51 protein-coding genes, 1 tRNA gene and 8 pseudogenes (2 of these 60 only partly in view) are annotated in these 56,491 nt (G+C 70.6%); 33 read left to right on the top strand and 27 right to left on the bottom strand.

The window, feature by feature from the left end; all coding sequences use genetic code 11:
• Together ACH414_RS31350 and ACH414_RS31355 are read left to right on the top strand one after the other, a co-directional pair.
• Positions 1–692 carry the 3' portion of a hypothetical protein gene (locus tag ACH414_RS31350; RefSeq protein ID WP_398944434.1) on the top strand. 31 nt of this gene lie to the left of the window's left edge, so the window shows 692 of its 723 coding nt (coding positions 32–723); its start codon lies beyond the left edge, outside the window; its stop codon occupies positions 690–692.
• Complete coding sequence (locus ACH414_RS31355) at positions 679–1,287, top strand: Fic family protein (RefSeq protein WP_398944436.1); 609 nt, start codon at positions 679–681, stop codon at positions 1,285–1,287. Before ACH414_RS31350 ends, ACH414_RS31355 begins: the two co-directional genes overlap by 14 nt.
• Positions 1,288–1,381: 94 nt before the next feature.
• Here the strand turns inward: ACH414_RS31355 and ACH414_RS31360 are convergent, their stop codons facing one another.
• The 7 genes and pseudogenes from ACH414_RS31360 to ACH414_RS31390 form a co-directional block, all read right to left on the bottom strand.
• Positions 1,382–1,639, bottom strand: coding sequence for a DUF6221 family protein (locus tag ACH414_RS31360; RefSeq protein ID WP_382544425.1), 258 nt, complete (start codon positions 1,637–1,639; stop codon positions 1,382–1,384).
• 33 nt (positions 1,640–1,672) lie between these two features.
• A pseudogene (locus ACH414_RS31365) lies at positions 1,673–1,978 on the bottom strand (transposase); the annotation flags it as partial.
• Between the two features lie 60 nt (positions 1,979–2,038).
• Positions 2,039–2,545, bottom strand: coding sequence for a TspO/MBR family protein (locus tag ACH414_RS31370; RefSeq protein ID WP_398944438.1), 507 nt, complete (start codon positions 2,543–2,545; stop codon positions 2,039–2,041).
• A gap of 232 nt (positions 2,546–2,777) precedes the next feature.
• Entirely contained in the window at positions 2,778–3,029 is a 252-nt protein-coding gene (locus ACH414_RS31375) for a hypothetical protein (protein ID WP_398944439.1), read from the bottom strand.
• Positions 3,030–3,270: 241 nt separating this feature from the next.
• Entirely contained in the window at positions 3,271–3,831 is a 561-nt protein-coding gene (locus ACH414_RS31380; protein WP_382544432.1) for an RNA polymerase sigma factor, read from the bottom strand.
• A 134-nt stretch (positions 3,832–3,965) separates the two neighbouring features.
• On the bottom strand, positions 3,966–4,451 hold the full coding sequence (locus ACH414_RS31385; protein WP_398944514.1) for a LuxR C-terminal-related transcriptional regulator: 486 nt from the start codon (positions 4,449–4,451) through the stop codon (positions 3,966–3,968).
• Between the two features lie 336 nt (positions 4,452–4,787).
• Positions 4,788–6,560 carry a lipase family protein gene (locus ACH414_RS31390; RefSeq protein WP_398944441.1) on the bottom strand — a complete coding sequence of 591 codons (1,773 nt, stop codon included), beginning with the start codon at positions 6,558–6,560 and terminating at the stop codon, positions 4,788–4,790.
• A 595-nt stretch (positions 6,561–7,155) separates the two neighbouring features.
• On the opposite strand from ACH414_RS31390, the gene ACH414_RS31395 reads away from it, so the two are divergent.
• The 9 genes and pseudogenes from ACH414_RS31395 to ACH414_RS31435 all read left to right on the top strand — a co-directional run.
• The gene (locus ACH414_RS31395) at positions 7,156–7,992 is read left to right on the top strand and encodes a DUF4397 domain-containing protein (protein WP_382544438.1); all 837 of its coding nucleotides are present in this window, start codon (positions 7,156–7,158) and stop codon (positions 7,990–7,992) included.
• A 91-nt stretch (positions 7,993–8,083) separates the two neighbouring features.
• Entirely contained in the window at positions 8,084–8,770 is a 687-nt protein-coding gene (locus tag ACH414_RS31400) for a class F sortase (RefSeq protein ID WP_382544441.1), read from the top strand.
• Positions 8,771–8,817: 47 nt separating this feature from the next.
• Positions 8,818–9,375, top strand: coding sequence for an RNA polymerase sigma factor (locus tag ACH414_RS31405; RefSeq protein ID WP_386567060.1), 558 nt, complete (start codon positions 8,818–8,820; stop codon positions 9,373–9,375).
• Positions 9,359–10,090, top strand: coding sequence for an anti-sigma factor (locus tag ACH414_RS31410; protein ID WP_398944443.1), 732 nt, complete (start codon positions 9,359–9,361; stop codon positions 10,088–10,090). Before ACH414_RS31405 ends, ACH414_RS31410 begins: the two co-directional genes overlap by 17 nt.
• A 50-nt stretch (positions 10,091–10,140) precedes the next feature.
• On the top strand, positions 10,141–10,869 hold the full coding sequence (locus ACH414_RS31415) for an MMPL family transporter (RefSeq protein WP_398944516.1): 729 nt from the start codon (positions 10,141–10,143) through the stop codon (positions 10,867–10,869).
• Positions 10,870–11,290: 421 nt separating this feature from the next.
• On the top strand, positions 11,291–12,238 hold the full coding sequence (locus tag ACH414_RS31420) for an ABC transporter ATP-binding protein (RefSeq protein WP_398944445.1): 948 nt from the start codon (positions 11,291–11,293) through the stop codon (positions 12,236–12,238).
• Positions 12,235–13,032 carry a hypothetical protein gene (locus ACH414_RS31425; RefSeq protein WP_398944446.1) on the top strand — a complete coding sequence of 266 codons (798 nt, stop codon included), beginning with the start codon at positions 12,235–12,237 and terminating at the stop codon, positions 13,030–13,032. The genes ACH414_RS31420 and ACH414_RS31425 overlap by 4 nt, the downstream gene beginning before the upstream one ends.
• A 35-nt stretch (positions 13,033–13,067) precedes the next feature.
• Positions 13,068–13,664 carry a TetR/AcrR family transcriptional regulator gene (locus ACH414_RS31430; protein WP_398944447.1) on the top strand — a complete coding sequence of 199 codons (597 nt, stop codon included), beginning with the start codon at positions 13,068–13,070 and terminating at the stop codon, positions 13,662–13,664.
• Between the two features lie 274 nt (positions 13,665–13,938).
• Positions 13,939–14,524 (top strand): annotated as a pseudogene (locus tag ACH414_RS31435) (IS5 family transposase); the annotation flags it as partial.
• Here ACH414_RS31435 and ACH414_RS31440 read toward each other — a convergent pair.
• Positions 14,490–15,107, bottom strand: coding sequence for a dihydrofolate reductase family protein (locus ACH414_RS31440; RefSeq protein ID WP_382544457.1), 618 nt, complete (start codon positions 15,105–15,107; stop codon positions 14,490–14,492). The pseudogene ACH414_RS31435 and the gene ACH414_RS31440 overlap by 35 nt on opposite strands.
• Positions 15,104–15,892 carry an alpha/beta fold hydrolase gene (locus ACH414_RS31445; protein ID WP_382544460.1) on the bottom strand — a complete coding sequence of 263 codons (789 nt, stop codon included), beginning with the start codon at positions 15,890–15,892 and terminating at the stop codon, positions 15,104–15,106. Before ACH414_RS31445 ends, ACH414_RS31440 begins: the two co-directional genes overlap by 4 nt.
• A gap of 164 nt (positions 15,893–16,056) precedes the next feature.
• On the opposite strand from ACH414_RS31445, the gene ACH414_RS31450 reads away from it, so the two are divergent.
• From ACH414_RS31450 to ACH414_RS31475, 6 genes and pseudogenes are all read left to right on the top strand, one after another.
• Positions 16,057–16,698 carry a TetR/AcrR family transcriptional regulator gene (locus tag ACH414_RS31450; protein WP_382544462.1) on the top strand — a complete coding sequence of 214 codons (642 nt, stop codon included), beginning with the start codon at positions 16,057–16,059 and terminating at the stop codon, positions 16,696–16,698.
• Between the two features lie 472 nt (positions 16,699–17,170).
• On the top strand, positions 17,171–17,434 hold the full coding sequence (locus tag ACH414_RS31455) for a hypothetical protein (protein ID WP_398944450.1): 264 nt from the start codon (positions 17,171–17,173) through the stop codon (positions 17,432–17,434).
• 269 nt (positions 17,435–17,703) lie between these two features.
• Entirely contained in the window at positions 17,704–18,177 is a 474-nt protein-coding gene (locus ACH414_RS31460; RefSeq protein WP_398944452.1) for a hypothetical protein, read from the top strand.
• Between the two features lie 122 nt (positions 18,178–18,299).
• The gene (gene fxsT, locus ACH414_RS31465) at positions 18,300–21,740 is read left to right on the top strand and encodes an FxSxx-COOH system tetratricopeptide repeat protein (RefSeq protein WP_398944454.1); all 3,441 of its coding nucleotides are present in this window, start codon (positions 18,300–18,302) and stop codon (positions 21,738–21,740) included.
• 264 nt (positions 21,741–22,004) lie between these two features.
• Complete coding sequence (locus tag ACH414_RS31470; protein WP_398944456.1) at positions 22,005–22,250, top strand: hypothetical protein; 246 nt, start codon at positions 22,005–22,007, stop codon at positions 22,248–22,250.
• A 141-nt stretch (positions 22,251–22,391) separates the two neighbouring features.
• A pseudogene (locus ACH414_RS31475) lies at positions 22,392–22,565 on the top strand (IS5/IS1182 family transposase); the annotation flags it as partial.
• 15 nt (positions 22,566–22,580) lie between these two features.
• Here ACH414_RS31475 and ACH414_RS31480 read toward each other — a convergent pair.
• Positions 22,581–23,090, bottom strand: coding sequence for an SUKH-4 family immunity protein (locus tag ACH414_RS31480; protein ID WP_398944458.1), 510 nt, complete (start codon positions 23,088–23,090; stop codon positions 22,581–22,583).
• Between the two features lie 75 nt (positions 23,091–23,165).
• On the opposite strand from ACH414_RS31480, the pseudogene ACH414_RS31485 reads away from it, so the two are divergent.
• Positions 23,166–23,294, top strand: a pseudogene (locus ACH414_RS31485) (IS5/IS1182 family transposase); the annotation flags it as partial.
• Between the two features lie 131 nt (positions 23,295–23,425).
• On the opposite strand, the gene ACH414_RS31490 reads toward ACH414_RS31485, so the two are convergent.
• Positions 23,426–24,604, bottom strand: a complete 1,179-nt coding sequence (locus ACH414_RS31490) for a cytochrome P450 (RefSeq protein ID WP_398944460.1) — start codon at positions 24,602–24,604, stop codon at positions 23,426–23,428.
• A gap of 337 nt (positions 24,605–24,941) precedes the next feature.
• On the opposite strand from ACH414_RS31490, the pseudogene ACH414_RS31495 reads away from it, so the two are divergent.
• Positions 24,942–25,563, top strand: a pseudogene (locus tag ACH414_RS31495) (IS5 family transposase); the annotation flags it as partial.
• 9 nt (positions 25,564–25,572) lie between these two features.
• Here the strand turns inward: ACH414_RS31495 and ACH414_RS31500 are convergent.
• A complete protein-coding gene (locus ACH414_RS31500) occupies positions 25,573–26,688 on the bottom strand; it encodes a hypothetical protein (protein ID WP_398944461.1) in 1,116 nt (371 codons plus the stop codon).
• A 142-nt stretch (positions 26,689–26,830) separates the two neighbouring features.
• On the bottom strand, positions 26,831–27,751 hold the full coding sequence (locus ACH414_RS31505; RefSeq protein WP_382544468.1) for a LysR family transcriptional regulator: 921 nt from the start codon (positions 27,749–27,751) through the stop codon (positions 26,831–26,833).
• A gap of 49 nt (positions 27,752–27,800) precedes the next feature.
• Between ACH414_RS31505 and ACH414_RS31510 the strand changes: the two genes are divergently transcribed.
• Complete coding sequence (locus tag ACH414_RS31510; RefSeq protein WP_398944465.1) at positions 27,801–28,784, top strand: nitrilase-related carbon-nitrogen hydrolase; 984 nt, start codon at positions 27,801–27,803, stop codon at positions 28,782–28,784.
• A gap of 55 nt (positions 28,785–28,839) precedes the next feature.
• Here ACH414_RS31510 and katG read toward each other — a convergent pair whose 3' ends face one another.
• Positions 28,840–31,044: a catalase/peroxidase HPI gene (katG, locus tag ACH414_RS31515; RefSeq protein WP_398944466.1), complete on the bottom strand. Its 2,205-nt coding sequence runs from the start codon at positions 31,042–31,044 to the stop codon at positions 28,840–28,842.
• 142 nt (positions 31,045–31,186) lie between these two features.
• Between katG and ACH414_RS31520 the strand changes: the two genes are divergently transcribed.
• Positions 31,187–32,227, top strand: coding sequence for a LacI family DNA-binding transcriptional regulator (locus ACH414_RS31520; protein WP_382544477.1), 1,041 nt, complete (start codon positions 31,187–31,189; stop codon positions 32,225–32,227).
• A 204-nt stretch (positions 32,228–32,431) separates the two neighbouring features.
• On the opposite strand, the gene ACH414_RS31525 is transcribed toward ACH414_RS31520, so the two are convergent.
• Genes ACH414_RS31525 through ACH414_RS31535 form a run of 3 tightly spaced genes read right to left on the bottom strand, consistent with a single transcriptional unit; the run spans position 32,432 to position 35,990 of the window.
• The gene (locus ACH414_RS31525) at positions 32,432–33,142 is read right to left on the bottom strand and encodes a TSUP family transporter (RefSeq protein ID WP_398944469.1); all 711 of its coding nucleotides are present in this window, start codon (positions 33,140–33,142) and stop codon (positions 32,432–32,434) included.
• Positions 33,139–34,569, bottom strand: coding sequence for an amidohydrolase family protein (locus ACH414_RS31530; protein WP_398944471.1), 1,431 nt, complete (start codon positions 34,567–34,569; stop codon positions 33,139–33,141). The genes ACH414_RS31525 and ACH414_RS31530 overlap by 4 nt, the downstream gene beginning before the upstream one ends.
• A complete protein-coding gene (locus ACH414_RS31535) occupies positions 34,566–35,990 on the bottom strand; it encodes a uracil-xanthine permease family protein (protein WP_398944472.1) in 1,425 nt (474 codons plus the stop codon). Before ACH414_RS31535 ends, ACH414_RS31530 begins: the two co-directional genes overlap by 4 nt.
• A 625-nt stretch (positions 35,991–36,615) precedes the next feature.
• On the opposite strand from ACH414_RS31535, the gene ACH414_RS31540 reads away from it, so the two are divergent.
• From ACH414_RS31540 to ACH414_RS31570, 7 genes are all read left to right on the top strand, one after another.
• The gene (locus tag ACH414_RS31540) at positions 36,616–38,037 is read left to right on the top strand and encodes a nucleobase:cation symporter-2 family protein (protein WP_398944473.1); all 1,422 of its coding nucleotides are present in this window, start codon (positions 36,616–36,618) and stop codon (positions 38,035–38,037) included.
• 56 nt (positions 38,038–38,093) lie between these two features.
• Positions 38,094–38,777: a transcriptional regulator gene (locus tag ACH414_RS31545; protein WP_382544492.1), complete on the top strand. Its 684-nt coding sequence runs from the start codon at positions 38,094–38,096 to the stop codon at positions 38,775–38,777.
• Between the two features lie 333 nt (positions 38,778–39,110).
• Entirely contained in the window at positions 39,111–39,440 is a 330-nt protein-coding gene (locus tag ACH414_RS31550; protein ID WP_382544495.1) for a hypothetical protein, read from the top strand.
• 168 nt (positions 39,441–39,608) lie between these two features.
• Positions 39,609–39,683 (top strand) — tRNA-Val (locus ACH414_RS31555).
• A 225-nt stretch (positions 39,684–39,908) separates the two neighbouring features.
• Positions 39,909–40,274 (top strand): peptidoglycan-binding protein, encoded by a 366-nt coding sequence (locus tag ACH414_RS31560; RefSeq protein WP_386567091.1) that lies wholly within the window; start codon positions 39,909–39,911, stop codon positions 40,272–40,274.
• Positions 40,275–40,345: 71 nt separating this feature from the next.
• Positions 40,346–40,720, top strand: coding sequence for a peptidoglycan-binding protein (locus ACH414_RS31565; RefSeq protein ID WP_398944476.1), 375 nt, complete (start codon positions 40,346–40,348; stop codon positions 40,718–40,720).
• Positions 40,721–40,754: 34 nt separating this feature from the next.
• A complete protein-coding gene (locus tag ACH414_RS31570; protein WP_382544503.1) occupies positions 40,755–41,207 on the top strand; it encodes a DUF2690 domain-containing protein in 453 nt (150 codons plus the stop codon).
• Positions 41,208–41,363: 156 nt separating this feature from the next.
• On the opposite strand, the gene ACH414_RS31575 is transcribed toward ACH414_RS31570, so the two are convergent.
• Complete coding sequence (locus ACH414_RS31575) at positions 41,364–42,986, bottom strand: N,N-dimethylformamidase beta subunit family domain-containing protein (RefSeq protein WP_398944479.1); 1,623 nt, start codon at positions 42,984–42,986, stop codon at positions 41,364–41,366.
• A gap of 204 nt (positions 42,987–43,190) precedes the next feature.
• On the opposite strand from ACH414_RS31575, the gene ACH414_RS31580 reads away from it, so the two are divergent.
• Positions 43,191–44,021, top strand: a complete 831-nt coding sequence (locus ACH414_RS31580) for a DUF1206 domain-containing protein (protein ID WP_382544508.1) — start codon at positions 43,191–43,193, stop codon at positions 44,019–44,021.
• 611 nt (positions 44,022–44,632) lie between these two features.
• Here ACH414_RS31580 and ACH414_RS31585 read toward each other — a convergent pair.
• Complete coding sequence (locus ACH414_RS31585; RefSeq protein ID WP_382544511.1) at positions 44,633–45,886, bottom strand: MFS transporter; 1,254 nt, start codon at positions 45,884–45,886, stop codon at positions 44,633–44,635.
• Positions 45,887–46,158: 272 nt separating this feature from the next.
• On the opposite strand from ACH414_RS31585, the gene ACH414_RS31590 reads away from it, so the two are divergent.
• Positions 46,159–47,088, top strand: a complete 930-nt coding sequence (locus ACH414_RS31590) for an SDR family NAD(P)-dependent oxidoreductase (protein WP_398944518.1) — start codon at positions 46,159–46,161, stop codon at positions 47,086–47,088.
• A gap of 226 nt (positions 47,089–47,314) precedes the next feature.
• Here ACH414_RS31590 and ACH414_RS31595 read toward each other — a convergent pair.
• The 5 genes and pseudogenes from ACH414_RS31595 to ACH414_RS31615 form a co-directional block, all read right to left on the bottom strand.
• Positions 47,315–47,860, bottom strand: a pseudogene (locus ACH414_RS31595) (aminoglycoside phosphotransferase family protein); the annotation flags it as partial.
• A gap of 5 nt (positions 47,861–47,865) precedes the next feature.
• Positions 47,866–48,004: pseudogene (locus ACH414_RS31600) on the bottom strand (transposase); the annotation flags it as partial.
• Between the two features lie 253 nt (positions 48,005–48,257).
• Positions 48,258–48,938 carry a class I SAM-dependent methyltransferase gene (locus ACH414_RS31605; protein ID WP_391768418.1) on the bottom strand — a complete coding sequence of 227 codons (681 nt, stop codon included), beginning with the start codon at positions 48,936–48,938 and terminating at the stop codon, positions 48,258–48,260.
• 286 nt (positions 48,939–49,224) lie between these two features.
• Positions 49,225–50,094: a hypothetical protein gene (locus ACH414_RS31610; protein WP_398944482.1), complete on the bottom strand. Its 870-nt coding sequence runs from the start codon at positions 50,092–50,094 to the stop codon at positions 49,225–49,227.
• A 312-nt stretch (positions 50,095–50,406) separates the two neighbouring features.
• Positions 50,407–50,817 (bottom strand): hypothetical protein, encoded by a 411-nt coding sequence (locus ACH414_RS31615; RefSeq protein WP_398944483.1) that lies wholly within the window; start codon positions 50,815–50,817, stop codon positions 50,407–50,409.
• A 158-nt stretch (positions 50,818–50,975) separates the two neighbouring features.
• Here ACH414_RS31615 and ACH414_RS31620 point away from each other — a divergent pair, with 158 nt between their 5' ends.
• Complete coding sequence (locus ACH414_RS31620; RefSeq protein ID WP_382544525.1) at positions 50,976–51,941, top strand: GlxA family transcriptional regulator; 966 nt, start codon at positions 50,976–50,978, stop codon at positions 51,939–51,941.
• A gap of 549 nt (positions 51,942–52,490) precedes the next feature.
• Here ACH414_RS31620 and ACH414_RS31625 read toward each other — a convergent pair.
• The 3 genes and pseudogenes from ACH414_RS31625 to ACH414_RS31635 all read right to left on the bottom strand — a co-directional run.
• On the bottom strand, positions 52,491–53,858 hold the full coding sequence (locus ACH414_RS31625) for a M48 family metalloprotease (protein WP_391768422.1): 1,368 nt from the start codon (positions 53,856–53,858) through the stop codon (positions 52,491–52,493).
• Positions 53,859–54,144: 286 nt separating this feature from the next.
• Positions 54,145–54,381, bottom strand: a complete 237-nt coding sequence (locus tag ACH414_RS31630; protein WP_382544531.1) for a transposase — start codon at positions 54,379–54,381, stop codon at positions 54,145–54,147.
• A gap of 211 nt (positions 54,382–54,592) precedes the next feature.
• Positions 54,593–54,810: pseudogene (locus tag ACH414_RS31635) on the bottom strand (transposase family protein); the annotation flags it as partial.
• A 72-nt stretch (positions 54,811–54,882) separates the two neighbouring features.
• Here ACH414_RS31635 and ACH414_RS31640 point away from each other — a divergent pair.
• Positions 54,883–55,266, top strand: coding sequence for a hypothetical protein (locus ACH414_RS31640; protein WP_386567113.1), 384 nt, complete (start codon positions 54,883–54,885; stop codon positions 55,264–55,266).
• 795 nt (positions 55,267–56,061) lie between these two features.
• On the top strand, positions 56,062–56,491 hold the beginning of the coding sequence (locus ACH414_RS31645) for an NAD(P)/FAD-dependent oxidoreductase (RefSeq protein ID WP_398944486.1). 770 nt of this gene lie beyond the right edge of the window; 430 of the gene's 1,200 nt are visible here — the first part of the coding sequence; its start codon is at positions 56,062–56,064; its stop codon lies beyond the right edge, outside the window.

Here is a 56,491-nt window from a genome sequence, read left to right on the forward strand (position 1 = left end):
ACTGGGAACAGTGCGATCCGGCCCGCCACCCGTTCACCTGGGACGAGGAGGAGGACGAGCACCTCCGCTCGCTGGTCCGCGAGTGGGTGCCGCCTGTGCTCTCCGGTATGGCCGGCGGGTGGCAGGGGGAAAGCTGGTGCGAGAGCCAGGTGGACGCGATCATCCAAGAGCGATACGGCACCTGGGCCTGGGGATGGAACTGGTACCACTACAGCGGCGGTCCCATCGGCAACTGGACCGGTGGGTCGAGCTCGGTGACGACCCCCGACGAGACCGCGGCACGTGTCGTGGCCGCGCTGCTGGAGTGGCGGGAGTGGCTGGAGCGGACGGCCCAGCGCTTCGCCGAACTGGCGCCGCCACCGGACGCCTCACCCGAGGACCGCAGTTGGCACCTGGAGCGGGCCTGCGTCCGGCTCGTGACCCACACCATGGACTCGGGCGCGGACAACGCCTGGCGCGGCCAGACCTCGATCGTCCTGGGCTGGTTTCTCACCAGCACCGGCATGGACCGGGCCGAGGCCGCGCGCGCGGTGGAGCGGGCGATCGGCGGCCGGTTCAAGAGCTGGGTCCACCCGGAGCGGGGTCTGATCGAGTCGGTCGGCGAGGACCTCGCCGTCGGCCTCACCGGTCACGCCCCGTACCGGGACCACCGCGAGTGGGAAGCGCTGGAGAGGCACCATGACCGTTACTGACAGCCTCTCGGCCTGGCTGCGCGTACGCCGTGAGGTCGACTGGCGGCATTCACCGGCCCTGCAGCGGGTCCCGGCCGGCCGCGACGGGTTCCGGTCCTGGTGCGAGGGATCCGTGCGTCGGCGCGACCCGATGCGCGCGGAGCGTCTGCTCGCCGCGCACACCTTGGCCCGGGAGGACGCCGCACGCCAGGCCCCCCTGAACTTCGCCCTGCTGGCCCGTTGGCAACGTGAAGTCCTCGCTGAAGCAGGGGCACCGTTCCGCGTGAGTGACGCCTATGCGAAGGCCGGCCGCGAGCGCTACGGTCTGACCCCTCACACGCGGGCCGACCTCGATTCCTGCCTGAACGAGACGACCGACCCGGACGTCCCGCTGGCGGCCCGGGCGGCCCGCGCCTATCTCGACGTGGCGTTCTTCCACCCCTTCACCGATGGCAATGCCCGAGCCGCGCTGTTGGCCTTGGTCTATGTCCTGGCGCGGGAGGACGTCGTCCTCCCCGAGGTCGGTCCCCTCCAGACCACCCGCTACGCGGATGACCCGGCCGGTGCCGCCGACCTTGCCACGCTCATCGGGGTGCTCAACCGCCGCCGACGCTGAACCGTTCGCGGGATGCGGCCGCCGCCCGGATCCGAACCGCGCGTCCCGTCCGTCCGTGCTGGTGTCGGGCCCTAGGTCTTGTCTCCCTGAAAGGTTATGGGCGCCATTTCCGGAGGTAGGCGGGGTGCTCGGCGTATGACTGGGCAAGGACTCGCAGCGCGTATGCCAGACCGGCCGAGCGGGAGTCCGACGGGTCCATGGCCTTGTAGTCGTGCGCCAGTTGCTCGGTCAGGTCGAGCATGGGGAGATGGCTGTCGAGAAGAGCCTCGCCGCCTAGGGTCTCGGCCACGTAGGCGTAGGCGTGGTTGTCGTCCATGATGCGTGCGACGAGGAACTTCACAAGATCGTCCATGTGGCCATCTTCGCGGGCAAGGTGCTTCGGCGGTCAAGCGGCTGTCCAGATGAGGATGGCGGTGAGGTGGAGTGCGGCCTGGTAGGCGGTGGCGAGCTTGTCCGTTCGCATGGCCAGGCCGCGCCACTGCTCGAGTCGGTTGATGCACCGCTCGACGGCATTGCGCTGTTTGTATGCCTCGGCGTCGCAAGCTGGCGGTCGACCGCCGGCGCGGCCTCGCCGCAGACGGTGGCCGACCTGGTCGGACGGCTGGGGGATGACAGCGCGGATCCCGCGTCGGCGGAGGTAATTCCGGATCGCCCGGGATGAAAACGCGCGGTCCGTCAGGACGGGGTGCGGCGTCGGCACGATGAGTCCTCGTGCGGCAGGGAGCGGGAGCTTCCGCGTGGCGACGGTCGGTCACGGATTGCGGCGGCTGAGAGAGCCGTTCAGGACCGTGGCAAAGACGCACCAGGCGGCATAGGGCAGGAGTGCGCGGGCTGCGACCGGGTCCGTCCGTGCGTTCTGACGGATGAGTCCAGCGTTGCAGAGGTCGAGCAGCAGCGTCCCGACGAGCGCAGCCCGCGGGCTGCGCTGACGGAAAAAGAGCCAGGTCCATCCCGCGTTGAGTGTCAGGTTGATACCGAAAAGGGCAGCGGTACGTACTCGCTCGCGCCCTCGGGTGCGGCCGAGCGCGTGGCCTGCGGCGAAGGCGATCGAGGCGTACATCGGCGTCCACACCACGCCGAATGCCCACGGGGGAGGCTGCCAGACGGGCTTGCTCAGCCCCCGGTACCAGTCGCTGTCGGCATCGACAGCAGCCGAACCGGCCGCCGCGGACGCTGCCACGACGACAGAGGCCACCGAGTAGCGCTTCCACGGGTTGGGCGAGGCAACGGGGCCCGCCCCCTCGCTGATCAGTCGCATGGGGAGGCACTCCTCCTTCGTCTGTCACTGCCCGCCGAACGATCCGGGGCCCACACATACCGCTCCACCACGCCCGTCTGCCCCGAGCTCGCTCCACCACGCCCGTCTGCCCGAGCTCACCAAGCCCTCGCCAGGGGCCACGCCGCCCGGGCGCCGCACTACGCGGAGGCCGACGGACGTAGTACGTGTCGCGTACCAGCGGGACCTTGCACTCCGAGAGCCAGGGGGTAGCTCACGCATCGCCGCCGTAGCGTGGCGCCTCGGTCGCGAGATCGTTCCGCTCGTAGTTGGCCAGGGCGAGACCCAGCGCGAAGAAGGTGGGCGCCCATTCGCCCACGAAGATTCCCCATCGGTCCGCCCTCTCAAGGTTCTCTTGCTTGTTGGAGGCGACCCAGGAAAAAAGCGACAGCCCGATCGAGCCAACCGCAGCGAGGTAGGCGTGCTCACTCTTGATCCCGGCTTCGTGCAGCTTCTTGACGATCATCAGTCCTCCTAGGGGTTTTTCGAATTCCACCCAGCACTTCGCGCCTTTGGAGACTCTTGGATTCAGTTATTTTTCACCGAAGCCGACAGTTCTCGGCTCCAGGGCCGACGGGCCGACAGGAGGCACGCGGACACGAGGGCAGAAGGGTCACGCATCCACGACTCGGAATCTTTGGCGCACTCGCCGCCACGCACGTAAAGATCATCTTCTCGGCTTTTGCGGGGACGAGCATCATGCGCGTTCAGGACAGAGTGCGGGAGAGCGAATGCAGCGCCCTTCTGGTGTGACTTTTGACCGTGCCGAGGGGGAGTCCCAGTCGCCTTGCGATCTCGGACTGGGTGAGTCCCAAGTAGTACGCGAGGAAGAGAATCTCACGGCGTTCGGGCGGCAGGACGGCCATCTGGCCGACGATGCCGAGGCGTTCGACCGCTCGCGCGCAGCCGTCGGCGCTCTCCGGGGCAGGCCCTCGGTTCAGGCGACGCAACCCCTCGTAACGGCGAACCACCGCATTCGACGAATCGACTGCTTTGTGAGCCGTGATGCCGTGCAGCCACGGACCGAGGCTCCCGCGACGCGGGCAGTATCTTCCGGAATGCAACCAGACTTCCACGAAGACCTGTTGGGCGACATCCTCGGCATCATGGAGATCGATGCAACGGCGTCGGGCCCAGCGCAACACAGAGGGATACCAGTCGGAATAGATCGCGTCGAAGGCCTCACGCACGATGTCGCCGTGCGGCGGTTCGCCGTCGTGCTGATCCGGGCAGTGGACACAGGAAGGCGCGGGGGAGTTCTGGGGCACCAGTCGTCTCCGGACAGATCCGGGGATAGGGACGGGGTCGCGATGCTGGCGGCCTTATCGGGTCCCTCGGGACGAGGCCGCAGCGAAGTGATGCCCACGGCCCCAGCGGAACACAAGGCTCCAACGTTCGCCATTCATGCGGGCCACCCGTGAAGTGCGACGTCGGAGAACCCGCCCTCGCGGAGGCCGCGGTCCTGTCGGCGGTCCGGCCCTGGAGCGACGCTCGGGCGTGAGGGGTCGCCGCCGCGGGGTGGCCTTGGGCCAGATGCCCGAGATCCCGGCTGCCGACCTTTCGGGTACGTGAGAACTGCCTGCACACACCGGTTGGTGTCGTTGTTTACCGGCAGGCCCAGCTTGGCCAGCAGATTGCCGATGTATTTACCCACACCTGCTTCGGTCGGGTCGGGGTGGGGATGCGGGGCGATTGCCGCGTTCGAATGCCCCTCGGCGATCAAGGCGAGCACTTTACGCTCCCTCGGCGACAGGCGGCGGAGCGGATCGCGCTGCCGCTGCATCAACTGCCGCACTGCCTCAGGGTCGACAGCCGCTCCGCCGTCGGCCACCGTCCTCAGCATCCGACTGAACTCGTCGACGTCGCCACCCGGTCTTTGCGGAGTCATCCGATGGCTCTCACCTGGCCTGAGGCGAGGCCGCCCGCCGGCGGCCACAACCGACAGCAGCCGTCCTGTGCAGCCGCGCGCCGGAGTCGGGCCGTCGTTGTCCACCGCGAGCCGCACCCGGAGGACCTCCCGCCCCTCGGCTGTCTGCCCAGTGCGCAGCACGGCTGGTGCGGCTCCAAGGAGAGACGAGGTCGTGGGCGGCGTCGCCGCTCAAGAGTGCCGGCCGCCGCAGCCAGGGCTACAGCGACGGCCAGGAAAAAGCTCCGGCCACGGCCCACACACCGACGGGCCCCCACTCCGTGGTCGCTGTACTCAGGACAGCCGGGCTCACCATGGTCATGGCCGGCTCGGGCAGGTGGTGGGTGCGGGACGGCCCTGGAACCGGTCCGCCGTCCAGGCGAGAAGTTGCGCCAGCAGCGGCGAGTCGTTCCCGACGACGCCCGTGTGATCCAGGCCCGGGTAGGTCCGGTAGTCCACCCGGTTCCCCGCTGCGCAGGCCGCTTCGGCGTAGGCCCGCTGGACCGCGGGCAGCACCAGCTGATCCGTCTCCCCCTGCGCAATCAGCACAGGCGTGGGGATGCGGCCGCGCGGGGTGTTCTCCCGCAGGCGCGTCCCGAAGGCACCGGTGACGGGGCTGCGGGAGAAGACCGGCTTGTCGATCATGAGGGAGGAGGCGATCGACACGAACACCTCGGGTTCCGCCAGGCACCGGTCCTCCCACTCGCGCACCAGCACGCGCGCCGCGGGCCGCAGATACCCCGCGGCGGTCACATCCGGGTAGTGGTCCCGGTAGCCGGCGAACACGTAGGAGGCGAAGATCGCCCCTCCCGGTACGGTGTCCAGGTTCGATACCAGTGCTGTCAGATCGCTGGCAGGTGCGAGTGCCGCGACCCCGGCGAGGGGTACGTCGGGAGCGTAGGAATCGGCGATCTGTCCCGTCCACAGGGCGGCATGGCCGCCCTGTGAGTGGCCCCACACCACCGTCTCGTCCGACAGGTCAACGGTGTCGAGCTGTCGGGCCGCGCGTACCGCGTCCAGGACCGAACGCGCTTCGCCCCGCCCGATCAGATACGGGTGCGGCCCCTCGGTGCCCAGCCCCACGTAGTCGGTGGCCACCAGGGCCCATCCCGCTTCGAGGACGCCGTCCAGGGCGGGCAGCGCGCCGGCCGTGAACGGGTGCTTCAGCAGCGACGGGGCGCAGGTGGTGTCGACGCCGGTGGTGCCGTGCGCCCACGCCACCACCGGACGTGCCCCCGGGCCGCTGCGTGGAGCGAGCACGATTCCGGAGGCCACCGCCGGTCGGCCGTCGTCGCGTGAGGTGGTGTAGAGGATCCGCCGGCCGACGGCCCCGGCCGGGACATCCCGGTCGAACGCCTCGCTGCGCAACAGCTGCCCGGACCGGTCCGGAACGCTCGAAGGAGGCGCGTAGAAGGCGGTCACCGACGGCTCACCACGATGCACGGCCGCACTGACCAGCGCCAAGGCCACCGCCAGCAGCAGCGACAGCGCCGCGCCCACCGTCCGTACCCAACGCGACCGCTTCCGGGAACGCTCGGGAGCGGACGTGCCGCGGGCGCGGCGCACAGCGGCGGAAAGGGTGCTGCAGCCGAACAGGACCGTCTTCGCGCCGAACACCACCGCCACCACCAGCAGCATCACATCCGGCCAGGCCAGCGCAAGGACTCCGAAGACGATCCCAGCCACGCCCTGAAGCACCGCCGCCGCCCGCGCGTCACTCCGCTCCCGCAGCGCACCGGTGATCGACAGGATCCCCTCCACCACGAGCGCGGCGCCGACCAATACGGTCAAGAGGCCCAGACTGAGCGCCGGCACCGCCACGATGACGACGGCCAGCACCAGCCACAACCCGCCTACGGCCAGTCCCATCCACCGTCGCGGCGAGCGGCCGGCCTCCGCCACAGCGGTCACCCCCGTCGCCCCAGCCGCGATGGCCACCACGATGAGGAGGACCGTCAGCGACCGGAAGGGCCGGACCAGCAGCACCAGCCCCACCGCAACACACAGCACACCAAGCATGGCCGCGCCCCACCACGGCACCCGCTCGAGCCCCCGCCCAAGCCGCCTTCCGAGCCCGTCGCCTTCGTCCATGGACGGCTCCCTTCGCACCACGACGGACCCATCGACGGTCCGACCATCGCGACCCCGCAGAACCGGGCGACGCCTCGCACACCACGACGGTGTGAGAATCACATGACGTCTCGGGCCACGCACTTCGTGCCGTACGGCCCGGCAGCACGGTAAGTGAGGCGGAGCTCAGTCCGGTGCTCAGAGATCAGCTGATCAGGTGTGTCCGAAGCCCGAGCTGTGGGTTGCAGCCACCCTCCGCCGGGACTCGCCGGCTGATCGCTTCAGGATGCGGTGCGCAGGCTGGGCAGGCGTATGCGGCTGCAGGCACGTCCGTCGTAGCTCAGGTACCGAGTCGGCTCGCAAGCGACCCGGAACATTCGGGTCTTCAGGCGGCGTGGAGCGGCGGGCCCGGGTCCCCGGCCGTCCGAGGGCACAGGAAATCTGCCTCGACCCTGGCGTCACCCTGCCCCTGAGCATGGATCGGTGGCGCGACCGGTGATCCCGAGTGCTCGCAGAGATTTCAGGCTCGGGTGAAACCGATCGGGATGGTGCTGAGGAATGCCTCCCCACACACAGGGTTCGAGTTCTTCTCGACCGGATGATGGGGATGATCGTCATGAACGCTCGTTCTGCAGGTGCTGTTCTCACCACCGGTGTCGCCGTCGTGCTGTCGGTCACCGGAGCCACTTCCGCCATCGCTCAGCCGCAGGCCACCGACGAGCAGGCCACGGTGTCCGTGCTGCACGCCGTCCCCGGCCTCACCGTGGACGTCTACGCGGGAGACAAGGAACTGCTCCCCGACTTCAAGCCGGGCACGCTCACCGACCCGCTGAAGCTGGATGCCGGCTCGTACGACATCAAGATCTTCAAGGACGGAGAGGGCCCGAAGGGAACCCCCGCGATCCAGAAGACGGTCGAGGTTCCGGCCGGAGCCAACGCCACGCTCGTCGCGCACCTGACGGCCGACGGCAAGCCCGCGCTCGACGCGTTCGTCAACGACACCTCCAAGGTTCCCGCCGGCAAGGCCAGGGTCACCGTCCGCCACGTCGCGGCCGCGCCCGCCGTCGATGTCCGCGCCGACGGCACCGCGGTCTTCGAGAACCTGGAGAACCCGAACGAGGCCAAGGGCGAAGTCGCTGCGGGCACGGTGTCGGCCGACGTGGTCCTGGCCGGAACCGACACGGTCGCGATCGGCCCGGCCCAGCTGGAACTGGCCGAGGGCTCCAACACCATCGTCTACGCCTGGGGCAGCGCCGCGGACAAGAACCTCGCCCTCAAGACCCAGAGCATCACCGGCATGCACTCCGCACCCGCCGGCGTCCCCGCCGGCGAGACCGGCCTGGCCGCGGCCGAACACAACCAGAGCGTCACCTTGGGCGCCCTGTCGCTGGGCGCCCTGGTGGCCCTGGGCGCCTCCGCCCACCTGCTGCGTCGCCGCGACAACGCCGCCTGACCCGACGGATCCCTCAGATCGCCTCTGTCGTCCCGAGCGGTGCCCGCCCACTGGGTGACCGCTCGGGACGACGGAGCCGGAAAGGCTGGACATGAGCATGGCCGGGGCACGACGACACCGCAGGATTCTCGGGCTGGCCGCAGCCCTCGTCGGCGTCATCCTGACGGCAGCGGCTGTTTTCCTTGCCACAGCCCGTGCCGACAATCCCCCCATCGCCCTGGACTTCGGCCCCTCACCCACCACGACGGCCGCCTCGCGCTCCAAACCGGCCGACGTACCACCCCCCACACGGCAGCGGCCCACTCCGTCCGCCCGTAGTGCCGCCGCCCCGGCACCGCGCGAACTTTCGATTCCCCGTCTCGGTCTCCGCGCGCCTGTCGAGCAGGTCGGCGTGGCCCCGGACGGCCAGATGCAGGTTCCTCAGGACCCCGACCGGGTCGGCTGGTACCGCTTCTCCCCGGCTCCGGGAACGGGCCGGGGCTCGTCAGTCATCGTGGGACACGTCGACGCGAAGGGACTCGGCCTCGGAGTCCTGTTCGGGCTGAACAAGGTGCGCCGAGGCGACCAGGTACGGGTCGGACGCGAGGACGGTACCTCCGTGACCTACGAGATCACCGCTCGCCGCACCCTCGGCAAGAAGGCGCTGGCAACCTCCGGTGTGTACGACCGGGAAGGGGCAGCGGTACTGACCCTGATCACGTGCGCCGGCCCCTACCTTCCCGACCGCGGCGGCTACCAGAACAATCTGGTCATCACGGCGGTGGAGGTAACGAAGTGACCACCATGTGGGGCGGCCTGCAAGTCCTTGCCGCTAGTGTCGCCACCGTGACCACCGTGCCTGACGAGAGACTGGGCCAGGGGTTCGCCGATGGCGACGAACCCTGCCTCAGAGAGGCGTACCGCCGCTGGGGCGCACTGGTCTACACCGTCGCCTCGCGGAAGCTCGGGGACGCCGAGGAGGCCAAGGACGTCACCCAGCAGGTTTTCGTCGGAGCCTGGAACAGCCGCAAGACCTTCGACCCGCAGCGCGGGTCACTGAAGACCTGGCTCCTTGGCATCACTCACAAGAAGATCGCCGACGCGCTCACTCGCCGCTCACGCAACCAACGCGACATCGAAGCACTCACCTCGGTCACGGGCATCGCCGAGCAGTCGGCACCCGCCACGGAGTCCGTAGTGAACTACGTCGTGCTGACGCGAGAGCTCGAGAGCCTTACCGAGCAACAGCAACTCGTGCTCAGGATGGCCTTCTACGAGGACCTGTCACAGTCACAGATCGCCGCGCGCACCGGACTCCCGCTCGGAACGGTGAAAACCCACACACGGCGCGGTCTCATGCGTCTGAAGAAGAGGTTGGAGGTGGACGGTGGAGCACACCGATGAAGAAACCCTGACGATGATGGCGCTCGGAGAGGAGACCGACCCCTCGGTCCATCTCCACCTGCGCGAATGCGAGGCATGCAGCCTCGACTTCGACACTCTGCGCCGTGCCGTCACCACCCTGCGCACCCCCTCAGCAGACGGTGACCTCCTCACGCCGCCGGACGACCTGTGGGATTCCATCGCCACGGAACTGCGCATCCCGGATGAGACCAACCCGTCACCCCCTTCGCAGCAGTCCGCACCAGTGAGTGCGCCGATTCCCACGGCGTCTCGGCGCGTCGGGCGCTTCGCTGTCGCTCTCGCTGCCTGCACGGCACTCCTTGGCGCCGCGGCGGGAAGCGCGCTCACCTGGTGGGCGACCCACAGCGCCTCCTCCACCGCGCCCGTCGTTGCCGAGGGCAAGTCCCTTCAGTCGCTCCGTGCCAGCTCGACCGGCTTCGCCAGCCTTACCGACCGTGGCGGCCGGCGATCACTGGAGATCACTGTCAAGGGTCTGCCCCGGAACAGCGGCTACTTCGAGGTATGGCTCATGGACAACAGCCACACCAAACTCGTCTCCATGGGCGTGCTGGGACCCGACGGCCGTGCCACGTTGCCCGTCCCCGACAACATCGACCTCCGCGAGTACTCCGTCGTGGACGTCTCCGTCCAGCCCTACAACGGCAAACCCGATCACTCCGGCGACAGCATCGTGCGAGGAACCTACGAGGGCTGATCGACCCCGCAGACGACTCGCCCGCGCACGCGGACGGGGTCGGTCATCCGCTGCTTGACGGATCTCACTTCACGCGAACGCGGTTCCCCGAGGAACTCGCCGTCACCAGAGAGCGCGTGGCGGCCGCCTGGGCCGCCACCAGGGGATCGTCCGCAGCGATCACCGCCGGCGCCGCCACCGTCGCGCTCGGTCTGCTCGCCCTGCCCCTGAGCGAGCTGACCGACAACAGGGCACTCGGACCCGTCGGCGCGATCGGCGTGGTCTGTGCCGTCCTCACCACCCTCACCTTCCTCCCCGCCGTGCTCGCCCTCCTGGGCAGGGCCGCCTTCCGGCCCGCCGAGCCGAAGTGGGCCGACGCCGGGACCGGGACCGGCGGTCACGGGATCTGGCGCCGCGTGGCTCACCGGGTCGGCACCCGCCCCCGGCAGCTGTGGATCGCCACCACCGCCCTCCTCCTCGCGGCTGAGATCGCAGAACGCTTCAAGCCGTTCGGCGCCCTCGGCCTCGCCCCCGAGGTCTCACGCCCGCAGACAGTCGACAAGGCAGCGGTCGCCGTGCCCGTCCTGCTACCCCCCCCCCGAGACCGGCGGCGGCGAGAACTCAAAGAAGATCGACCAGATCCGGCAGGCCGCCTCACGTTCCTCGCCGCGCCACCGCAGGCACGGGTCACCGGCGGGCCGGCCTACCGCGCCGACATCTCCTCAGTCTTCGACGGCGCCGACACCAACCTGCTTCTCGCCACCGCCTCGGTCGTAGCGGTCCTCCTCCTGATCACCTAGCGAGGCCGATCCTGTGGCGCGTTCCGCTCATCGTGTGAGACCGACGCCGACGGTGTCCGCGGCTACGTCGGCACCCGTGTAGACGAGCACCCCCGGTCCGAGAACCGTCAGGTAGGCGCCGACAGCGAACCCGGCGGCCATCCGAACGGAATGAACCCCTGGTGCGAGCCGGAGCAGCGCCACTTCGCGATCGTCGCGGGGTCCAGAGCGTCGAGTGGAGCGAGGCCCGCCACACCGGCCAGCAGGGCAGCGGTCGCAAGACCCCTCACTTCACCAGCCGGTGCCGAGCCCGGAACGAAACAGCTCCCGATCGACCCGCCGTTCGCCGCGGACCGGCTCACCACACCCCCCTGATTGACAGCCGAGTTCCTTCGCCCCACCATGTGAGTGAGCGCTCACACGCTTTGGAGGAATGATGAGTGTGATCAAGACGGCAGGACTCGCCCGCCGTTTCGGTGAGGTCACAGCCCTGGAGGGACTGACGTTGGAGCTCCCGCGGGCGGGGGTGATCGGCCTGGTGGGCCCGAACGGGTCGGGTAAGTCGACCCTCATCCGTATGCTGCTCGGCCTGATCGCGCCGACGTCGGGAACGGCCGAGGTGCTGGACGAGCCGATCAGCGAGCCCAGCCGCTACCTGCACCGGGTCGGCGCTCTGGTGGAGAGTCCGGCCTTCGTGCCCGGCCTGTCGGCGAGAGCGAACCTCATGTCGCTGGCCAGGCTGCGGGGCCTGCCCGCGTCCCGAGTGGACGAGGTGCTCCAGACCGTCGGTCTGACCGGTCGGGACGCCGAACCCGTCAAGCGTTTCTCGCTGGGCATGAAGCAGCGTCTGGGCATCGCCGCGGCTCTCCTGCCCGATCCGGAACTGCTGATCCTGGACGAGCCCACCAACGGGCTCGATCCGTCGGGCATCGTCGAGATCCGCGGACTGCTGGCGGATCTGGCGCGGGCGGGCCGGACCGTCATCGTCTCCTCGCATCTCCTCGCCGAGATCGAGACGGTCTGCGACTTCCTGGTCGTCATCCGCTTCGGCCACCTGGTCTACTCCGGCCCCGTCACCGACCTGCTCGCCCGCGCGGGGCGACGGATCGAGATCGCGGCGGAGCACGAACAGGACGCCGCGCCCCTGCACGCGCTGCTGTCGGCGGACGGCTGGCAGGTCGAGCACATGCCCGATGGGCGGCTCAGCGTCTCGGCCGACGAACGCAGGGGTGCCGAGCTCAACCGGAGTGCCGCCCGCGGGGGCATCACCCTCAAGTCGATGACCCCGGTGCGCGGCAGCCTGGAGGAGATCTTCCTCGAGATGACCGGCAGCAGCGACCAGGACCTCACGGCAGCCCGGGCCGCGGCTGCGGAACGGAAGGCGTCATGATCAACGCAGTGCGCAGCGAGCTTCTGCGGACCCGGCGCAAGGGCGTCGTCCTCGGCTGGTTCGGCCTGACGATCCTGTTCACCGCCATGATCAACATGGTGATGGCGCAGGTCGTCGGCTCCTCCCAGGCTCAGCCGGAAGGCGCCCCGGGGGTGTCCTTCCCTACGCTCGACCAGTGGCAGGCCGCCGACGGCATCACGGCGGGCCTGTCCTCGGCCGCCAGCATGTACGGGGTCGTCGCCCTGTCGTTCTGGGCGATCGTGACGGCCGGTGACTACAGCAGCGGCCTGATCCGTCTGACCGCCTCCGCACAGCCCGACCGCGTCAGGCTGCTGCTCGGCAAGGTAGGTGCCCTGTCCCTGTGGACGGCCGCCGTCACGACGGTGGCGCTGATCGCCAACCTGCTCATCGCCCCCGTGGCGGCGCGGAGCGCGGACCTCGACGTCTCCGCCTGGGGGCAGGACGTCCTGCCGACCCTGGCCGGCGCGTGGTTCAACCTGTTCGCCACCCTGCTCGTCTGGGGTGTCATCGGACTGGTGCTGGCCCTGGTCACCCGCTCCGCGGCCATCTCCATCTCCGTCGGCGTCGGCTACGTCCTGGTCGTCGAAGCGGTCATCACCGCCGCCCTCGACACCATCGCCGACTGGACTCCCGGAGCCACCCTCAGCGCGCTCGCCCAGGGCGGCACCAGCAGCATCCCCTACGGCACCGCCCTGACACTCGGAGCCCTCTACACCCTTCTAGGCTTGGGCGTCGCGCTCACCGTCTTCAAGCGCCGCGACATCACCGACTGACCCCAGCCCGTCACACACCTCGAAGGGGAAGTGCCATGACCTCGCGCGGTACCGCCACACGGACCAAACTCGTCGACACCACCATCCGGCTCGTCAGCGAACTCGGCTACGCCAAGACCACCACCCGCGCCATCGCGCAAGCAGCCGGCGTCGCCGAAGGCACCCTCTACCGGCACTTCCCCGACAAGGCCACCCTCTTCGCCGAAGCCGTCCTGCAGCAGAACCAGCATGTCGTCGACTGGGTCGACACCCTGCCCGCACGTGCCGGTACGGCAACCGTCAAGGCCAATCTCACCGACTGCCTCACCCACCTCGCCACCCTGCGCGCCGACATCCTCCCTCTCGAACTGGCCATCCTCACCGACCCCGAACTCGCCCGCGTAGCGCCGCCCCCCGGCGCCCTACCGGGCCCCCCGGGACGGCTCGCCGAGTACCTGCGCGCCGAACAGAAGCGCGGCCGCTTGCGAGCCGACGCCGACCCCGACCACGGCGCCGTCGTCCTGCTCGCCCTGCTGTTCGGCATGGCCCTGAACCCGCCCCTGCCATCCGGACAGGACGCCCTCCCCTCCTTGCCCGGCATCGCCGACACGGTCGACATCGTCCTCAAGGGCCTCGCGCCCCCACCGCGCTAAGACGACGACACTCCGCGTCGAGGTGGTATCGGGCTCCAAAAGAACTCGTCGAAGCCGTGCGTGCTCGACAGAGGCTCGCCCCGGTCGCACTGGCGGTTCGTTCCCCCCTGCCCCGTGCCACAGTGCGACTTCGGCGCCCGAGCTCGGGCTCGGTAACCGCTGAGATGCCGAGCCCGGGATTGGTTGATCATGGTCGGATGGTGGGGACCGTGACTCGTGCGGCCACGGCGACAAGGGGTACGACTACTCCCACCTGGGGCGATGGCTACGCGGGCTGCACGACGCGCTGCTGACCGAACTGCGGGCAGCGGGTCTCCTGGAGATGGACGACTGCGCTATTGACGGCTCGTATGTCCGGGCACTCAAAGGGGGCTCCACACCGGGCGTCGCCGGTCGACCGGGGCTGTTCTGGCAGCAAGCACCATGAGATTGTCGATCGGCGCGGCACTCCTCTCGCAGTGTCGCTGACAGGAGGGAACCGGCACGACGTCACCCAGCCGGTGCCGTCGCTCGATGCCATTCCCCGCATCCGCGGTCTGCGCGGTCGTCCCCGTAACCGTCCCCGTCGTCTGTTCGCCGATCGCGGTGACGACTTCAACAAGTACCGTCGAATTCTGCGCAGTCGGGGAGTCACCCCGAAGACCGCCCGACGTGGTGCCCCGCATGGCTCTGGTCTGGGCAAGACACGGTGGGTGGTCGAGCGTACTTTTGCCTGGTTGCACCAGTTCAAGCGCCTGCGCATCCGATACGAAGTGCGAGCAGATCTGCATATGGGTCTGCTCGAACTTGTTTGCAGCATCGTTTGTTTGAGGCGCCTCCGCGCGGTCAGGACCGCACAACCTGGTACGTCAGGTGGGTGACGCCGGGCGAGTGGATCGCGCGGGTGGGTTCGAGAGCAAGGTCGGGCGAGACATCGTCGAAGAGACGGACTCCCTTGCCCAGCACGATGGGCGCCAGGTGGATCTGGAGCTCGTCGACCAGGCCGGCATCGAGGAACTGGCGCACGGTGTGGGCGCCGCCGGATATCTGCACGTCCTTGCCGGCTGCGGCCTCGCGGGCCTGGGCCAGGGCGGATTCGGCGCCTTCGGTGACGAAGGTGAAGGTGGTGCCGCCCTGCCGGACCCAGGGTTGCCGGGGCGTGCCGGTCAGGACGAAGACCGGGGCACGGAACGGTGGCGGGTCGGGCCATCCCCGCTCGCCCTCGTCGAACATACGGCGCCCCATGATGTACGCCCCGGCGCGGTCGAAGTTCTCTCGCACGATGTCGTCGTCCGCGTTGATCTGGCCGCCTGCCATGCTCTGGCGTTCCCGCCAGGCCTCGACGTCCTCCACCCATGCGTGGATGCGGAGCCCGCCGTTCCCGAGAGGGTTGTCGGGGCCTGCTTCCGGGCCTGCGATGAAGCCGTCCAGGGACATGCCCAGGCTGGCGAAGACCTTGCTCACGCCGTCTCCCCGGTGGTGAAGAAGTCGATCAGGGCCGGGGCGAGGACGTGCGGGTCGACGCCGTGGTCCTGGCCGTCGAGCGTGCGGTGCAGACCGGGCAGAGCGCGGGCGCCGTTGCGGATCCAGTTGTCGCTCGCGCCGCCGTCCATTACGAGGAGCCGGTCGCCCAGGGCGGTCCATCGTCCGGTCGGCAGCGGGCGCCCGGACATGGTGTCGCCCATGACCGCGCCGTCGTAGGGAAGCGTGTGGGCGACGGCCTCCATGTCCGCCCAAAACGGCGCGTGACGCATCCCGGCCACCACGTCGGCCGGGACGCCGACGGCCCGGGTCAGGAAGTAAGCGACCGCGTCTCCGCGTGAGCCGTCCTTCACGAGCGTGCTCAGGTGGGCGAGGTAGTCCGCGGGGAGGGGCGGGCGGCTGTCGTCGACGACGAAGGGCGGCTCGTACACCGACAGCCGGGAGACCGCGCTGCCCCGCACCGCTGCCTCCAGTGCCAGGACGGCTCCCGAGGACATGCCGTGGACGAACGCGGTTCCGCCGGCGAGCTGGATCAGCGCGTCGAGGTCCTCGACCTCGCGCTGGACGTCGTACGGGGCAGTGTCGCCGCTGTCGCCCCGGCCGCGGCGGTCGTAGGTGATGACGCTGAAGTGCCCGGCGAGCAGCTCGGGAAGTTCCCCGAAGTCTCCCCGCCGCTGAAAGGCACCGCCGACGAGCACCAGGGCCGGTCCCTGCCCGGTCCGTTCGTAGGCGATGGCAGTGCCGTCGTGCGAGAACACCTTGTCCATGGGTCTTCCTCCGCTCATACCCGCAGGCGAGGTCACCTGCCCCTTCGGAACTAGACGGTACAGTACCCACTTGGGTACTGGTCGGTCTAGTACTGTTCTCTTGCGGAGTGCCATGAAGGTTGTGCAGGCGTGAAGCCGTGAGGGCCACGGAGGCGATGGAAACGATGGAGACGAACACGACAGGGCGCTCGGCCCTCAAGCGGCAGGCGATCTTGGAAGCGGCCACCACGCTGTTCCTGAGCAAGGGGTACCCGGGCACGAGCATGGACGAGGTCGCCGCCCTGGCCTCGGTGTCCAAGCAGACCGTCTACAAGAACTTCACCGACAAGCAGCGGCTGTTCACCGAGATCATCCATGGCGGCCTCGACCGCATCGACGAACTCTTCAGCGATGTCACCGGTTCGCTGGCCGGCACGCAGGACCTGGAGAAGGACCTGACGGCACTCGCCCGGCAGTTCGTCACCATCCTCACTCAGCCTCGCCTGCTCCAACTGCGAAGGCTGGTCATCGCCGAGGCTGACCGGTTCCCCGAACTCGGGCGCACGTACTACGAACGCGGCCCTGAGCGCGTCCACGCCCTGCTCGCCGAGAGCTTCGGACGGCTCGCCGACCGCAAGCTGCTGACTCTGCACGACCCCGTGCTCGCGGCCAACCACTTCACGTGGCTCATCACCTCAATCCCGGTCAACAAGGTCATGTTCTGCGGCTCCGGCGAACACTTCACCCGCGCCGAACTAGACCACTACGCCGACGAAGCAGTACGAGTCTTCGTCGCCGCCTACAGCCCGGACGCGCAATCCGCCTGATGGAGCAAGCGCCGGTGTCAATCTGAAACGATCAGTTGTATACGTCGTCCCGAGGGCTTGTGACCACCCCGGTCCGTGCTCCCCGCGCATGGGGAGAGCTGGCTGGGATGATCACCGAGTTCCTGCCAGGGCTCTCGTGTGACGCCGCGATTCACGTGATGACGGAGATGACACCGTCCGCTCACGGCAGCACCGGGGTTCACCTGCGCCAGCACCCCGACGCGCTCGTAAGCGGGTCCTCGCTGGCCCTGGATCAGTCCAGCGCCTCATCGCAATGCTGCGCGACAGCGGCGTCGAGGGAGTCCGCGTCGCGGCCTGCTACCGTGCGGACCCGTCCGACGCCTGCGCCGAAGACTCACCGACGGCTTCGAATACCGCACGGTGGGAATGACGCTCCCCACCAAGCGGGGCGGCGGCGTGGACGGCCGAGCATCGTGAGGCGTACGCCAACGACCAGGGTGCGCCGAACTCGTTGATCGCGGTCTCGGGCAGCTCCAACCGGTCGAAGGCGGACAAGGACCCGGCGGACTGGCTGCCGGTTCCGCCGGACCGCTGCAAGTACGCCGCCGAGCGCGACGGGCTGACCCGTCTCGCCGAGAACTGCCCCGAGACCACCGTCAGCTACGGGCAGGTCCGGCACCCATGTACTGCGCGTGTGAGCGATGGCCAACCGCTCGCGGGCCTCTGTTCCGGTGGCCGCCGTGGCATCGTCGTGGTCCATCCCCTTCCCAACTAGGGTTTCGGGAGCATCCAGTTCGTAAGGTTCTGCCTCGGTATTCGGCCGGACGTAGTGCGTGCTCTTCGAGTCGCCGGCGGCCAGACTGGCGGCTTGCGTGCAGGAGGTGCGCGGAGCGATACCTCCCGGCTCGCGCACGTCGGTGAGGACACGTTCCGCTGGACCGGGGGAGCAGCGACCTTGACCGGATCTACTGCGGCGGGCGTTTGTCGGCAGTACGCTCCAGTAGGAGTGGTGGACGGGGGGTTCGCCAGGAAGCTTCCGGGGGCATGGTGGACGCTGAGTTGATCGAGTTGGCGACGGCTGCGGGAACAGCCGTAGTGCAAGCGGCTGGTACCGATGCTTGGAACAGCTTCCGTGATCGGGTGGCCCGGCTGTTCGGCCGAGGTAGCGCCGAGGAGGCTTCCACAGCCGTGGTCTTGGAGCGGCTGGACCGTACGGCCGCGGAGGTCGTGGACACCGAGCTGGGCGGGTCCGCACGGGACCAGGTTCTCGTGTGGCGCACTCGCTTTCTGGACCTGCTGGAAGGGGCCGACGGTCTCGGCCGTGACGCAGTGGCTGCAGGGCTACGGGAGCTGGTGGCGTCAGTCAAGCAGGCGGATGGAGGCGTCTCGGCCGTTGGCGAGGGTGTCGCCGTTGGTGGTGACCTGCGGATCGAGGCGCGGGACCACTCGGTGGCTGCAGTGCGGATGGGTAACGTGACGATCGAAAACCCTTCTGCGCCGGGGGCGGAGGTGAGCTGACCGCCCCCGGTACTGCCCCCGCCCCTCACCTCGAAGCGGGCACTGCGATCGTCGCCCGCGAGGGTGGAGTTGCAGCTCAGCGCATCGACCGCCTGGAGCACCATGTGCACCACCTTGCACCAGTGCCGTCGCCGGTGTGGCGGCCGGTGCGGGTGGGTAATGTTCCGCCGCTGGCCTCCGCGTTCCAGCCCCGCGCAACCCTGCGCGAGAAGATCGACCAGATGCGTGCACGGCACGCCACCGTGGTACTCACGCAGGTGCTTTCCGGGGGCGGTGGGGTCGGCAAGTCACAGCTCGCGGCCGCCTGCGCCCACCAGGCCCACGCCGAGGGCGTGGACGTCCTGGTATGGATCAATGCCGCCGAAACCCCTCAGATTGCCGCCGCTTACGCGAACGCCGCGCACCGTGTGGGGGTGCCGGGGGCGGACGGGCAGGACAGCGAATGCGATGCCGCCGCGTTCCTGGAGTGGCTGGCGGTCACCGATCATTCGTGGCTGGTGGTCTTGGACGATCTGACCGACGTGGAGGGAGCCGGGCCGTGGTGGCCCCGCCTTCCATCAGGCTCGAATGGCCGGGTGCTGGTGACCACCCGCCGCAGGGACGCCCTCGTATCGGGCAATGGTCGGGCCGTCGTCGACATCGGCACCTACACCCCCAGTGAGGGCCTCGACTACCTGAATGAGCGGCTCACCGCGGCTGACGCAGCCCATCTCCTCGATGCGCGAGGAGGTGACCTTGTTGAGGCACTTGGCGGGCTCCCGCTGGCACTCGCTCACGCTGCCGCGTACATGATCAATGAAGACGTCGACTGCGCCCACTACCTGAGCCTGTTCACCGACCGCTTCTCTCGCTTGGACGCACTGCTGCCGCCACGCGCCGATACCGACGGCTACGGCCGTCGGGTCACCACCTCTCTGCTCGTGGCCCTGGACGCGGCCCAGCAGCGGGAACCCGTCGGCCTGGCCGCCCCCGCGATGCGTATCGCCGCGCACCTCGACCCCGATGGTCATCCCCAACAGCTCTGGTCCACCGCCGCCATCACCCGGTACCTCACCACCCACCGCACCGCACCACCTGTCAGCGGTACCGAACCCGCCCGGGTCACATCCGACCAAGCTCGTGCCGCACTACGCCTGCTACATCACTACGGGCTCCTCACCAGCGACACGAGAAACGGACCCCGAGCGGTGCGCCTGCACGGCCTGACCGCGCGTGCAGCTCGCGAAACCAGTCCCCAGGCTGACGCCCTTGCCACCATCCACGCCGTCGCCGATGCCCTCAATGAGATCTGGCCCGCGCACCAGCGCGAGTACACCGTGCCCGATCTGATGGCCGTGCTGCGCGCCAACACCTTTGTCCTCGCGACCCATGCAGGCGACCCAATCTGGGAGCTGGACGCTCACCGGATCTTGTTCGCGGCAGGCATCAGCCTCAGCTACGCCGGCCTGTACGGTGCCGCCGTTGGTTATTGGGAGCGCCTCGCCGCTGACAGCGAACGACTACTCGGTCATCACCACCCCAGGGCCGTGACCGCTCGTGCCCATCTCGCTGACTCCTACCGGCGGGCGGGGCGCATCGGCGAGGCGATCGAAATCGAGGAGAGCGTGCTCGGCGACCGTGTGCGCCTGCTCGGCGGCGACCTTGTCGGCACCCTGACCGCCCGTGCCAACCTTGCTGAGTCCTATACGCTGGTGGGGCGTCTGGGGGAGGCGATCGAAATCGAGGAGGGCGTGCTCTCCGACAGTGCGCGTCTGCTCGGCAACGACGACCCCAGGACCCTGACCGCTCGTGCCAACCTGGCCGTTTCCTATTCGCTGGCGGGGCGTATTGACGAGGCGATCGAAAACGAGGAGCGGGTGCTTGCCGACAGTGAGCGCCTGCTCGGCGACGACGACCTCGGTACCGTGAACGCTCGTTCCAATCTTGCCGCCTCCTACGCTGCGGCAGGGCGCACCACCGAGGCGATCGAAATCCGCGAGCGGGTGCTCGCCGCTCGTGAGCGGCTGCTCGGCCACAACCATGTCAGCACGCTGACCGCCCGGGCCAACCTTGGTGACTCCTATTTGCGGGCAGGGCGCAGTGAGGACGCGATCGAAATCCTGGAGCGCGTGGTCGCCGACACCGAGGCGCAACTCGGCGACGACCACCCCAGCACCCTGGCCGCTCGTTCCAATCTTGCCGCCTCATATTCTCAGGCGGGGCGCAATGAGGACGCGATCGGAATCCTGGAGCGTGTGCTCAACCACGTCGAGGAGCGCCCCGGCGACTACCACCCAGGCATCGCGACCGCCCTATCCAATCTTGCCGCCTCCTACGCCGCGGCAGGGCGCACCACCGAAGCGATCGAGATCTTAGAGCGGGTGCTCGCCGACAGCGAGCGGCTCTTCGGCGGTGACCACCCCGTCGCCCTGGCCGCCCATACCAACCTCACGAACACGCGCATGGGTCTTGCCGTCTCCTACGCTCAGGCGGGTCACATCATCGAAGTGATCGAGATCCTTGAGCGGGCGCTTGCCGACAGTGAGCGCCTGCTCGGCGACGATGACCCCGCTACCGTGAATGTTCGTTCCAATCTTGCCGCCTCCTACGCTGCGGCAGGGCGCACCACCGAGGCGATCGAAATTGGCGAGCGGGTGCTCGCCGATCGTGAGCGGCTGCTCGGTGACGACCATGCCGACACCCTGACCGCCCGGGCCAACCTTGGTGACTCCTACTTGCGGGCAGGGCGCAATGAGGACGCGATCGAAATCCTGGAGCGCGTGGTCACCGACACCGAGGCGCAATTCGGCGACGACCACCCCGACACCCTGACCGCCCATGCCCACCTGATCAAGGCGCGCGTGGATCTGTCGGCCTCTTACTGGCGGGCGGGGCGCAGCCTCGAAGCGATCGAAATCCAGGAGCGGGCGCTCGCCGACAGTGAACGGCTACTCGGTAAAGACCACCGCTTCACCATGATCTCCCATTCCAACCTCACGATTGCGCGGATGGACCTTGTCGGCTCCTACGCTGAGGCGGGGCGCACCGTCGAAGCAATAGAGATCCTTGAGCGGGCGCTCGCCGACAGTGAACGGCTACTCGGCGACGACCACCCTGACACCCTGACCGTCCATACATACCTCAGTGGCGGCCGCGGGAAGCTGTGCGCCTCCTACTGGGAGGCGGGGCGCACCCTCGAGGCGATCGAGATCCTTGAGCGGGCGCTCGCCGACAGTGAACGGCTACTCGGCAACGACCACCCCGACACCCAGACCACCCATTCCAACCTCACGATCGCGCGCCAGGACCTTGCCGGCTCCTACTGGCAGGCGGGGCGCACCCTCGAGGCGATCGACGTCCAGGAGCGGATGCTCGCCGACAGTGAGCGACTGCTCGGTGACGACCATGCCGACACCCTGACCGCCCGAGCCCACCTCGCCGCCTTCTACTGGTTGGCGGGGCGCACTGGTGAGGCGATCGGGGTTCAGGAGCGGGTGCTCGCCGACAGTGAGCGACTGCTGGGCATCGACCACCCTGACACGCGAGAAGCCGCTGTCGCACTCCGCGCCTGGCGGCTGAGTTGAGCTTCAGCCAGGAGGGTGTCGTACGTGCCTCACAGCGGAGGCGTCGCCGGCGATGAGGCGCACCGCCAGGGTCACCGGCGGCCTCGCCTACTACCAGCAGGACGACACGGTCCAGGTGGAGTCGCTGTGCGTGGCGACCGCTTCCGACGCGGCCGAGGCGGCCCGCGCGCAGAACCTCGCCCTGGTCGACGCCGTCGAGCGCGGCCCGTTCGTGGCCAAGGGCGACGGCGCCGGTCTGCAGACGTTCAGGTCCGCACCCTCTCTGTGTTCAAGGGCACGCTGCCCGCCGAGGCGGAGATCGGCCTGCCACAGGGCGCGGAGACCCAGATGCAGCCCGGCGGCCGCTACGAGGTGTCGGTCCTCGGGCCCGACGGCAGCACCTGGCCGGCGCGCTTCACCAGGGCCGTACCGACCAGCCAGACCTCCCAAGCTGTCGCCGCGCACAGGAAGACCGAGCTCGACAAGCACTTCGTCGAGCCACCGTGCGACGACACCACGGCCGCGCCCTAGGAGACGGCTGCGGCCGCCTGACCGTGGCCATCCCGCGTACGAGTCAGATGGTCAGCAATCCAGCCGGGCAGCGGCGCCACGGACACGTCGTGGGTGATGACGTACGGCCGGTCCCCCCAACGTGGGAATGCCGGTGTGGCGTCCCGCCGGCCCACCGGCTTCGACGCAGCCGTCTACCGGCGCCGCAACGAGGCCGAGCGCACCATCAACCGGCTCAAGACGGTTCGCGCGGTCGCTACCCGTTACGACAAGAGGGCCTACGTCTTCCACGGGACGGTCACGGTCGCGGCGGTCCGGCTCTGGCTCCGTCCGTGACCGCCACGTCCTCGCCTACTGGTCTTCCGGGACCAGGGCGCCAAGCTCGACTTCCTCGAAAACGCGGGACCACCAGGATTCCTCGTCCTCGAAAACCCGCGGATCGCACTGCCGGGCCCGTTCGATCACGCGTTCGACGTAGTCCTCGTAGTCGTCGTCCGCGTCGCTCCTTCCGGAGTCGATGAACGCCTCCCATACCTCCAGGACGTTCTGCAGGCCAGCAACCGAAGAGTTGACCAGCCCATACTGCTGGTCCCCATCGCTGTCATATCCGCGGACCATCCAGACTTCGCCGCTGTCGATCAGCAGCCAGTACGTGTTGACGCCGTCCTCGAACGCGCCGAGGAACACCGCCCGACCCGGGCGAAGGTCGCGGACCTCCAGCTCCCGACCCGAGTCCCGCACGAACATGCGGTTGCAGTCGGCCGGAAGGCCTTGCTCGCCCAGCCTGGACAGCGCCTCGCGGCCCACACCCAGGTGCGCGAGAGAACTCGCGTCATACGACAGCCACTGCCCGCTCGACAACCGGCACTCCCTACTCGATCCGTCCCGCTGATCCTCTCAGACCTCGTGGACGACCCATCGGACAGTACCTGGACCCGCTGCCTCGGCGAGCAGGCTATGGCCTCCCTGATGAGCTGGCGCCTCCTACGAAAGCTCCGCTGCAGCACCAACCGCATCACCGCGACGGTCCAGGCCGTCCTCGTCCTTCATCATCCCTCGGCATGAGGTTGGAAAGGCTCACTGTCTCGGTCTCCATGGGGATGCTTTTCCTCGGAGGCACGCCTCGACATGCACATGCGTACAGGGGCACGATCGGCTTCGGCCGAGTCATACGCACGAAGGCACCCTCCATTCCGTCACACCATAACTGGCAACGCTTCCAGACCTCGGACCAGTCGGGTCCGTCGCCAGTCCAGCTGTTCCTCCGGTACGGCAAGGGTGATTCCAGGAAATCGAGTCAGCACCGCTCGCAGGGCGATCTCCAACTCGGCCTTGGCCAGGGGAGCGCCCAAACAGCGGTGGATGCCGTGGCCGAAAGCGAGGTGGGTAGCCGCGCCCCGGTTCAGGGCGAGCCGGTCCGGCTCCGGGAACTGCTTCGGGTCTCGATTGGCTGCGCCGAGAACGATCTGTACCGGGACGCCGGCCGGGAGATCTGTGCCGCCGAGTGTGAGGGCTTCCGTGGTGAACCGGAAGGTGGCCGTACTCACTGCGGAGTCGAAGCGCAGCAGCTCGTCCAGTGCGGCAGGGATCTTCTCAGGCTTTGCCCGAAGGCGATCCAGCTCGGTCGGGTGCTGGAACAGCGCCAGGAAAGAGTTGCCCAGGGCGTTGGTGGTGGTCTCGTGTCCGGCCACGAGGAGCAGCACGGCCAGGGACACCAGTTCCTCCTCGCTCAGGCGGTCGTCTCCGTCGCGGGCAGAGATGAGCCGGTCGAGGAGAGAGCGGGCCGGGTGCCGGCGCTTGGCGGCGATGAGCCCCGTCATGTAGTCGGCCATCGAGTGGGAGGCCGCGTCGATGATGTGGGGCTCTCCTTCAGAGAAGAGCTGCGCGGACCAGCACTGCACATCGAGCCGGTCGGCCTGCGGAACTCCGAGTAGCTCGCAGATCACGATGACCGGCAGCGGCACCGCCAGGTCGGCCAGGAAGTCGAACCGCTCGCCGGTAGGCCACCGGTCCAACAGCCCTTCGGTGATCCGGGAGATGAACGGGCGTAGCTCCCCGACGGCCCCGGTGGTGAATGCCTTGGTCACCAGCTTGCGCAGCCGGGTGTGCTGGGGTGGGTCGCAGGCCAGCATGGTGTGGGCGACCGCAGGATGCAGACGGCGTCGTGACCCCTTGTCAGCGAAGAACTCAGCCGTGTTCTTCGAGAGCCGAGCGTCGCTGAGGGCCTCTCGGGCTTCCGCGTAGCCCGTGACCAGGTAGCTGGAACGTCCGCTGGAGCCGGCTGGCACGGACTGTACCGGGCCGGTGGATCGCAGGGCTGCATAGGCCGGATAAGGATCTCGGAGGCGACGGGGGGTCTGCGTCGGGTCGGTCATGACCTCAGGCTCCAACGCATTCCGGTCGGTCGTCGATGACGACACGCCCGACACGGTCGGCGTAGGCGTCCGCCACGAGGAGGGGCCACTCCGTGTCCGCACGCAGGTCCCTACGAGAGGCGGCTTCCGTTGACGGCGCGGCGACCTCGTCGGCGAGCCGCCCTGCCTTCAGGCCTACGAGCGCCGCCTCCACAGCGTCCGGCGCTGGGCAGGAATGACGCCTCGAACCGATCTGTGCGGACGCGGTACCAAAGTTCATCCCAACCCTGCTCAGTGGCCTTGTCCCCGGTGTTGGCCATCCGGGGAGTATGTCGATCCGGCTCAACATGCTCAACCGGGTTCTCCGGGGGTGACGGCCTGGCGCCGTCTGCGGGACTGGACCCAGGCAGGAGTGTGGCCCCGCCTACTGCCCTGCTGACCGAGATGCGTCGCGCCGACCTGCTGGAACCGGACGACTGCTCTGTAGACGGATCGCACGTCCGGGCCCTCAAGGGGGGGACCATGTCGGCCCCTCTCCGGTCGACCGCGCCCGTCCCGGTTCCGAGCACCACTTGATCGTCGACCGCCATGGAACCCCGCTTGCCGTCACGCTCACCGGCGGGAACCGCCACGACGTCACCCAACTCCTGCCCTTGTTGGATGCGATCCCCCCGATCCGCGGACGGCGGAGACGTCCCCGCAGCAAGCCGCGGCGTGTGTACACCGATAGGGGCTACGACTTCGACAAGTACCGCCGCCTGCTCTGGAAACGCGGCATCAAGCCGATCATCGCTCGCCGCGGTGTCGCACACGGCTCCGGTCTCGGCAAGGTGCGCTGGGTGGTCGAGCGTGTCTTCACCTGGCTGCACCAGTTCAAGCGACTCCGAATCCGCTACGAACGCCGCGCCGACCTCCATCAGGGCCTGCTCGAACTCGCCTGCAGCATCATCTGCCTCCGACGCCTCCGTAGATCATTCTGAAACGATCAGTTAGTGCATCAGCTCCAGGTGGGGGTGCTCGGGCGAAACCGGACAGACGTAGAGCTGCTGGTCGTAGCCGCTGCCGATCTGGACCGCGGTGGGCTGTCCGGGATCGTGGTGAGCGGCCTCAGTGACGGGCGTATCCGGCGCCTCGTATGCCATCCAGCTGCTGTCGTCGTTGTCCTCGAACGTGGCGATGGTCAGCAGGGCGTCCATCTCGTGACCGCAGGCGGCACAGAGCCGGGGGCTGGGGTCGGTGGCGCCCCAGCGGGGCCAACCGCCGACCTTCCAGCCGGGGGCGCCGGCCAGTTCGTTGTCGTAGTACTGCGGCAGATAGGACGCGCGATCCACGTCGTCGATGTCTTCCGGCCCCAACTCGTCGGTGCGGTACAGGGTCTCCTCCACGTACGACGTGTAGGGGCGGCCCGCATGCGTGCCGGCGGTCTGCCACACGTTCCAGTCCTTGAGCCGGGACTGGAGTTCTTGGCTCAGCTCCAGGTGATCGGGGTAGTCGGTGACCTGCTCCGGGCTGAGCAGACACGGCTCGGGCAGATAGCCGACGAACTGCATCGCCGGTGGCTCTGGGGGCGTGGTGAGCATGTCGGTGACGGTCGACGCCTCGCGCCAGAACAGCGCGGTCCTGGGCATGATGGGGTGATCGAAGGGGCACCACAGAACCTGGAGCAGGTCTGCTCCCTCGGGTGTGGGCAGATCGGGCACGTCCCGCGCGTACAACTGCGCGACCGGCAGCATGGCGATGGGTCCCTCGTACGGGGCGACCGCCAGCCGGGCCGGGCCGTTGCGAGGGGGACGGATGCGCCTGAGGGCCTGCGCCTCGTCCTCGGTCAGGCTCCTGACGCGCTGGATGGCAAGCAGCCGCCGTTCCAGCCGCACGGCCGCCGGAGCCAGGGCCGGGTTGATGCCGTCCACCACATGCGGCCCGTCACAGTGCGGCCACGGCTCATCGGCGGGCCACAGCAGTGGTCCGCCGATGGAACTGTCCTGAGGCGACGGAACTCCGGGGCGGGGATGCAGGCGCGTGGCCGTACGCGCCAGCGGGGCCAGCTGAGGGAAGACCGCGGTCACGTCGAACGGCCGCGGGGGCGTCGTCGGGTTGCTCTTCATGAACAGGATCTTGCCAAGCGCCTCTGACAACGGTCTGCGTGAACCAGCGCTGGCCGTCTGCGGCGGAAGTCGGCTGCCGCGACGTCCACCGCGGGGCCGGCGTGCCGTGGTCCAGCCTCGTCGCCCGGTTCGGATGCGGTCGTCAGCCTTGTCCGTGCGCCGGAGCGGCGACGAGTCGGCGGAGCCACGTGAGGGCCGGGTCGTCGGAGAGGCTGCCGTGCCAGAGCAGGCTGACGGTGTACGCGGGCATCGGGAGGGGCGGCTCGGTGGCGGTGAGGCCGAGCAGGTCGGCGTAGACCGTGGCCGCGTGGGTGGGGAGGGTCGCCAGGACGGGCAGGGTGGCGAGTTGGATGGCAGCGCCGGCGAAGTGGGTGGTGGAGGCGACCACGCGGCGGGCGAGGCCGCGTGCCTCCAGGAGGTCGTCGACGATGCCGCGCCGGCCGTCGTAGGAGATCAGCAGGTGGGGGTGGGCGAGGTAGTCGTCGAGGCCGAGCGGGGTCCTGAGCCGCAGGAGGCGGGGGTTGAACAGGCAGGTGTAGCCGGACGGGAACAGCTCCTGGCTCCGGTGGTCGGGGCCGTACGCGGGGGCGGCGGCCACCCCGAGGTCGATCTCGCCCCGGTCGATCATGTCGGCGACCGTGTTGCGGCTGGCCTGCCGTACGGCGAGCCGGATGCCCGGCAGGCCGGCCGTGGCGTTCAACAGGCGGGGCAGCAGGGCCGCCTCCAGGTCGTCCGACATGCCCAGGGTGAAGGTGCGGTGGGCGGTCGCGGGGTCGAAGCGGTCCCCATCCGTCACGGCGCCGTGGATCAGGCCGAGGGCGGGCTCGACGCGTCGGGCCAGCGCGATGGCGCGGGGCGTGGGCTCGACACCGGTGCGGGTCCGGGTGAACAGCTCGTCGTGGAAGAGCCCTCGCAGGCGGCCGAGGGCGGCGCTGGTGGCGCCCTGGCTCAGGTGCAGCGCGGCAGCGGCGCGCGTGACGCTGCGTTCGCGCATCAGCGCGGCGAAGACGACCAGGAGATTGAGGTCCGCCTTCCGGAATTCGGTCTCATAGATGTCGATCATGGCAAAGATCAGTTTGCCGGATAAGCGGTGGGCTTCCTAGCGTCGAAGCATGACCTCGACCGCCGCAGAGCCCCGCCGCACCGTCACCGTCGCCGTCGTCCAGGCGGCCTCCCCCTTGTTCGACACGCCGGCCGCCGTCCGCCGGGCCGAGGAACTCGTCCGCGAGGCCGCCGCACAGGGCGCCGGGGTCGTCGTACTGCCCGAGGCCTTCATCGGCGGCTACCCCAAGGGGCTGGACTTCGACATCACCGTCGGCAGTCGTACCCCGGCCGGCCGCGAGCTCTTCCGCCGCTACCACGCCGCCGCGATCGCGATCCCCGGCCCGGAGACCACGACCATCGCCGCCGTCACCCGGGAGCTGGGCGTCCACGCGGTCATCGGCGCGGTCGAACGCCACGGCGGCACCCTCTACTGCGTCGCCCTCTTCTTCGGCCCGGACGGCTACCTGGGCCTGCACCGCAAGCTCATGCCCACCGCCGCCGAGCGCTACCTGTGGGGACAGGGCGACGGCTCCACGCTCCCCGTCGTCGACACCGGCACCGCCCGCCTCGGCGCGGCGATCTGCTGGGAGAACTACATGCCGCTGCTGCGCACCGCGATGTACGCCAAGGGCGTCGACCTGTGGTGCGCGCCGACCGTCGACGACCGCGACGCCTGGCAGGCGACCATGCGCCACATCGCCCTGGAGGGACGCTGCTTCGTCCTCAGCGCCTGCCAGTACCTGCGCCGCGACGCCCTGCCCGCCGACCTCCACCCGGTCCAGGGCGACGAGCCCGACACCGTCCTGATCGGCGGCGGATCCGTCATCGTCTCCCCGCTGGGCGAGGTCCTCGCCGGACCGCTGCGCGACGGCGAGGGGATCCTGACCGCCGAACTCGATCTCGACGACCTCGTCCGCGCCCGCTTCGACCTCGACACCACGGGCCACTACGCCCGCCCCGACGTCTTCACCCTCCACGTCGACGAGACCGCCCGTCACCCCGTCACTCACCACGGCGGCACGGGCGGCACGGCCGGCACGACCAGCGCATGAGGGTGCCCCGGCAGGCCGCTCGCGGTCCGCCGGGGCACCGCCCCACCTCGCCCGCTCAGCGCAGGTCGAACCTGTCCAGGTTCATCACCTTGTCCCACGCCCGCACGAAGTCGCGGACGAACTTCTCCTCCGCGTCCCCGGCGGCGTAGACCTCGGCGAACGCGCGCAGCTGGGAGTGCGAGCCGAAGACGAGGTCGGCGGCGGTGGCCGTCCACTTCCGCTCGCCCGTCGCCCGGTCGCGGCCCTCGAAGACGTTCTCGTCCGTCTCCGACACCTTCCACTCCGTGCCCATGTCGAGCAGGTTCACGAAGAAGTCCGTGGTCAGCGTCTCGGGCCGATCCGTGAAGACGCCGTGCGGGGAACCCTTGAACCCGGCGTTCAGCGCCCGCATGCCGCCGACCAGGACCGTCATCTCCGGCGGGGTCAGCGTCAGCAGGTTCGCGCGGTCGAGCAACAGGGTCTCCGGCGACAGCTTCTCGCCGGCCCGCAGGTAGTTGCGGAAGCCGTCCGCCCGCGGTTCGAGCACCGCGAACGTCTCGACGTCCGTCTGCTCCTGAGAGGCGTCCGTACGGCCCGGCGTGAACGGGACCCTGACCGTGTGGCCGGCGTTCCGAGCGGCCCGCTCGACCGCCGCGCAGCCGCCCAGGACGATCAGGTCGGCGAGCGAGATCTTCCGGCCGTCGCCGCCCGCGCCGTCGCCGCCCGCGCCGTTGAAGTCCCGCTGGATCTCCTCCAGGCGCCGTACCGTCTCCGTCACCGCGGGCAGGGCGTTGACCTCCCAGTCCCGCTGCGGCGCGAGCCGGATCCGCGCCCCGTTGGCACCGCCGCGCTTGTCCGTGCCGCGGAAGGAGGCCGCCGCCGCCCAGGCCGTGGTGACCAGGTCCGCGATGCTCGGGCCGGATTCGAGGATCCGCTCCTTGAGCGCCGCGATGTCCTCGTCCGTGACCAGCTCGTGGTCGACCTCGGGCACCGGGTCCTGCCACAGCTGCGGCTCGGGCACCCAGGGGCCGAGGTAACGGGACACCGGGCCCATGTCGCGGTGCAGCAGCTTGTACCAGGCGCGGGCGAACGCGTCGGCGAGCTGATCCGGGTTCTCGTGGAAGCGGCGGCAGATGGGCGCGTAGGCCGGGTCCTCGCGCAGCGCGAGATCCGTCGTCAGCATCATCGGCGCGTGCCGCTTCGACGGGTCGTGCGCGTCCGGCACGGTGCCCTGCGCCGCCGGATCGGTGGGCTTCCACTGCTGCGCCCCGGCGGGGCTCGTGGTCAGCTCCCACTCGTACCGGAACAGGTTGTCCAGATAGCCGTTGTCCCACTTCGTCGGCTCGTTGGTCCAGGCGCCCTCGAGCCCGCTGGTGAGGGCGTCGGCGCCGCTGCCACTGCCGTACCTGTTGCGCCAGCCGAGCCCCTGCTCCTCCAGGGGAGCGGCCTCCGGCTCAGGGCCGATGTACGAGGGGTCGACGGCGCCGTGACACTTGCCGAAGGTGTGGCCGCCGACGATGAGCGCGACGGTCTCCTCGTCGTTCATGGCCATCCGGGCGAAGGTCTCCCGGATGTCACGGGCGGCGGCCAGCGGGTCCGGATTGCCGTTCGGGCCCTCCGGGTTCACATAGATGAGCCCCATCTGCACGGCGCCGAACGGCGTGGCAAGCTCCCGGTCACCGCTGTAGCGCTCGTCGCCGAGCCAGGTGTCCTCCGGGCCCCAGAAGACCTCCTCGGGCTCCCAGATGTCCTCGCGCCCGAAGCCGAAGCCGAACGTGCGGAACCCCATGGACTCCATGGCGCAGTTGCCCGCGAACACCAGCAGGTCGGCCCACGAGACCTTCCGGCCGTACTTCTGCTTCACCGGCCAGAGCAGCCGCCGCGCCTTGTCCAGGCTGGCGTTGTCCGGCCAGCTGTTCAGCGGCGCGAAGCGCTGGGCGCCGCTGCCGCCGCCACCCCGGCCGTCCGCGATGCGGTACGTGCCCGCGGCGTGCCAGCTCATCCGGATGAACAGCGGTCCGTAATGCCCGTAGTCGGCGGGCCACCAGTCCTGCGACTTCGTCATCAGCTCCATGACGTCGCGCTTCAGCGCGTCCACGTCGAGGGTGGCGAACTCCGCCGCGTAGTCGAAGTCCTCGTCCATCGGGTCGAACCGTGGCGTGTGCTGGCCGAGGACCTGGAGGTCCAGCTGTTGGGGCCACCAGTCCCGGTTCGTCCGGGGGCGGGTCGACGCGGGGGTGGGGGAGGGGATTGCGGGGTTCTCGCTCTCGCTGCCGGACACGTCCGCCCCTTCTTCCTTGCTAGGTGATTTCCCGGGTTTCGCCCGTATCGTCCCGCACGGTGGAGCCGCACGGTGCGAAGAACACGCACGCCAGGGAAGATAGGGGCGTCACCCGTCCCCGAGTCGATGAGGAGCGTCACGGATGCCCACGTCCGCGGCCGGCTCCGGACGCCCGACGATCGCCGACGTCGCCCGTGCCGCCGGAGTCTCCCGCACCACCGTGTCGCACGCCCTCAACGGCCTCGGCAAGGTCGACCCCCGGACCCGGGAACGCGTCAAGCGCGTCGCCGGCGAGCTCGGCTACCGGCCCAATCTGCGCGCCCAGCGCCTGCGGCGCGGCGAGGCCAGGGCCATCGCGCTCGCCTCGTCCATGCCCGTCGCGGTGGCCGCCGGACCGTCCCGGCTCGGCTTCTACATGGAGATCGCCGCGGCCGCCGCCGAGAGCGCGCTGCTGCACGGCTACGCCCTCGTGCTCGTGCCCCCCGTCCAGTCCGGTTCGGGCCTGCACTCCGTGGACGTCGACGGCGCCATCGTGGTCGAACCGGACGTGCACGACGTGGCCGCGGCCCAGCTGAGGGAGCGCGGTCTTCCGTACGTGGCGCTCGGCAGGCCCGTCGCGCCCGACGAGGCCGCGCCGTACGTCGATCTGCGCGGCGAGCTCGTCGCCGAGCTCCTGCTCGCCCACCTCGCCGAACAGGGCGCCCGCCGCCCCGCCCTGATCGTCGGATCCGGCGAGCGGCACGCGGCCGTCGACGCGCGGACCGCGTACGCGCGGGCCTGCGCGGCGTACGGCTGGCAGCCGATCGTGGCGACGGCTCCCGAGTCGGGCGGCGAGGAGGCCGGCCACGCCGCCTGCGCGGACCTGCTGGCCAGGCATCCGGAGACGGACGCCGTGTGCGCCCTGGTGGACGCCTTCGCCGTCGGGGCGGTCCGCGCGGTCAAGGACAGCGGGCGCGCCGTGCCGGACGACGTCATGGTCGTCACCCGGTACGACGGACTGCGCGCCCGTACCTGCGAGCCGCCGCTCACGGCCGTCGACCTCCAGCTGGACCGGGCGGCGTCCGGCGCGGTGGAACTGCTCCTGGCCCGGCTGCGCGGCGACGTGACCACCGAGGTGGTGGCCACGCCGACCGCCCCCCGGGTGATCCCGCGCGCCTCGTCAGCGCGGGCGGCCGCGCGCTGACGCCCGACCGCTGATGGCGGTGCACTGATCCCGGACGCGATCCCGGTCCCCGCCGATCTCGTACGCCGCCCCCTCCGTTGAGGCCGTACGCGATGCGGCCGTGCGCGATCCCCCCCCCGGGACAGGTGGAACGGCGCCCCTGTCTCCGGTCCGCCGGCCTGCCTCGCCCGGGCGGGCAGCTGTCGGCGGACCACGCTCCGCCGGTCACCGTCCGATGATCAGCACGAGTCCGGAGACCAGCGCGAATCCGAGCACGAACACACGCATCCGGGACGCGTCGACGCGGTGCCTCACCAGCCGGCTCGACCACGCGCCCAGCGCGATGGCGGGCAGCAGCGCCAACGCCCAGCCCAGCTCCGCCGGATGCCCCTTCCCGGCAGCGAAGAGCAGAGCCAGTGAGGCGAGTTCGCCGATCAGGAAGCAGACGGCGACGGTGGAACGCAGCTCGGCCGGCGACCGGTGCTGGTAGACCAGTGCGAGCGGAGGACCGCCCACGCCGGTGGCGGTCTCCGTCAGCCCCGTCACCGCGCCCGCGCCCAGGTACGCGAGCCGGCCGGGCGCGAAAGCGGGCGCGGTGAGGCTCACGGCCACGGCCAGGACGGTGGCGATTCCCACGAAGAGCCCCAGGCTGCGCTCCGGGATCAGCCAGAGCAGGGCGAGCCCCCCGGGGGTGGCGGCGAGCCGCGCGGCGGTGATCCAGCCCGCGCCGCACAGGTCGAGCGAGGCCCGCTCGCGCCAGGCGACGTACAGATTGAGCGGGATCATCGCCGCCAGGACGAACCCGGGGAGCAGGCCGGGGGCCAGGAGCCCCGCCACGGGCGCGACGATCAGGGCGAAGCCGAGTCCGCTGCTGCCTTGGACGAACGCGGCGACGGCCACGGTGAGGGCGAGGACGGCCAGGGTCTCGACGCTCACCGTACGGTGCTCCCTTCGCGCGCGGTCATGGAGGTGCGGTGTGCGCGGGTGATGGGCGCGCGGGCCACGGTGGCCCGGGCCAGCTCCGCTGCCCGGCGGACCAGCGCGGGACCGTCCCAGGTGGTGGGAAGGCCCTGCCACAGGCGCAGCCGGCCGCCCACGAACACGGCGGTGATCTGGTCCCGGTTGCCGCGCCGCACCAGTTCCCAGGGCATGTCCCAGGAGAGGGCCAGTTCGGGGTTGGTGACGTCGACCAGGAGGAAGTCCGCGGCCATGCCCTCGGCGACGGCACCGGTCAGGCCGCCCAGTCCCACGGCGTCCGCGCCGCCGCGGGTCGCGTGCTCCAGCCACGTCCAGCCGGCGCCGCACGACGAGTCGCCGCTGGCGAGACCGTACGCGATCCGCTGGGCGAACTCGGCCGCCTCGGCGAGCCGGAACCCGTCACCGCGGGTGCCGTCGGTGCCCAGCCCGAAGCGGATGCCGCGCTCGGCCATCGTGAGGGCGGGAGCGACGGCGTTGCCCTTCCACGCGCTGGCCACGGGGTTGTAGCTGACGGCGCTGCCGGTGTCGGCGAGCAGGGTCAGCTCTCGCGGGGTGAGGAGGGTGGCATGGGCGGCGAGGAAGTGCGGGCCCAACGCCCCTATCCGGTGGAGGTGTTCGAGTGGGCGGAGGCCGTGCCGCAGCAGGGACCGCTCGACTCCGGCGAGGTGTTCGTTGACGTGGATCTGGAGGGTGGCGCCCGCCTTCGCGGCGAGCCGGGCGACCTGCCGCAGGGTGGCGGAGCTCGCCGCCTCGGGGACGGAGACGGCGAGGGACGGATGGACGAGCGGATCACCGGCGTAGCGCGCGAGGTGCGTGTCCGCACGGGAGAGGACCCCGGCGTCGGCCTCGCGAACGTCTCCTGCGTCACCGCCCACCACGGAGCCGGTGCCGTCCGTGTCGTTGCAGATCAGGCCGAGGACGCATCGGATGCCCGCGTCCCGCGCGGCCGAGGCGACCACGTCGACGTCCACGGCGGCCCGGGTGCCCGCGTCGGCGACGGTCGTGAATCCGCCGCGCAACGCCTCCAGGGCCGCCAACTTGGCCGCCGTGTAAGCGGATTCCGCGTCCAGTGCCCCTTCCAGCGGCACCCAGACCCTCCGGTAGATCTCCGACGGCTCCCCGAAGGCGAGGGCGGACCCGAAGCTCTGGGTGAGGTGGTGGTGGGCGTCGACGAACCCGGGCATGAGCAGGTGCCCGGGCAGCCGTACGCCGTCCAGGTGTGGATGGGTGCGGCGGAGCTCCTCGGCGGGGCCGACGGCGCGGAAGGAGCCGTCGGCGACGACCACCGCGTACCCGTCGGCCGGCCCCTTCGGCAGCAGGACGGCGTCCGGCAGCAGCAGCGAGGGGCCCGGCGTTTCGAGGAGTCGGCGGGCGGAGTCGTTCATCGGGCGTCCTCCGTGCGGCGGGTGGTCAGGCGGGCCGCGACGCCCGGCCTGATGTGGTGGAACAGGACGTTGAGTACGGCCGCGACGAACGCGCCGACCGCGACGCCGCTTTCGAGCAGGATCCGCAGGTTCGGCGGAAAGCCCCCGTACACGCCGGGAACGAGGATCGGCAACAGCCCGAGCGCGAGCGCGACGGCGCAGATGAAGGTGTTGCTGTGCCGGTCCAGGTCCGAGCGGCCGAGCATCTGGACCCCGAGCACGGTGATGACGGCGAAGACGACCATGGCGGTGCCGCCGATCACCGCCGAGGGGATCACGCTGATCGCGCGGGTGACGGGGGCGAGGAAACCGATGACGATGAGGACCCCGCCGGCCGCGGCGGTGACGTACCGGCTGCGTACCCCCGTGACCCGGACGATGCCGATGTTCTCGCCGCTGGTCACCATCAGGGGCAGGCCGAGGAATCCGCCGGCGAGGGAGGTGAGCGCGTCGCCGCGGATGGTCTTCGGGACGGCGGTGTGCCGGTCGATCTCCTTGCCGACGGCCTCCGCGTTGACGACGGTCTGGCCGGTGGCCTCCGCCATCGAGGCGAGGCTGTAGATCATCAGGGGCAGGGCCGCGAGGAGGTTGAACTGGGGTGAGCCGAACGGCATCAGCTGCGGCAGGCTCACCAGTCCGCCCTGGGAGGCGGAACCGAGGTCCAGCCGGCCCAGCACTCCGGCGAGCGCGGTGCCGGCGAGCAGCCCGAGCATGACGGCGAGCTGGCGCAGGACGCCGGTGAAGAGCAGGTAGAAGACGACGGTGCAGCCGATCGTGGCCAACCCGAGCAGCAGATGGGTGGGGTCGGCGAAGCCGGGGCCGCCGGGGCGGCCGGTGACGAGTACCGCGCCGACCTTCACCAGGTTGACGCCGACGATGACGATCATCGTGCCGATGACGAGGGCCGGGAAGTAGGCCAGCAGCCGGGAGAAGAGCGGCAGGACGACGAAGGAGAAGGCCGCGGTGAGGATCACGGCGCCGGTGGCCGTGCGCAGGCCGTGCTGGTCGGCGATGGCGAGGAAGAGGATGAGCGGCGCACCGCCCGGCAGCATCACGAACGGCAGCCGGGGCCCGAACTTCCACGGGCCGAGGGACTGGATCAGCGATCCGATGCCGGAGAGGACGAACGCGGCGGAGAGCAGATCGACGGTCAGGCGGCTGTCGAGGTGGAGGGCGGCGCTCATCAGGAAGATCGCCGAGATCGGGGTGGCCGCCATGACGAGGACGTGCTGGATCCCGAAGAGGAGGACGCGGCCCAGGGGCCGGGACTCGTCGACGGGGTGGAATGGCGCCGGGGCCGCGACGCCCGCGGATTCGGCGTCGGTTTCGGGGATGGTGGCGGGGGAGGTGGAGCCGGAAGGGGCAGGGCGGGGACGGGACACGTTCGAGCTCCGATCGGCGTTCGAGACGTTCGGGTCAGCCATGATCCGGCCCTGGACGGGGAGCCAAATCGATTTGGCCGCATCGATTTGGCCGTCAGTATGGGAGCGGGCGCACAGCCCGTCAAGATGTCGCGGGCGAACATGAGGCGATCGCCGACAGGTTGAGGCACCGTCAGCATGCGACAACGAATTCCGCAGCGAGCGCCGTACGCGGCCAACGATTCGCAAGTTACCGAAGCGTTCTGCTTCCGAAATCGCGAACTCCGCCTTGCGCTCGACCCCGCACGTCCGCCAAGATCTGACTCCGGTCCGGGCCGTTCGCTTCCCCGAACCGCTCACGCCTCCCTGTCCGGACGCCTGGCAGCGCATCGGTGACCCCGTGCCTCCGGCCGGGGCACCGCCTGATCCGCGCGGTCCCCCCCGGGTCCCTCCGAGGCTCCCGTCCCTTCACCACCGGCGACGGCTCAAGCCGCCGACCGCACCGGCCTCCGCAACGGCCGCCCCCCTGGCAGCCGCACCGGCCTCCGGAAAGGCCGCCCCCAGGCAGCCGCACGGGCCCCTGGCCACACCGGCCGCATCGGCGTCGGGTCCGCGCTCATTCACCTACCCTCAAGGCAAGGCAGAGATGGCACCACTGTCCTCGCGTCGGCGAGCCCTCACCACCGTGCACCCGGTGGACGAGGTCCTCCCGCTCCCCACCCTCGCGCTCTACGGATTCCAGCACGTCCTGGCCTTCTACGCCGGCGCGGTCCTCGTGCCGGTGATCCTGGGGAGCAGCCTCGGCCTCACCCGCCAGGAACTCGTGTACCTCATCAACGCCGACCTGGTCACGGCCGGCATCGCCACCGTCATCCAGGCCTGGGGCTTCTGGCGGATCGGAGCCCGTCTGCCCCTGGTCCAGGGCGCGACCTTCACCGCCGTCTCACCCATGATCGCCATCGGCCAGGGCGCGGGCGGCGGCACCGCCGGACTCCTCGTGGTCTACGGCGCCGTCATCACCGGCGGCGTCGCCGCCTTCCTCTTCGCCCCCTTCGCCGGCCGGCTCACCCGCTACTTCCCGCCGATCGTCACCGGCACCCTCCTCACGGTCATCGGCATCGTCCTCATCCCGGTAGCACTCCAGGACGTCGGCGGCGGGCCGGCGCTGCGCGGAACCGCCGGCTACGGCGATCCCGTCCACCTCGCGTACGCCGGCGGCACCCTCCTGTTCATCCTGGTCGTGGTGAGGTTCGGCAGCCCGTTCCTGCGCAGCATCGCCGTACTGCTCGGCCTCGTGGGCGGCACCGCGGTCGCCTGGCTGCTCGGCGACGCCGAGTTCACCGCCGTCGACCAGGCCGACTGGCTGGGCGTCAGCACGCCCTTCCACTACGGCCTGCCGCACTTCTCCGTGCTGCCCATGCTGGCCATGGTCGTCGTCATGCTGATCACCGTCGTGGAGACGACCGGTGACGTGTACGCCATGGGCGAGATCACCGGACGGGAGGTCGACGGCGACACGGTGAGCCGCGCGCTGCGCGCCGACGGCCTCGCCACCGTGCTCGGCGGCGTGTTCAACTCCTTCCCGTACGTGGCGTTCGCCGAGAACATCGGCCTGGTCCGCATGTCGCGCGTCACCAGCCGCTTCGTCGTCGTCGCGGCCGGCCTCTTCATGACCGTCCTCGGCCTGCTTCCCAAGGTCGGCGCCGTGGTGGCCTCCGTACCGCACCCGGTGCTCGGTGCGGCGGCCGTCGCGATGTTCGGCATGGTCGCCACCGTCGGCATCCAGATCCTCGCCAAGGTCGACCTGAGGGAGGAACGCAACGCCGTCATCCTCGCCGTCAGCCTCGGCGCCGCGATGCTGCCCACCGCCGTACCGCCCTTCTTCGAGCGCATGCCCACCGAGGTACGCGCCGTCCTCGGCAGCGGCATCACCCTCGGCACCCTGACGGCCGTCCTGCTGAACCTCTTCTTCCACGTCCTGGAGAGGCGCCGGCGGGAAGGCATCGACTGGGACGAACTCGCTGCGTACGACGACGGTACGGGCCCGCAGACCGCCACGGCCCGCTGAACCGTCCCCGCTCCGGAGCCACCGCTCCGAGAACGCGCCACCGAGGTGATCCGCACGTGTCCCAGCCCCCTTTCTCCCCGGCCCAGGCCCGCGCCGCCCGCCAGCGCATCGGCCTGGCCCCCGAGCAAGTCACGGTCGCGATGGGCCAGTTGGGGGTGGTCCGGACGGTCACGGCGCTCCTGTGCTGGGAGGCGGGGACGCTGGCCCCGACCGAAGTCGAACTCTTCGCACTCGCCGACGCCCTGTGGTGCCCCGTCCCCGTACTGATGGACCTCCAGCCGAGATCCCTGCGCGAGCACCGCCTGGCCCGCCAGTTCACCGCCGAGCGCCTGGCCCGGCGCATCGGCATGGACCCTCCCGCGTACACCCGCGCCGAGAACGACCACCACTGGCAGGGGACCGACCGCCAGACGCTCCTGCTGGCGGAGGCCCTGGGCCTCGAACCGGACCGGCTGCTCCGCGTCATCAGCCAGGCCGGTGAACTCGACGAACTGCTCCGCCAGGCCGTCGAGGGCCGCTGGAAGCAGTACACCGCCCCCCTCGCCCGCCTCGCCGGCGTGCCCGAACGCACGGCGGCCAAGGCCCTGCGCACCCTGCACCAGGAGTACGCGGGCTTCCACGAGCGCTACATGGGTCACCTCGTCGCCCGCAGCGACCACGCCCGCCTGAAGGAGATCGCCGCCGACCGAGCCGCCTGGCTGCACGCCCTGGCGGACCGCTTCCTCCACCTCGTCTCCTGAGCCCGGACGGGGAAGGGCGGACAGCGAACGCACACGAAGACGAGGGCGCGCCTCACCGCACCGGGCGACCGCCGTACGGAGGGGGAGCGCAGCGTGCGACGCGAGAGGGGGGCCCTCACCACACCCGGTCCACTGACCACTGGCCCCTGGCCATCGGTCACTGACCAGTCCAAACGCTCCCAACGGGATGTCCGGGACGCGTCCCGGACGCGTCCGGGGCTTCCGCCCGCCGCCCGCCGGCCGACAGGATCTCGGCGTTCCAGCCGGGAGATCACGACCGGTGCCCCGGCTGCGACGAAGACCATCGACCTCCCTCCAAAGATCTGAGGAGCTATGCGCACACGCAACCTTCTTGCAGGGCTCATGCTGGGATCCGCGCTCGCCGTCGGCGGTTTCGCGATGCCCGCGCAGGCCGCGAGCCTCCCCGCCACGCAGTCCCTGCCGCCCGAGTGCGACCCCTGGGACACCGACAACTACACCTACGGTGCCTCGTGCAACACGAGCCGCGCCTACTACGCCAAGGTGAAGTGCGCGAACGGGTCCTCCACGAAGTACGCGCGCGGCGCGACCACCAGCCGCGGCAACTGGTCCTACGCGTACTGCTCCGCCTTCGGTCCCGGCTGGGTCAAGGTCGGCGGCACCGGAGGAATCGTCTGGCAGTGACCCCGAGCGAGACGTCCCCGGGCGGCCACGGCACACGGCCGCCCGGGGACGGCGCCCCGCCTCGACGGTCACGCCACGCGCCGCCGCCCCCGAGCCGAGGCGCCGGCGGGGGAGCGGTTTCCGTATTACCGCTGGTCAGAGCAGGTCGTGTATGATTCGGAACGTCCCGCGCGATTAGCTCAGCGGGAGAGCGCTTCCCTGACACGGAAGAGGTCACTGGTTCAATCCCAGTATCGCGCACCATAAGGAGAAGCCCCCGGCCGCAGATCGCGGACGGGGGCTTCTTCGTGCGTAGGCGCGGCCCGGGGGCGAAAGCGCGCCGGCGGGCGGTTTTTTCCAAGACGTGATCGGGCTCGCGCTGCGAGCGTTCGGTGGTGAGCGGGCGTCGTGTTCACCGTGGTGTGCCGACGTCCGGAACTTCGAGAGATCGCGGGAGTGGACGTCGTGATGAAGTCTCTGATCCGGTGCGTGACCGTAGCCGCGGCGGCGACCGCCATGGCGAGCATGGCGGTGGGTACCGCCTCCGCCCAGGTGGGTGCGCCGTACGTGGGTGACGGCTACAGCAACAACGTTCATGCCGTCTGGTGTGTCCAGCACCTGGTGAACGACTATCGGCGGGCTGCCGGCAAGCCCGCGATATCCGAGGACAACCTCTGGGGTACGCAGACCCGGAACGCCGTCATCGATTTCCAGGCCAACACCGACAACACCGGTCCCGCGGACGGGGTCGTCGGCCCGCTGACCGGCCGTGGACTGCTGAACTACGACGCGACCGACATCTACGCGGGCCACGGCTACTGCTTCGGCTATCTGCCGACCCCGCCCGGATTCTGACAGCCGCCTGCTCACCCTTCCCTTCGCTTTCTCGTGCGCATCGCACCATCACCAAAGGAATCCGCATCCAGATGACGACCGCATTCCGCAAGGGCGCCGCAACCCTCGCCTCCGCCCTCCTGCTGTCCGCCGTGGTGTCGCAGACGGCCGAGGCCAGCCCCTCCGCCGCCAACATCCGTTACGGCAACAGCGGTTACAGCGTGAGGTGCATCCAGCAGGGCCTGAACGCCTGGAACGCCGTCGCCAAGGCGCACACGCCCCGGCCCGCCCTGGTGGTGGACGGCGTCTTCGGCAACGCGACCCTCGCGATGGTCAAGGACTACCAGTCGTGGACGGGCATCGACGCCGACGGTGTCGTCGGCCGCGTCACCGGTGACCAGCTGTACGGCAACTGGGTCGCTCCCATCGACAGCGGCTGCTACGGGTACGTGCCCACCTCCTGGTAACGGCCTCCATCCGCCTCTCCGAAAGGGAAGTCCGATGCGCATTTCACCCATGTTCAAGCGGATGGGCGTCGTGGCCGTCGCGACGGCCGCCCTCGGCGCCGGCTTCACCGGCTCGGCGTCCGCGGCCGCCTACGACGGGCAGGACCCGGTCAGCTCCGGCTGCTCCGCGAGTGCCATCACCGCCGCCTCCACCGCGCTGTACGCCAACGGCGCTCGCGTGGGCACCGTGGATCTGCGCTACAGCACGTCCTGCCGCACCACCTGGGTCCGCGTCTACTCCGACGGCCCCAACCTCGGCGGATACGTCAACCGCAACCAGGACGGCACCACCCAGTGGTGCGGTACCCCGTCCATCGCCTCCAACGGCCAGTACTACTGCTACAGCCCCATGCTCAACGACGCCGGGTACACCTCGTACGCCGCCGGCCGCGCGAGCGACAGCTCCGGCTCCTCCAGCTCGGGCACCCGTACGACCTCCTCGTACTGAGGGGCGGCCAGCCCGCCGACAGAGTCGGCGGGACGATGAGCACCTGACGGAGGCGCTACGGATCCGTGACCGCCGGCCGCCTGGCAGGGATGCCAGGGCGGCCGGCGGTCACGGCACTTCACGGGCAGGCTGCCAGGCGACGGCGGACTGCTCGGCCTACCGCAGCCCTGCCCGGTCCGGGGCCTGGTAGTGGTGGGCCACGTTGTCCTGCGCGGGCCGTGCGTGCCCCGCCGGGCCGGCGGCGAAGGCCCGGAGCACGTTCTCCGTCACGGTCCGGGTGAAGGCCCCCGCCTTCCCGTCGAGCCCGTGGTTCCCCTTCCCGCCGTCCCGGGCTTCGAGGGCCTCCACCCACCGCATCGTGCCCGTCGCGAACAGCCCGGCCCCCGAGGGCAGCGAGGCGTACACCGTGTCCGCGAAGCTCGCCCGACCCTTGCTCACCACGGGGGAGTGGGCCAGGATCTCCGCCGGCCGCGGGGTCGGGTACCGCAGGTCGAGCCGGTCGTACTCCACGCCGACCAGGTGCGCGAACGCATCCCCGGCCGCCGCGCCGGTGCCCGCCAGGAGCCAGTGGTCCGGGCGGGTCACCACGTACGGCGCGTCGACCGGATACCCGTCGTACAGCACCCCCAGCAGCGCGCTCTCCGGCTCCGGCGCGGGACCGTGGCGGAACTCGCGCGTCGGCGGCAGTCCCTTCCGGAACCCCGGGTCTCGGGCGTAGTCCGTCTTGTAACAGACCATCACCCGTCGCGCTCCGACGGCGGAGGACTCGAAGCGGACCCGCCGGTAGCAGCAGTTGGCCCCGAAGACGGCGAGGTTCGTGCCGCGGTCGCGGGCCGCGGCCACGTGCCGGCGCTGCTCGGGGCTCCAGTACTCGTCGTGCCCCGGGGAGAGCACCGCTCGTGCCCCGCGCAGCAGTTCCGGCTCGCGCGCCAGGTCCGGCCCCGTGGCGTACGCCAGCGGCAGCCCGAGCCGCTCGGCCAGCCGCAGCAAGGGCTCCTCAAAGCGCGGGAACTGCCCGGCGCCGTGCGCGCTGCGATAGGGCCGGTCGAAACTGACGGCGAGCGAGCGCGAGGCGTACCGGCTGTCGGGCCCGCCGTACAGGTCCGCGTCCCCCCAACGGTTGTACGCCTGCCAGGTGCCGACGGCGTTGACGAACACCGACCGGCCCGCTGTGGACGTCGAGCGCACGGTCAGGGGGACGTACCGCTGGGCCGGCTTTCGCGCGCCCACCGCGTCGAGCCGCAGCAGGTAGCAGCCTTCCGGCCAGCCCACGGTGCTCAGCCGCGTGGTCTGCTCCCAGTCCGCGTGCGCCATCCGGGTCTCCGGGCTCATCCGGGCCCGCTGCTGAAGGCGTCCGGGCAGTTCGCCCGAACGCCACACCAGGCGGGCCCCGGCACCCCCGTACCAGCCGACACGGAAAGCCGTCACGGTGAAGCGGGGCGCGGTCGTGGACACCCGCAGCCCGACCGTCCCGCCCGGCGGCACGGAACACTGGTCGGCGAAGCCCTCGAGGGCGCGGGCCGTGCCGGGGGTGGTGATCCGCCAGCCGGTCGCACCGGGCAGGCGGTTCTCCGCGCGCACGTCCAGGCCGGGCCCCGTGTCCAGGGGCGCGGAGCCCGCGGCAGCGGATGCCGTGCCGCCGGAGCCCGCGGTCGCAGCCCCGCCGAGGACCAGGGCGGCCGCCGCTCCCAGGACCTGCCGCCGCCCGGGCCCTGCCGCGGGCCCCCGTGCGGCCGAGTGCCCGCCCTTGGCCGGATACGCGCCACCAGCTCCGTCCACGGCACCTCCTCCGTTCGCAGGCGGCCACCGTAAGCCGCTTCGACGGCATGACGGAGGACCCCGCGCCCCGGTGTGCCACGGACGGGCGCGTCGCGGAGCTGATCGAGGAACCCGTCGGACGGGCGCGGGGGCGCGGTCCTGTCTCCTGATTCGAGGCGCCCGTCGGGGGCATACGAGGATCCCGGACGAAGGGGAGGATCTGACATGACCACAGCCGGTTCGTCATGGGCCGCCGCGAGGCGAGCTGCCCGGGGGGACGTCGTACGCACGGGTGCCCGGGTGGGCTTCGCGGCGCGCGGTGTGCTCTACCTGCTCGTCGGAGTCCTGGCCGTACGCATCGGCCTGACGGGCACGAACGAGCAGGCCGACCGAGGCGGGGCCCTGACCGAGGTCGCCGCGACGCCTTTCGGGGCCGGCCTGCTGTGGGCGCTGGGCGTCGGACTCGCCGGCATGGCGGTGTGGCGCCTCTCCGAGGCACTGTTCGGCTCGGCGGGCCCCAAGGGCGACGGCGCGGGCAAGCGCGCACTGTCCGGCGCACGGTTCGTGTTCTACGGAGTCTCCTCGTTCCTCGTCCTGGCCTTCGCGGCCGGGGACCGGGGCAGCGGGGCCGGCAACACCGACCGGCAGAGCCAGGACATCACCGGACGCCTCCTCGCTCTGCCCGGCGGTCAGTGGTGGGTGGGCGCCGTGGCCGCGGGTTTCCTCGGCGCGGGCTTGTGGATAGCGGGCCGGGCGGCACTTCGCACCTACCGCAAGCACCTCACCTGGGACCGGATGTCGAAGCACCAGCGGCGGTTCATGGACGTGACGGGTATCGGAGGAGGCGTGGGACGCGGGCTCGTCTTCGGCGCGGTCGGCTACTTCGGCCTGAGGGCGGCCGTCACCTTCGACCCGAAGGAGTCCAAGGGCATGGACGACGCCATCCGCTCCTTCGCCCAGACGCCCGCGGGGCCGTGGCTCCTGGTTGCCGTGGCCCTGGGCCTCGTCCTCTTCGGCGTGTTCTCCTTCGGCCAGGCCAAGTGGCGCGACGTCTGACTCGCCTCTCGCGATGTAGCGCGCAGCCGGTCTGACCACGGCGGGGCACTTCCACGCGGCGGTGGTGAGGACTGCCCCCGACGCTCCCGAACAGGCCTTTCGGCACGCCACGCATCATGACTCCCTGACTGGGCATCGACGCTTCTCGTCGCTCTGCGGCTTCGCCGAACAGGCGCATTGCAGGCTGACGTTGGGGCGGCGCCGAGTGAGAGGCCCGCCTCCCCACCCGAGCAGATGACGGTTCAGGGCATCAGGGGGAGGTTCCACGTCGCGGAGCTGCACCCGCCCCGCCGCCGCCGGCAGGGCCGCAGACGGCTGGACCCCCCGGCACGGGGGAGGCCGAGGGGTCCAGGAGCGGCACCGCCGGACGGGGTCGGTGACGTGTCTTCAGAGTAGCCAACGGTGGCTGCGCGCACTCGCTCTGTAGCCAAGTCCGTCAGATCGGTGGTCGGTAGGCCAAAGGCGCTGGGGGTGCTGGACCCGTCCACGCTCGGGACACGAGACCAAAGACTGGGGCGTACCCGTCCCTTCGGGTGTTCCACCCCAAACCGCACAGATCCTGCTCACCGTGTGCAGCACGGCAGGGAGGACGTCTTACGCCCGATTCCCTGTCATGCCGTCGTCGCAGTCGCAGCAGGGCCGGGCAGCGGCCGGGTCCGCGTTCCCCAGCGGGCAAGGGAGGGGCCGGCAGCACCCAGCGCCGCGAAGAACACCGCCAGCAGCAGCCAGCCCGGCACGCCGAGGCCGAGTACCACCGTGGTGAGGATCGCGGGAGCAAGGGCCTGGCCCGCGCTGAAGCCGAGACCGAGGACACCTTGGTATTGCCCCTGGGCGTGGTCGGGCGCAAGGCCGAAGCCCAGGGCAAAGCACGCCGAGGATTCCCAGACCTCTCCCAGGCTGTGGACGAAGATCGCTGCCAGGACCAGTCCCGCCGCGGCCCACACAGGGGCGTACGCGGCCAGCGCCATCATCGGGCAGCTGACGAGGAAGAGCATTCCCGCCGTGCGAAACGCCCTGCCGCCGTCGTGCGGGGTCTCGATGCGCGAGCCGATCCTGGTCTGCATCAGCACGCAGAAGGCGGAGTTGACGCCGAACAGCGCGGCCACCGTCCAGCGCGGTGCTTCGGTGTGCTCGGAGATCCAGATCGGCAGGAGCAGGGAGACCACCGGGTACTGCAGTCCCATGGCCCCGTAGAGAACGGTGAACGTCAGGAACGGGCGGTCCCTGAACGCGAGCCAGCGACGCTGCTGCGGCGGTGCCGGCAGCACCGGGTAGCGAGGTAGCAGGAGCAACAGCAGGGCATACAGGGCGAAGCTCGCCGAGTTGCCGAGGATCAGCGTGACATAGGCACCGCGGGTGTCCGCGGCCAGCGCCAGCCCGGCGCCCACCGTTCCCAGGACGACGCCCAGGTTGACGAAGGTGCGCAGCTTCGCTCGGAACCTGGCCGGGCGATCACCCCCGACCCGAACGACCAGGGCACCCCAGGCCGCCCCGCCGACCGCCGCGGCGATCTGGTCGAGCGTCGCGAGGATCGTCAGCGCGGTCCAGCTTTCGACGAGGACGAGAGCGGCCATCGACACCGCCTGGACCACCAGGGCGAGCATCATGATCGGACGTGCGCCACGCCGGTCGGCGAGATGCCCGCCGGGTATCCCCGCGCACAGGCCGATCACGCCGGCGATGGTGAGCGCCGCACCGACCTGCACGGCCGGCAGACCCACGACCAAGGTGAAATAGAGTGCCGACGCCGCGTTGAACAGACCGTTGCCGACCCGGTTGACGAAACTGGCGACGACCAGCACGCGCTCCGGCCTGCTGTCGCCCGCCATGCGGCCTATCCGGCCCGCCAGGTCGCCTTTGATCATGGAGCGCAGGCTAGCAGTGGCCGCAGAACCCGCCGCAGTCGTACCGAGACCGCTTTGTGGCGCGCTGCTCGTCGTCCAGGTCGCGGGGTTTGCGGGACTCTCCGTTGAGGCGGGGACAGGGGGTTTCCCTCGTGGCTGGTGGTGCGGGATGGTCGCGTGGCTGGGCGGGAACGTGCGGTCGGCTGCGCCCCGTCGGATGTTTGTCGGTGATCTGTCGGAGGCCGGTTGCAGGGTGAGGACCGGTCGCTCCGCCGGGGGCCACCGCGCACCTCCTGGGAGTTCCCGCCACGTCTCAGATCCCCTCCGCCGCCGACCGCGTGTACCTGGTCACCGGGGGCAACGCGGGTATCGGGTATTTCACCGCCGAGCAGCTGGCCGGTACCGGCGCCACGGTGGTGCTGGGCAGTCGGAGCGCCGAGCGGGCCCAGGCGGCCGTGGATGCGATCCGCGCGCGGGTGCCGGGCGCGCGGGTGCGTACGGTCGGTCTGGACCTTGCCGACCTCGGCTCGTTGCGGAGTACGGCGGATTCGCTGGGGGTGCGGCGCCTCGATGCGGTGGTCCACAACGCCGGCGTCCTCCTCGAAGGACCACAGCGAAGGGAGACAGGGGACGGCAACGAGGTGCACTTCGCGACGAACCACCTCGGGCACTTCGCGCTCACCCACTGGCTGCTGCCGCTGTTGGAGGCCGCCCCGGCAGCACGCGTCGTCACCGTGGGCAGCTTCGCCGCCAAATCCGAGCGGCTTGATCTGAACGATCTGCAGTCGCGGGCCGACTATCGCGCGAAGCGAACCTACGGTCGTTCGAAGCTGGCGCAGATGTACTTCGGCCTGGAACTCGACCGCCGCCTGCGGGCGGCGGGCAGCAAGGTGTCGAGTGTGGTGGTGCATCCCGGTGGTGCCTTGGACTCTCTTACCCCGTCGCGGCCGCCGGTTCATGTACGGACGCGCTGGGCTTCCCTGCGCGGGTCGGCTGCCGCGCTTGTTCTCCAGGGCAAGCACGCAGGTGCCTGGCCCGCGGTCCGGGCGGTGCTCGACCCCCTGGTCGTCGGGGGCGAGCTGTGGGGGCCGCGTGTCTTCGGACTGCGGGGCCGGCCGCACCGTGAGCGGCTGTGGGCCCAGCTGGAGGACGCCGAAACGGCACGCCGGCTGTGGGAGGCGAGCGCGGAGCTGACCGGCGTGGCGCCTGCCCCTGCGGTCTGAAACAGTCAAGTCGAGTTGCCGACCCGAGCGCTCAGCCGCCGTTCGAAGCGCTCAACCACGCCACGACCGCCCGGAGGGGATTCCAAGCTCACCACCGTGATCTCAACAGGGCTCGCCCGCGTTCCCCCGGATGGGGCGCAGCACGGTGGTGGTCACATGCGCTGCCCCGATTCACCGGGCCGCCGGTCCTCGCCAGCGCCCTGCGATGCCCTGCGCTGACGGGAGGTCACCAGTCGAGCAACGAATCCGCGACAGCGACGTAGGACGGAGCGAGCCGTGTCTCCCCGTCGTCGATGTCCCAGAGCGCGTTCTGCAGCAGACGTCCCAGGGTCCAGCCGGTCGCGCGTGCGCGGTCCAGGCGGAGGACATCGGTGAGCAGGTCGAAGCGGCGCCGGACGATGCGCTGGGTGTCGCCCTTCGCCACGACATCGTCCCATCTGCTGTCCAGGGCGGGCCACAGGTCGAACCCCGGGTCACCGGCGAGCGGCTCGGGATCGATGGCGATCCACGGCTCCCGCTGTGCGGCGAGAACGTTGTCGTAGTGCAGATCCCAGTGCAGCAGGCGGTCTCCGGGTTCACCGGCCAGCTCGGCTACCACCGACGTCCAGCTGCGCAGGAGCTGACGGTCGGCCAGGTCGGCCGGCTTTGTGATCGCCTGCGGGGCCTGATCGAGCATGTCGCCGGCGATGTCGCCAAGGCCGCGTAGTCCCTCCGGCGCGGGGACTGCGACCAACCGCGCGTGGAGCTCGGCAAGCGTGCTCATCGCCTGGTCCGGCGCGAGCCAGTGCGGTACTTCCACGCGAGGGCCTCAAGCGTCCGACGTGGTCGGCCCATCGCCGACCCCGACCGGATCGGCCGGCGGCAGCGGCTCGATCCGGTCCCCCATGCCATCAGTGACCACTAACCGGACAGACACATCCGATCGACTGACCAAGCGAGCCAAGAGGCACGCTCTAGGCGCTGCTGGCGTCATGACGGTGCCGGAACCCGCCAGGATCATTGGGGCCGCCGCCTTGGACCGCTGGCTGCGAGGCCCGTAGCCGGGTCATCGGTTGCCGCCCGGTCCCGGCTACCTGGCACGCGCTGGGGAGAGGGGTGAGCACCCAGTCGTACCCGCCTTGCACGTCGTCAGTGACGCCGACCGGATCCCGCTGCGTGAACGAAGGGCCTCACCGCAGCCGCCGTGCACGCAACACCAGGTCGTCCGCGTGATGCGCGCCGGCGCCGCCTTCGGGTACCACGCGCGGTCGCTGCTCGTTCACCTCGACCTTCCAGTCGTCGGTAAGCAGGGCGGCGACCATCGAGGGCCAGACATAGTCAGCCGGGTCGAAGCCGCTGTCGTGCGTGGGCTGCGTGTCCATCCCCGCGTGGTGCACGAGCAGCAGCACGCCGCCGGGCGCGACCGCCGCCAGCAGTGCTCGCTCGGCTTCGGCGTCGGGCGTGCGCAGCAGCGCCGGGTACTGCGCGGAGACCAGGTCGAAGGAGGCCGGCGGGAGCGCCGCTTCCGTCAGCTCGGCGTGTACCCAGCGAACGGTGACGCCTGCGTCCCGTGCGTGCCCGGCCGCCCGCTCCAGCGCCACGCCCGAGACCTCGAGGGCGGTCACGTCCCAGCCCCCGCGCGCGAGCCAGACGGCGTCCGCGCCCTCGCCGCAGCCGACGTCGAGCACCCTCCCGGGCGGGAGCCCGGCGACCTCGGCCACGAGCGCACCGTTCGGCTGGCCGCTCCACAGCTGTTGCCGGTCGGCGTAGCGGTTGTCCCACTCCGCCCGCACCGCGGGGTCTCCGATGTATCCGTTGCCGGGCAGGGAAGCGTCAGACGCGGGCGGCCCCGCCGTGATGTTGTCGGTCATGGGCACAACGTCGTCCACCGGGACCCGGTCGCGCCACTTTTGTTGCCGATCCGGCAAAGCGGCGTCCAAGGGTGCGGGGAACACCCGGGAGGAGGGTGACCTCGTCGGCCGCGAGCCGTGACCGTATCGGGCCCGGTGCGCCGACCCCGCCGCCGCGGCAACCTGATCCGTTCCGGCTGGCGCAAGCGCAGCCGGGGCAAAGGCGGCAGCGGCCGCCGGATGGAGGCCTGCCCCGTCGGCCAGCCCCAGGTGGACGAGAAGTTCCATGGCCCCCTTTTCCGGTGTTTCAGGAACCGTAGGTGACGGACACCAGTGCCGGTCCGGTGGCGGGGCCGGAAGTTCCGCCCGCGGGGACGAGGTTCGACCCGCCACCACCGCCGCCGGGCCCGGCGGTGCCATTGGCGTAGATCACGAAGCAGCCGCCTCCTCCGCCGCCGCCGTGCCAGCCTCCGCCACCTCCGCCTCCCCCGAATCCGCCACCACCGGTGCCGCCGCTACCAGGCGTGCCGTTGGTACCGGCCCCGAAGCCCTCGGGGCAGGCGGCTCCTGCCTTGCCGCCGAGGGTCTGGGTTCCGCCACCGCCCGCGCCGCCCCCCTGCGGTCGCCGGCCCCCGGGCTTGCCGGTGTCGCCCGCGTCGCCGCCCGTGGCCTCGCGGACGGGATATCCGGTGAAGCTGGAGCCGCCTCCACCGCCCCCGCCGCCGGCGGCGACGATGAGACGGGGGTCAGTGCCGGGAACGCCGGTCAGGGCACAGCCTTTATGCGCCGAGCTGCAGGTGCGGATGTCGCTGGCACCGCCGCCGTTGCCGCCGGGGCGCTGACCGGTGACGCCTCCGCCGCCCGTGTCGACGTTGACGTAGTAGGTGGTGCCGGGCACCACGGTGAGGGTGGCGGTGACGGTGGCGCCTGTCCCTCCCGCTCCGCCCTCGACGGCTGAGCGTCCCGATTCGCCGGTGGCGATGACGGTCAGCCGGGTGACGCCGGCCGGGACGACGAACCGCTGGTTGGCGCCGGCGGTGAAGGTCTTGGTGACGGGCGCCGCTGCGACGGGGGCGGGCACCGCCAGAACCGCAGGCAACGCCGCGGCGGCGAGCAGGAGCGCGCCCCGCCGGGCCGCGGCGCCGAGTGCGTGGGGAACGCTGCGAGTCAAAGTCACGATGGGGACTCCTGGACAGGGCCGCGGCACCCGCTCCCGGGACGCCGCGGACGTAGGTCGATGGTCCGGCCCCTGCGCGGCACCTCCCGCCGCGGCCAGTCAGGGCCGCAGCGATCAGCCGTCACGCTCTCTTCCAGTCTCCCCGCGCCCCGAGCCGCCCGCCTCCCGGCGTCCCGGTCCCTCCGGTCCGTCCCGGATCCGGCCAGAAGGGAGCAAGGACGCTTCGGGCACGCTCATGGACGACCACCGGTCCCCAACCTGCGGTGATCACGTCATCGGAGCGGCCCCCATGAGTAAAGCCACCGGCTCCTGTCACCCGGAGACTGCTGTGGCGGTGAGGAGCAGGGACAGAGCGCCGCAGGCATCGAAGACACCGCACCATTCGGACCACTGCCGGGGCACCACCCGGGCCCTGACGTAGTGGAGGGCGTCCCAGACGGCGTGGCCGAGCCAGCCGGCTGCGAGGACGAGCAGGGCGAGGGCGCCGTTCAGGAGGACGGCCGTCAGGGCTACAGCGGCGAAGCCGGCGAGGCCGGCGAGCTGCCCGGCGAGGACGCCCGGGCGGCGCAGTTCACCTCGGAAGGCGCCGAAGAGGAGGTAGAACAGCGGCATCGCAGCGAGGACTCCGGCGAGGAACTCGGGCGACGGCCGGCCGTCGAGGAAGGTTGCGGCGGCCAGGGCCAGGGCGATCACCGTGGGCCAGCGGCGCGCGATGGTGTGCATCCGGGTGCCTCCCGTGTGCGGACGTAGGGCGAGTAGACGTAGGGCGAGTAGGGGGCGCGAGGAATCACTGTCCGTGGCGTCCGGGCCGGCGGGAAGCGCCGCCCGGCGGCCGTGTCCGTTTCCTTGGGGTACCCGTCCTTCCGGCATAGGGTCGGCACATGGCGGAGAGGCTCATGGTGGTCGTCGGCTACGAGGCGGCGGAGTTGCTGGACATCGCGTGCGTGACCACGACCCTGGCCATGGCCAATGGGATCGGTGCGCCCGCGGTCCCGTACCGGGTGCTCCTCGCCGGCCCGGGCGGCGGTCCCCTCGTCTGCGGTTCCGGGCTCGTCCTGGGCAGTGAGCGGTCGCTTGAGCGGCTCAGCGGCCCCCTCGACACGCTCATCGTCTCCGGCGGTACGGGGTTCGAGCGCGCGGCGTCGGATACCCGGCTTGTCGGGCACGTGCGCCGGCTGGCGCGGGAGAGCCGGCGGGTGGCGTCGGTGTGCACGGGTGCGGGGGTACTGGCAGCCGCCGGGCTCCTGGACGGCCGGCGTGCCACCACCCATTGGCGCTACGCCCGTCTGCTCGCCGAGCGGCACCCGAAGGTGGCGGTGGACCCGGACCCGATCTATGTCCGTGACGGTCACGTCTACACGGCGGCCGGCGTGACCAGCGCCCTGGACCTCACTCTGGCGTTCATCGAGGAGGACCACGGCCCCGAACTGGCCCGCCAAGTTGCCCGGGACCTCGTGGTGTACCTGCAACGGCCCGGCAACCAGGCGCAGATGAGCCTGTTCACCGCGACCCCGCCGGCCCCCGACGACGCGGTCCGAGCGCTCGTCGAGCACATCGCGGCGCACCCGGACGACGACCTCAGCACGGCGGCGCTGGCCGCGCGGGCCGGGGTGACGCCCCGCCACCTCACCCGTCTCTTCACACAGCAGCTGGGCCAGGCACCGGGCCGATACGTCCGCCACGCCCGCACCGAGGCCGCTGCGCACATGCTCGCCTCGACGACCCTGCCGATGGCGGGCGTGGCGGCGCGCTGCGGCTTCGGCAGCGCCGAGGCGCTGCGGCAGGCCTTCACACAGCGGTACGGGATAGCCCCGTCCCGCTACCGGGCGGCGATGCGACCGGCCTGAACCGGTCTGAACGCCCCGGCAGCCAGGGCTGAACCGGCCTGAACGCCCCGACAACCCGGGCTGAACGGGCGTGAACGACTGGTGAGGCCGGCCTGAACCGGTCAGAAGGGCCGGACAGCCCGGGCAGAACCGGCCTGAGCGACCGGACAGCCCTGCCCGGACAGCCCTGACCGGACAGCCCTGCCCGAACAGCTCTGAACGGCCGGCCAGACCGGCAAGGGCATGTCCGGACAGCTCCGCAACGGGATCCTCAGCAGTCTGTCAGGCGACCCTCACCGACCCTGGGTGCGTTCGCCGCCTGCTGGAGTCGCTGCGCGGCATCGGGGCAAGGCCCACGCCGCCGAGCCGCTGGACGAGCGCGAAATCCCCGCCAACTGCCGCGTCCACGGCCTCGGCCCCGACAACGGGAACGTCCGCTCAAAACTCTTCGCGCTGGGGCGGCCTGACCAGCCCAGCCCGCGCTGCCGCGGGGCCGGCATCACCGACAGGTGACCCGACCTGCTGCCATCAGCACGGGCGGCCGCGGTGCGAGGCCCGGCCGATCAGGCCTCAGGCGAGGTACCCGTCCCGCAGAACCCTGCGCGCCACTGTCCTCGCCGCCTCCTGCAACTCGGCGTCCACGGTGGCGGAACGCGACGCGTCGAGGACGACGACGGCCGGACGGTGCCCGCCCCGCGTGATGTGGCGGCGGCGCAGGTGCGTGGGCGGGTGGGTGGCGTCGACGCTGTGACCGCGCAGTTCGGCGACCCGGCGCAGGCGCTCGTACTCCCGCTCCGGAACGGCCGCGACCTGGGTGGCGATACGGCCCCACAGGCCCTCGGCCGGGTCGTCACGGCGGGCCGTCGTGCCGATCCGGGTCCGGGCGGTGACGGTCTCGCGCTGGAGCACGGTCCTGGCGCTGCCCGTGACGAGGAGCCGGTCCATCAGGCCGGCCGCCGCGTCCACGCCGGCGGTGCGGGCGGCGGAGGTGTCGGCGAGGTACTCGGACCGTTGCGAGGCGCGCAGGGTCGCCTGGTCGAGCAGCAGGAGCATGCCGTGGACGGCGAGCCGGGGGAGGGCCGTGAGGATGTTGCCGAGCTGGTCCATGATCGTCTCGCCGTGGTTCGGGGCGAGCATGTACTGCCAGGTGCCGAGGGACCGCAACGCGCTGCCGACCAGCACGCCGTGGCGGGTGTCGCCGTGGGCGTAGTGGCCGAGCTCGTGGCCCAGCAGGGCGACCCGCTCCTGCCGGTCCAGGACGGCCCACAGGCTGAGGCCGAGCCGGAGGGCGCGGTGCTGCCGGATTCCGTACGTGCGGACGGAGGCGTTCGCACCGGCGTCCAGCAGCACGACGTCGACGCCCCGAGTCCCGACCGCGCCGGCGACCTCGTCGAGCAGGGCGAACAGCTCGGGGGCGCCGGACCGTTCGAGCATCGGAGCGCCGTGCCGGATCTTGGCGAGGCTCCCGAACCGGGGCCGTAGGGTGACGGCGAGCGCGAGGAGCAGGGCACCCAACGCGGGCTGGAAACCGGCTCCCCACCCCGCGATCAGCAGCCAGAGCCCCCACACGACCAGCGCCACGGTGATCCCGTGGACGAACAGGGCGAGGACGGTCGCGAGTACGCCGGCGGCTCCCGCCGGTCCGGACCGCGCGGTCGGGGCCCCGGCCGGCTCGCGCCCGAGGTCGGTGAAGAGCTGCTCGCCGTACCGGTGCGCCAGTGTCCGACGCAACTGGTCGACCCGGCTGCCGCCGGACCTGCCCCCGCCGCCGCCCGGGTCGGTGTTCCAGCCGCAGGCGGCGCACCAGACGACGAACCGGCCGTCGACGGGTATCCGCTCCCCGCACGCGGGACAGTCCTGTTCCGTGGCCTGGCCCGGCTCCGCGGCCCGAGCCCCGCCCTGCCCGTCTCCGCCGACTGCTTCGACCGTCTCTGTCATCCCCACCCCTGAGTACGTGCGTGTCGCAGGCCGCACCCTACGACCTCGCGGGACCGCGTCGCACCCCGGATTGCACCGAGCCCGGTAGGGACCTCCTGAGGGGCTTGGTTCGTACGGGTCCACCGGACTCGCCGTGAGGCGGGAAGGCGAGGCTCCAGGCATCGCTGCGGCCCGTGTCCTGAGGCGCGACATTCCGGGTGCGGAACTTCCCGGTGGCCTTTCCGCAGGCGCCCTGTGCGGTCCCCGGTCGCTTGCTGGTCGGCGGGGCAGCCGGTGGAATCGGCCCTCACGTCCCACGTGATCGCTCCCTGAGCGCCGCCAGGGACGGTAACGGGGTGAGGATTCGGTGCCAGGTGCCGATCCGCAGCCACCCGGGGAACAGGTCGTAGACCCGACCCCACGGCCCGTAATCGACGGGCATGTCCCGCCACGGAACCCCGGTCCGGACCGGGAACCGTATGCCATCGATCAGCTGCCGCCGAGGGCATACGGGCGGCCGTCCCGCACTTGTGCCCTTCGGCAACCACTCGAGGAGCGCCGCAGCTGCCGGGACGACCCCGACGACTTCATGGACGGGAGATTACGGAGGGTAGGCCACAGCAGGTGTCGCCGAGCGCAGACCGTGCCAGAGCCTCATGATGGGGCTACCGCCCGCCCGGGAAGCCTTCGCACGTTGTCACCGGGCGGGCTCCCCACGGCAGCGCCCGCTGGTGCCGTGCGCATTGGGGTCGGAGGAAGAGCGGCACGACCTGCCGCATCGTGAGGTTCGTGCGCCAGTACGCCAGGACCAGCAGGGCCCGGTCCTCCAGCGGAAGGCTCCACGGCCGGCCCCCGCGGACCGCGTCGGCACCCTCGTGCCGCAGCACCGTCACCACCTTCCCGAAGGCGCGGAGGCTGGGCCGGCTGGCGGGGCTATCCAGGACGGGGCGGACGCAGAGATCCCACCAGCCACCCCGCGATCATTCCAGTTGTCGACGCCCTTCGTTCTGGTTGATCCTGTCCTCTTCGCAAACGAGGAGGCCACGTGGGCTTGATCCTGTTTCCCGGGGACGGAGACAACAGCAGTCCGGACGTCACATGGTCCTGCACCCGCTTCAACGACTTCCGGGAACGGCTGGCACGGGCCGAGGGGTTCAGCCTCCCGGAGATGCGGGGCTTTGGGGGTGACCGGCCGTGGAGTGCCATCTCCACCACCCTGGAGCCACTCCTCGATCACCCTGATGTCGGTGGTGACGCCCTCACTGCTCCTGACTGCGCTGCGATGCTGCCCCGCCTGCGAGCGATCGCCGGCGAATGGCAGGAGGAGCCCACGGAACCACTGCTTCAGCAGCTCATCCAGGACGCTGAGCAGCTGGCAGTCGTCCTGCGCTTCTGCGTAGACAAAAACGTCGAACTCATCTTCGGCTGACATTGAGGAGTGCCCGGACAGCCGACACCGCACTCCGGCCGCAGTTACGGGACGGTCCTTGATTCCGATGGCTCGCCGTAGACGGCCTTGTGTGACCCCGCGTGGCAGCTTCGCTGCATTACGCAGAACCTGCTGTCCAGGCGGACGTGTCCGAGTCTTCGAGGGCGAGACGCGATGAGAACCGTCGTCGCCCGAGACGGCAGAAATCCGATTCACTCGCCGACTGCGCCTGACGGCGCGAATCCGTATCGGCGGCCTGTCGCGGCCGGAGATGCATGATGTGCCGGTCCGCGGGCAGGCGGTGGGTTGAGCAGGTGGGACTGCTCATCGGGCCCGCGGTCTTTTCCCCTGCCGCGGGGCCCGAGCGGGCGGACCGGCCCGCGCACTGCTGTTGCCGGGCCGGTCTCCTGCCCTGACTTCGACCAGTTGCGTCTTGGCCGCGGCGCCGCCGACCTCCGGGCCTTCGTCGAGGAGCCGCGCGCCTCGGCACCGAGCTCGAACCCCTTACCGGCCCCCCATGGGTCTACGGCCCTCTCCGGGCCCGGCGCCGCTGTCTTCGCGCTGTTCGCTGGCACGGCGGACTCCGGGCGCGAGTGCACCCGGGAGAAGTCCTTGGAGGGCCGGGCGTCTGCCCGCGAGTGCGGCCGGGAGTCTGCGCCACCTCAGCGTCGTGGGCACCGTCAAGTGAACCCCCCTCGTCCTATGACCCACATCACATGCGGTTCCTGTCAGGAATCGAGGTGCTGCTCCGCTCAAGTCACCGACAGGGAGCAAGCGAACTGACAGGAGCATCACATGAAGCACCGCATCGTCGTCCTCGGCGCCGGTTATGCCGGGGCCTACGTGGCCGGGAACCTGGCGCGCCGGCTGTCCCCGGCGGACACCGAGATCACCGTGGTCAACGCCGAGCCGGACTTCGTCCAGCGGTTGCGGCTGCATCAGCTCGCGGCCGGCCAGGAGATCGCGGCCCCACGGCTCGCCGACGTCTTCGCGGGCACGGGGATACGGCTGCGCGTGGCCCGTGTCACGGCAGTCGACCCCGAGCGCCAGGTCGTCGCCGTGGCTGATGCCGACGGAGGCGGCGAGCTCGGCTACGACACGCTTCTCTACGCGCTCGGCAGTCACGGCTCCGACCACGGCGTCCCCGGCGTGACCGAGCACGCCTTCGACGTCGCCGACCGGCCCTCCGCGCTGCGTCTGCGCGAGCGTCTCGACAGTCTGAGCA

Source organism: Streptomyces sp. NPDC020422, from assembly GCF_044386705.1.
GTDB lineage: Bacteria > Actinomycetota > Actinomycetes > Streptomycetales > Streptomycetaceae > Streptomyces.

What these genes read in the sequence shown, in the direction of transcription:
- ACH414_RS31355 (WP_398944436.1), top strand. Translation starts at nt 679, where the DNA reads ATGACCGTTACTGACAGCCTCTCGGCCTGGCTGCGCGTACGCCGTGAG.
- ACH414_RS31360 (WP_382544425.1), bottom strand. Translation starts at nt 1,639, where the DNA reads ATGGACGATCTTGTGAAGTTCCTCGTCGCACGCATCATGGACGACAAC.
- ACH414_RS31370 (WP_398944438.1), bottom strand. Translation starts at nt 2,545, where the DNA reads ATGCGACTGATCAGCGAGGGGGCGGGCCCCGTTGCCTCGCCCAACCCG.
- ACH414_RS31375 (WP_398944439.1), bottom strand. Translation starts at nt 3,029, where the DNA reads ATGATCGTCAAGAAGCTGCACGAAGCCGGGATCAAGAGTGAGCACGCC.
- ACH414_RS31385 (WP_398944514.1), bottom strand. Translation starts at nt 4,451, where the DNA reads ATGACTCCGCAAAGACCGGGTGGCGACGTCGACGAGTTCAGTCGGATG.
- ACH414_RS31390 (WP_398944441.1), bottom strand. Translation starts at nt 6,560, where the DNA reads ATGGACGAAGGCGACGGGCTCGGAAGGCGGCTTGGGCGGGGGCTCGAG.
- ACH414_RS31395 (WP_382544438.1), top strand. Translation starts at nt 7,156, where the DNA reads ATGAACGCTCGTTCTGCAGGTGCTGTTCTCACCACCGGTGTCGCCGTC.
- ACH414_RS31400 (WP_382544441.1), top strand. Translation starts at nt 8,084, where the DNA reads ATGAGCATGGCCGGGGCACGACGACACCGCAGGATTCTCGGGCTGGCC.
- ACH414_RS31425 (WP_398944446.1), top strand. Translation starts at nt 12,235, where the DNA reads ATGATCAACGCAGTGCGCAGCGAGCTTCTGCGGACCCGGCGCAAGGGC.
- ACH414_RS31430 (WP_398944447.1), top strand. Translation starts at nt 13,068, where the DNA reads ATGACCTCGCGCGGTACCGCCACACGGACCAAACTCGTCGACACCACC.
- ACH414_RS31445 (WP_382544460.1), bottom strand. Translation starts at nt 15,892, where the DNA reads ATGGACAAGGTGTTCTCGCACGACGGCACTGCCATCGCCTACGAACGG.
- ACH414_RS31450 (WP_382544462.1), top strand. Translation starts at nt 16,057, where the DNA reads ATGGAGACGAACACGACAGGGCGCTCGGCCCTCAAGCGGCAGGCGATC.
- ACH414_RS31460 (WP_398944452.1), top strand. Translation starts at nt 17,704, where the DNA reads ATGGTGGACGCTGAGTTGATCGAGTTGGCGACGGCTGCGGGAACAGCC.
- ACH414_RS31490 (WP_398944460.1), bottom strand. Translation starts at nt 24,604, where the DNA reads ATGACCGACCCGACGCAGACCCCCCGTCGCCTCCGAGATCCTTATCCG.
- ACH414_RS31500 (WP_398944461.1), bottom strand. Translation starts at nt 26,688, where the DNA reads ATGAAGAGCAACCCGACGACGCCCCCGCGGCCGTTCGACGTGACCGCG.
- ACH414_RS31505 (WP_382544468.1), bottom strand. Translation starts at nt 27,751, where the DNA reads ATGATCGACATCTATGAGACCGAATTCCGGAAGGCGGACCTCAATCTC.
- ACH414_RS31510 (WP_398944465.1), top strand. Translation starts at nt 27,801, where the DNA reads ATGACCTCGACCGCCGCAGAGCCCCGCCGCACCGTCACCGTCGCCGTC.
- ACH414_RS31520 (WP_382544477.1), top strand. Translation starts at nt 31,187, where the DNA reads ATGCCCACGTCCGCGGCCGGCTCCGGACGCCCGACGATCGCCGACGTC.
- ACH414_RS31530 (WP_398944471.1), bottom strand. Translation starts at nt 34,569, where the DNA reads ATGAACGACTCCGCCCGCCGACTCCTCGAAACGCCGGGCCCCTCGCTG.
- ACH414_RS31540 (WP_398944473.1), top strand. Translation starts at nt 36,616, where the DNA reads ATGGCACCACTGTCCTCGCGTCGGCGAGCCCTCACCACCGTGCACCCG.
- ACH414_RS31550 (WP_382544495.1), top strand. Translation starts at nt 39,111, where the DNA reads ATGCGCACACGCAACCTTCTTGCAGGGCTCATGCTGGGATCCGCGCTC.
- ACH414_RS31565 (WP_398944476.1), top strand. Translation starts at nt 40,346, where the DNA reads ATGACGACCGCATTCCGCAAGGGCGCCGCAACCCTCGCCTCCGCCCTC.
- ACH414_RS31570 (WP_382544503.1), top strand. Translation starts at nt 40,755, where the DNA reads ATGCGCATTTCACCCATGTTCAAGCGGATGGGCGTCGTGGCCGTCGCG.
- ACH414_RS31580 (WP_382544508.1), top strand. Translation starts at nt 43,191, where the DNA reads ATGACCACAGCCGGTTCGTCATGGGCCGCCGCGAGGCGAGCTGCCCGG.
- ACH414_RS31585 (WP_382544511.1), bottom strand. Translation starts at nt 45,886, where the DNA reads ATGATCAAAGGCGACCTGGCGGGCCGGATAGGCCGCATGGCGGGCGAC.
- ACH414_RS31605 (WP_391768418.1), bottom strand. Translation starts at nt 48,938, where the DNA reads ATGACCGACAACATCACGGCGGGGCCGCCCGCGTCTGACGCTTCCCTG.
- ACH414_RS31615 (WP_398944483.1), bottom strand. Translation starts at nt 50,817, where the DNA reads ATGCACACCATCGCGCGCCGCTGGCCCACGGTGATCGCCCTGGCCCTG.
- ACH414_RS31620 (WP_382544525.1), top strand. Translation starts at nt 50,976, where the DNA reads ATGGCGGAGAGGCTCATGGTGGTCGTCGGCTACGAGGCGGCGGAGTTG.
- ACH414_RS31625 (WP_391768422.1), bottom strand. Translation starts at nt 53,858, where the DNA reads ATGACAGAGACGGTCGAAGCAGTCGGCGGAGACGGGCAGGGCGGGGCT.